A 56,222-nucleotide genomic window follows, 5' to 3' on the forward strand; every position below is an offset into this window, starting at 1 on the left:
GAACGGGGCGCCTGCGTATTTGCGAGCACCGGCCGAAGCCTGGACGATCACCGGGGAGTCAGTCTTGTCAGCGGCTTCCATGATGGCGCGCATCTGCTCAAGGTTGTTGACGTTGAAGGCTGGAACGCCGTAGCCGAACTCGGCTGCGTGGTCCAGCATCTGGCGCATGCTGATAAGTGCCATTGTGTGTGTCTCTCCCGGTTGAGGGTCGTTAATCGTGCCAGCCTGCCGTAGCGGCGGCGGCTATTCAAGTTATTGCAGATCGGGGGTTGGCCCGGGCTGCGAATTCGGTGATGCAAAAAACCCTGTATCGCTGAAACTTTGTGGCGAGGGGGCTTGCCCCCGTTCGGCTGCGAAGCAGTCGCAAATCGGATGACGCGGTCTAACTGAAATACCGTATCCGCTGGCTTCGGGAGCGCTTCGCACTCCAACGGGGGCAAGCCCCCTCGCCACAAAAGCCCGCTCCCACATTTGGATCGCTGTGAATCAAATCAATCGTCTTACTCGGCTTTACAACCGCGGCCGATCAAATCATTGGTGGCGACCCAGTACACCAGGCCTTCCTCACCTTTTACGTGAAACGCCAGCATGTCGTTGCTGTACAGCGAACCTTCGGCGCCCGGTTCAAGCTTCAAGCGGTAGACCTGATCGGCACCGCCCAGGCGAACGTCGACTTCCTTGCGGCTGACGTCAGTGTAGCGCCAGAGCACTTTGGCCTGGCTGTCGCAGGTCCAGGTGGTCCAGCTGTCCGCTGGCTCGGCAGCGTTGAACAGGTTCAAATTGGCGCAACCTGCCAGCAATGCCAGTGCCGCAACGGCGATAAAGCGTTTCATCCGTGTTCCTCGACTGACGGCGCACGCCGCCAGCCTTGAGTAAAGAGTCAGACCCCTCAAGGACAACCATGTTCCTTGGCAGGGGTCTGTGTCTCGTATTTGTCCAGGCCATCCGGTCCGGAACGCTTGTTGATCACCGGGTTGGTTTCCGCTTGCCAGTCGGCCTGGTAGCAGCCTTTTTCCTGTGTTTGCGGCGCGGGTTCCGGCGTGGCTTTCGGGTTACTCCCGCAAGCCGCAAGCATACCCGCGGCGATCAACAGCACTAGGGTCCTGACCATGTGAACACTCCTTTGCCTGGTCAAATGGGCGGCCTCAGGCCTTGGCCCGGCTTTCCAGGACTTCAACGGCCGGCAGCACTTTGCCTTCGACGAATTCGAGGAACGCGCCGCCGCCGGTAGAAATGTAGGAGATCTGCTCGGCAACGCCATATTTATCGATGGCTGCCAGGGTGTCGCCGCCGCCAGCGATGGAGAACGCCGAGCTTTCCGCGATGGCCTGGGCCAGCACTTTGGTGCCGTTACCGAACTGGTCGAATTCGAACACGCCCACCGGGCCGTTCCACAGAATGGTCTTGGACGACTTCAGCAGCTCGGCGAAATTCGCCGCGGTCTGTGGGCCGATGTCCAGGATCATGTCGTCTGCGGCCACGTCGGCAATCAGCTTGACGGTCGCGGTCGCGCTTTCAGCGAATTCCTTGGCAACCACCACGTCCACCGGCAGTGGCACGCTGACCTTGGCGGCGATTTCACGGGCGGTGTCCAGCAGGTCCGGCTCGTACAGGGACTTGCCGACCGGGTGACCGGCAGCGGCCAGGAAAGTGTTGGCGATGCCGCCGCCGACGATCAGCTGGTTGCAGATCTGGCTCAGGCTGTTGAGCACGTCGAGTTTGGTCGACACTTTGGAGCCGGCAACGATAGCGGCCATTGGCTGCGCCGGGGCACCCAGGGCTTTGCCCAGTGCGTCCAGTTCGGCGGCCAGCAATGGGCCAGCGGCGGCGACTTTGGCGAACTTGGCCACGCCATGGGTCGAACCCTCGGCGCGGTGAGCGGTGCCGAAGGCGTCCATCACAAACACGTCGCACAGGGCGGCGTATTGCTTGGCCAGTTCGTCAGCGTTCTTTTTCTCGCCCTTGTTGAAGCGCACGTTTTCGAACAGCACGATGTCGCCGGCTTTCACGTCGACGCCGCCCAGGTAATCGGACACCAACGGCACTTCGCGGCCCAGCGCCTTGCTCAAGTAGTCAGCGACTGGCTTGAGGCTGTTCTCGGCCGAGAACTCGCCTTCGGTCGGACGACCAAGGTGCGAGCAGACCATCACAGCCGCGCCTTTTTCCAGGGCCAGCTTGATGGTCGGCAGCGAAGCCAGGATTCGCGCATCGCTGGTGACAACACCGTCCTTGACTGGGACGTTGAGGTCTTCGCGGATCAGTACGCGCTTACCTTGCAGATCGAGGTCGGTCATCTTCAACACGGTCATGGGTCGCAATTCCTGGATAGCTGTTTTAGAGAGCAGGTTTTGTGGAAATAGCTGTTTGCAAATAGTGTTCTGCAACGTCCAGCATTCGATTGGCAAAACCCCATTCGTTGTCGAACCAGGCCAGGATGTTCACCAGCCGTGGGCCGGAAACGCGGGTCTGACTGGCATCGACGATGGCCGAATGTGGGTCATGATTAAAATCACAACTGGCGTGAGGCAACTCGGTGTAGGCCAGAAGGCCCTTGAGCGGGCCATGGGTGGCGGCCTCGCGCAAAATCCGGTTGACCTCGGTGGCGTCGGTATCGCTTACGGTCTGCATCGTAATGTCGAGGCAGGACACGTTAACCGTCGGCACCCGCACGGCTTTGGCCTGAATTCTCCCGGCAAGTTCCGGCAGCAGGCGTTCGATGCCTCGCGCCAGACCAGTGGACACCGGAATCACCGACTGGAACGCCGAACGGGTGCGGCGCAGGTCTTCGTGGTGATAGGCGTCAATCACCGGCTGATCGTTCATTGCCGAGTGGATGGTGGTGATCGACACATATTCCAGACCAATGGCCTGATTCAGCAGGCGCAATAGCGGCACGCCGCAGTTGGTGGTGCAGGAGGCGTTGGACACCAGCAACTCGTCGCCGATCAGGCAATCCTGGTTCACACCGTAGACGATGGTGGCGTCGACATCCGCCTCGCTGGCCATCGGCTGGGAAAACAGCACCCGTGGCGCGCCAGCGTCGAGGAAACGCTGGCCATCCTGACGGGTGTGGTAAGCGCCGGAGCATTCCAGCACCAGATCGACGCCCAGTGACGCCCAATCGATGCCTTCGGGGGTGGCACTGCGCAGGACCTTCACGCAGTCGCCATTAATATGCAGACAATCGCCCTCGACCCTCACTTCGCCGGGAAACCGCCCGTGAGTGGAGTCGAAGCGTGTCAGGTATTCGATGCTGGCCATGTCGGCCAGATCGTTGATCGCGACAATTTCAAACCCGGCCGTCGAGCCTCGCTCAAACAACGCACGCAAGACGCAACGACCAATCCGGCCGTAGCCGTTGAGTGCAACTTTGTAAGGACGCGGTTGAGGCATGGGGTTCTCGATTACCGTGGTGAATCCGTCATTGCAGTGTTGCCTGACCGACCGCTATCGCGGGCAAGCCCGCTCCCACAGGACCGATGGAGATCCTTGTGGGAGCGGGCTTGCCCGCGATGGCGTCAGTCTGGACGACACATTTTCTGGATCAGTCTTCCAGCAGCTCTTCAGCCTGACCCAGGATGTTTTCCAGGGTGAAACCGAACTCTTCGAACAAGGCAGGCGCAGGCGCCGACTCGCCGTAGGTGGTCATGCCGATCACGCGGCCTTCCAGGCCCACGTACTTGTACCAGTAGTCCGCGTGGGCGGCTTCGATGGCGATACGGGCGCTGACCTGCAACGGCAGAACCGCTTGCTTGTAGCCAGCATCCTGGGCTTCGAAGACGCTGGTGCACGGCATCGAAACAACACGCACCTTGCGGCCTTGCTCGGTCAGTTTGTCGAAGGCTTGAACGGCCAGGCCGACTTCCGAACCGGTGGCGATCAGGATCAGCTCAGGCTCGCCTGCGCAGTCTTTCAGCACGTAGCCGCCGCGATTGATGCACTCGATCTGCACGGCATCACGGGTTTGGTGCTGCAGGTTCTGACGGGAGAAGATCAGTGCCGACGGACCATCGTCACGCTCCAGAGCGCATTTCCAGGCCACTGCCGATTCAACGGCATCGGCTGGACGCCAGGTGTCGAGGTTCGGCGTGCAGCGCAGGCTTGCCAGCTGCTCGATCGGCTGGTGAGTCGGGCCGTCTTCGCCCAGACCGATGGAGTCGTGGGTGAACACATAGATGATGCGTTTCTTCATCAGCGCCGACATGCGCACTGCGTTGCGGGCGTATTCCATGAACATCAGGAAGGTCGCGCCGTAAGGCACCAGGCCACCGTGCAGGGCGACGCCGTTCATGATCGCGCTCATGCCGAACTCGCGAACGCCGTAGTACATGTAGTTGCCGCTGGCATCTTCGGCGGTGACGCCTTTGCAACCTTTCCACAGGGTCAGGTTGGAACCGGCCAGGTCAGCCGAACCGCCGAGCAGTTCCGGCAGCAGCGGGCCGAACGCATTCAGGGCGTTCTGGCTGGCTTTACGGCTGGCGATGGTTTCGCCCTTGGCTGCGACTTCAGCAATGTAAGCAGAAGCTTTTTCAGCGAAGTCAGTTGGCAGATCACCGCTCAGGCGACGAACCAGTTCGTTGGCCAGCTCCGGGAAAGCAGCGGAGTAAGCAGCGAAGCGCTGATCCCACTCGGCTTCGGCAGCGCGACCGGCTTCCTTGGCGTCCCACTCGGCATAGATGTTGGCCGGGATTTCGAACGGGCCGTGGTTCCACTTCAGTGCTTCACGGGTCAGAGCGATTTCCGCGTCACCCAATGGGGCGCCGTGGCAGTCTTCCTTGCCTTGCTTGTTCGGCGAACCGAAGCCGATGGTGGTCTTGCAGCAGATCAGCGTCGGCTGCTCGCTTTTGCGCGCAGTGTCGATGGCGATCTTGATTTCTTCCGGGTCATGACCGTCGACGTTGCGGATCACCTGCCAGTTGTAGGCCTCGAAACGCTTCGGCGTGTCGTCGGTGAACCAGCCTTCGACTTCGCCGTCGATGGAGATGCCGTTGTCATCGTAGAAGGCGATCAGTTTGCCCAGGCCCAGCGTACCGGCCAGGGAGCTGACTTCGTGGGAAATGCCTTCCATCATGCAGCCATCACCCAGGAACACGTAGGTATGGTGATCGACGACGTTATGGCCGGGACGGTTGAACTGCGCCGCCAGGACTTTTTCTGCCAGGGCGAAACCCACGGCGTTGGCCAGGCCTTGGCCCAGTGGACCAGTGGTGGTTTCAACGCCCGGGGTGTAACCGAACTCCGGGTGACCCGGAGTGCGGCTGTGCAGCTGGCGGAAGTTTTTCAGGTCATCGATCGACAGGTCGTAGCCGGTCAGGTGCAGCAGCGAGTAAATCAGCATCGAACCGTGACCGTTGGACAGCACGAAGCGGTCACGGTCGGCGAACGATGGATTGCTCGGGTTGTGCTTCAGGTAGTCACGCCAAAGTACTTCGGCGATATCCGCCATACCCATAGGGGCACCGGGATGGCCGCTGTTGGCTTTTTGCACGGCATCCATGCTGAGGGCACGAATGGCGTTGGCACGCTCACGACGGCTGGGCATCGCTGTTCTCCTGCGGATATTGAATCGAGAGTGAATAAAACGAAACGGAAAAAAGGCGAGCATTTTCCCTCACCGACCGCCTTCGGGGCAATGACAGATAGTCATCCGAAGACGTTTTTCCAATGGATAACGACGTATTCGACTGGTGAAACCTTTCCGCCGTTCGCTTGCTGACTGAACCTAACGCTGAGAAGTGCCACCTATCGAGCAATATCAAAACTTTTTGATATTGCTCTTGCGGTGATTTCTGAGCGTCACTAGACTGCTGGCCTTATGAATTTACGCGCACCTTCCATTCGACATGACGATTGCGATGAGCTGGCGGCCCTGTGCAAGGCCGGCGGCGATCCTCTGCGGTTGAATGTATTGCGCGCGCTGGCCAACGATTCGTTCGGCGTACTGGAACTGGCGCAGATCTTCGGCATCGGCCAGTCCGGCATGAGTCATCACCTCAAGGTTTTGGCCCAGGCCGATCTGGTGGCGACCCGTCGTGAAGGCAATGCGATTTTCTACCGTCGCGCCCTGCCCCACACCGATCTGCTGGGCGGCAAGCTGCATACCGCGCTACTGGAAGAAGTGGACAACCTGACCCTGCCGACTGACGTTCAGTCGCGGATCGGTCAGGTCCATGGGCAGCGAGCGGCGGCCAGCCAGGACTTTTTCTCACGGGTCGCAGAGAAGTTTCGCGCCCAGCAAGACTTGATCGCCGGCCTGCCGCAATACCGTGAAAGCGTGGTGGCACTGCTCGACAAGCTGAGTTTCGGCCCCGACGCCACAGCCATCGAAGTGGGCCCTGGCGATGGCGGTTTTCTGCCGGAGTTGGCGCATCGTTTCGTTCAAGTCACGGCGCTGGACAACAGCCCGGCGATGCTCGATCTGGCCCGTCAGGTCTGCGAACGTGAAATGCTGGCTAACGTCAGCCTGCAATTGGCCGATGCATTGAACGGTGTAAGCCTTAAAGCTGATTGCGTTGTACTGAACATGGTACTGCACCATTTCGCCGCGCCGGCCGAAGCACTCAAGCGCATGGCCGACTTGCTGCAACCGGGCGGTAGCCTGCTCGTGACAGAGTTATGTAGCCACAACCAGAGTTGGGCCAGGGAGGCCTGCGGTGATCTATGGTTGGGGTTTGAACAGGACGATCTGGCCCGTTGGGCCACCGCTGCGGGACTCGTTCCCGGGGAAAGCCTCTATGTAGGCTTACGTAATGGTTTCCAGATTCAGGTTCGCCATTTTCAGCGACCGGCTGGCGACACTCACCATCGGTAAATTCAGGAAAAAATCGAGATGAGCGAATACTCCCTCTTCACCTCCGAGTCCGTGTCTGAAGGGCATCCGGACAAAATCGCCGACCAGATTTCCGATGCGGTGCTGGACGCCATCATTGCTGAAGACAAGTTCGCCCGCGTGGCGTGCGAGACTCTGGTGAAAACCGGCGTGGCAATCATCGCAGGTGAAGTCACCACGTCGGCCTGGGTCGATCTGGAAGACATCGTCCGCAACGTGATTCTCGACATCGGCTACAACAGCTCCAATGTCGGCTTCGACGGTGCGACCTGCGGCGTGATGAACATCATCGGCAAGCAGTCCCCTGACATCAACCAGGGCGTTGACCGTGCCAAGCCTGAAGACCAGGGCGCCGGCGACCAGGGCCTGATGTTCGGCTACGCCAGCAACGAAACCGACGTGCTGATGCCAGCACCGATCACCTTCTCGCACCAACTGGTTCAACGCCAGGCTGAAGCCCGTAAATCCGGCCTGCTGCCTTGGCTGCGCCCGGACGCCAAGTCGCAAGTGACTTGCCGTTACGAAGGCGGCAAGGTTGTCGGTATCGACGCTGTTGTATTGTCGACCCAGCACAACCCTGACGTATCGTACAAAGACCTGCGCGAAGGCGTGATGGAACTGATCGTCAAGCACGTACTGCCTGCCGAACTGCTGTCCAAAGACACCCAGTTCCACATCAACCCGACCGGCCAATTCATCATCGGTGGCCCGGTGGGCGACTGCGGCCTGACCGGTCGCAAGATCATCGTCGACAGCTACGGCGGCATGGCCCGTCACGGTGGCGGCGCGTTCTCCGGCAAGGATCCATCGAAGGTTGACCGTTCGGCGGCTTACGCCGGTCGTTACGTGGCCAAGAACATCGTCGCTGCCGGCCTGGCCGAGCGTTGCGAGATTCAGGTTTCCTACGCGATTGGTGTTGCTCAGCCTACGTCGATTTCGTTGAACACCTTCGGCACCGGCAAAATCAGCGACGACAAGATCGTCAAACTGGTTCGCGAAGTGTTCGACCTGCGTCCATACGCAATCACCACCATGCTCGACCTGCTGCACCCGATGTACCAGGAAACCGCTGCGTACGGCCACTTCGGTCGCACTCCGGCTACCAAGACTGTGGGCGACGATACGTTCACCACTTTCACCTGGGAAAAAACCGACCGCGCCGAAGACCTGCGTGTCGCAGCTGGCCTTTAAGACTTCCCCGGCGGCACCCAAAGCCCCGCACGGTTCGCCGTGCGGGGCTTTTTCATGGGAAAGATCAAAAGATCGCAGCCTTCGGCAGCTCCTACAAGGGAATGGTGTAAACCTGTAGGAGCTGCCGAAGGCTGCGATCTTTTGATCTTCGCACTTGGAAATACGCAGAATTACACCCTTGCAACCCACACCCGAAAACTGACTAGCCTTAAAAGCATCCCACCGAGCAAGGACGCTCTCGATGCTACCCGACCTACGCCTGTTTTTCTGTTTCCTGCTGACCTTCACCTACCTGACCGCCAATGCCGCCGAATGCCCCGACTGGCCGCCCGCCCGCGCGCAGGAAGAAATCATCACCCTGCAACTGCAAATCGATCGCTGGGACGACAGCTACCACCGCGAAGGCCAGTCGCTGATCGCCGATGAACTCTACGATCAGTCCCGCTCGCGACTGACCGAATGGCGCGAGTGTTTTGATCCAGGTCCCTCCGACGAACCATTGCGTACGGCCGGCGGCACGGTTGCTCACCCCATCGCCCACACCGGCCTGGAAAAACTGCGCGATGGGCGCGCCGTCGAAGCCTGGCTAAAAGATCGGGGAGAGGTCTGGATTCAGCCCAAGGTCGATGGTGTGGCGGTAACGTTGATCTATCGCAACGGCTGGTTGCACAAGGCAATCAGTCGGGGTGACGGGGTAAACGGCCAGGACTGGACTGCCTCGGCGCGCCAGATCGCCGCCATCCCTCAAAAGCTTCCGCAGCCGCTGGACTTGTTGCTGCAAGGCGAACTCTATTGGCGCCTGAGCGAACACGTACAAGCCCAGGCCGGCAGCCTCAATGCCCGCGCCACGGTGGCCGGGCTGATGGCGCGCAAGACACTGAGCACCGAGCAAGCCGCCGGCATCGGGTTGTTTGTCTGGGACTGGCCGCGAGGCCCGAAAGGCCTGTCAGCCCGCGTGGCGGCTCTGGATGAATTGGGATTCCCGAGCACGGTGCCCTACAGTCAGCCGATCGAGGCATTTGCCGATGCCGAGCGCTGGCGCGATCACTGGTATCGCGCGCCTCTGCCCTTTGCCAGCGATGGGGTCGTGTTGCGCCAGAGCCAACGCCCACCGGCCGAGCGCTGGCAGGCGAAAGCCCCCTACTGGAGCGTCGCCTGGAAATACCCCTTTGCCCAGGCGCTGGCCGAGGTGCGCAAGGTCCACTTCAAGATTGGACGAACCGGCCGGATCACACCGGTGCTGGATCTGGTACCGGTGATGCTTGATGACCGACAGATCAAACGCGTGAGTGCCAGCTCCCTGCAACGCTGGGAAGAGCTGGACATTCGGCCCGGCGATCAGGTCGCCATCAGCCTGGCGGGGCTGACCATCCCCAGGCTCGATGGCGTGGTATTGCGCAGCACTGAACGCGCGGAATTGAATGTACCGCTGGCAGCAGACTTTCATTCTTTAAGCTGCTGGCAGCCAACATCCGGATGCGAAAGCCAATTCCTCGCACGCCTGGCCTGGCTCAGTGGTAAACAGGGGCTGGCATTGCCTCATGTCGGATCAGGCACTTGGGAGAAACTGCTCAAGGCCGAACGCCTCGACAGTCTGCTCGATTGGATGACCCTCGATGGGCAAGAGCTTGCTAACATTGACGGCTTCGGTGAGCGCAGCAGTGCTCGTCTTTTGGACAGTTTCAACAGCGCCCGTCAACGCCCATTCGCTCACTGGCTCAAAGCCCTGGGTTTGCCGCCGACTGGCCAGGCACGCCTCGCCGATTCATGGCAGGCGTTGGCACAACGAAACACCGAACAATGGCAGGCAGAAGCCGGCATCGGCCCGGGGCGCGCAGCGCAATTGAGCGCATTTTTTCGCGACCCGCAGGTCCTGGCCTTGAGTGAGACATTACGTGTTGCCGGGATTGACGGTTTCTAGACGCCAGCCCGCTCTGAGAACCGGGAACCCAAAGGTGCCGATGCGCTCAAACAGCCCATCGTTATATCGAATTTTTCACCTGGAGCTTTTATGAAACTTCTTTCACCGCTCGCCGTGTTGACCCTGTGCAGCGTGATGGCCGCTCCATTGATGGCCGACGAAGATGCCCCGGGCCTGACCGGTTGCGCCGCCAAAAAACAAGGCATCATCAACCAGATCGAACTGGCCAAGTCCCGCGGCAACGCCGATCAACAGGCTGGCCTGGAAACCGCCCTGAACGAAGTCACTGCCCATTGCACCGACGCCTCCTTGAAGAAGGAACGGGAAAACAAGGTGCTCGACGCCAAGCACGAAGTCAGCACGCGTCAGGCCGACCTCGAGAAGGCGATGAAAAAAGGCGACGCCGAGAAGATCAACAAGCGCAAAGACAAACTGGCTCAATCGCGCAAGGAATTGCAGGAAGCGCTGGATGAGCTGGATAAGTAACAAGATCTTTCAAGATCAAAAGATCGCAGCCTTTGGCAGTCCCCACCCTGCAGTCTTTTCTGGAATCAATGATCCCGAAACTCTTTATGGCACGCACTGCAGGCATCTTCGACTTTCTGTACCGCCGGCCCCAGGTTGCTGACCTTGTAGGGCTGAACCTTGCTGGTAATCACCAGTTCACCGGTGGCGCCTTCAAGGGTGCGGGCCATTTCCTGGAAGCGTGCCTGCTTCTGCCAGACATCATCCTTGGCGCTGGTGTGATCCTCTTCGCGCACCTGCGGGAAATGTTTCCACGGCTCATGGGACAACGCGTCAAGCTTCACCGCGCCGTCGACGAATTTCGGGCCATCAAACGGAATACGCCCACGCAACATGCCGCCCAGGTCTTCGCCGGTCTTGAGCATCTGCTTGAAGATCGCCTTGCGCTGACCCAGCGGCGAGTTCGGGTCGACACCACCGCAGGCGGACAAGGTCAGGCAGGCCAGCAATACAACAGAAAGTCTTTTAAGAGTCATGGTGGCTTCAGGTCACTGGAAACGGCGGCCAGTATCCTCGCGTCACCGGCAAAGACCAATAGCCCTATTATCAATACGGGTTGTTTGAGCGCATGGAGCACTCAGGCAACCGACAAAGGAATTACTCCATGAACAGCCGTTTCAAGGCATGGCGTCACAATCTGGCCTGGACCCTTCCGATGGTGGCCGTGCTTGCGGGTTGCACCGGTGGAGACAGCAGCGCACCGAAAACCCACGCACTGGCGACCTACTCCAGCGCCACTTGGGAAGCGCTTCCGGCGGTATCCGACAACGACCTCGTCGCTGGCTTCGGCTCATGGCGCAGCGCCTGCACCCGACTCAAGGCCGACCCGGTCTGGGGTAGCACCTGTGCGGCTTCCGCCAATGTGCAGCCAACCGCCAATGACATCCGAGGTTTCCTCAAACAGAACCTGGACGTCTATGGCCTGCGCGCCGCCAATGACAACCCCAACGGCCTGATTACCGGTTACTACGAACCGGTGTACCCCGGCAGCCTGACTCAGACCGAGGAAGCCAACATCCCGGTGTACGGTGTACCCGAGGATATGATCATCGTCTCTCTGGACAGTATCTATCCGGAACTCAAAGGCAAACGCCTGCGCGGAAGACTCGAAGGTCGCGTGCTCAAGCCATACGACGATGCGGCAACCATTGAAACCAAAGGCGTGAAGGCGCCGGTGATTGCCTGGCTGACCGACCCGATGAACCTGCAGTTCCTGCAAATCCAGGGCTCGGGTCGCATCCAGCTTGATGACGGTCGTCAATTGCGCATCGGTTACGCCGATCAGAACGGCCACCCGTATCGACCCATCGGCCGCTGGCTGGTGGACCAGGGTGAGCTGAAGAAAGAAGACGTCACCATGGGCGCTATCAGCACTTGGGCCAAGGCCAATCCGATGCGCATTCCCGAATTGCTCGGCAGCAACCCCAGCTACGTGTTCTTCACCCGCAACCCCGACAGCAACGAAGGGCCGCGTGGTTCGCTGAATGTACCGCTGACCGCAGGTTATAGCGCGGCGGTAGACCGCAAGGTGATTCCGCTCGGCAGTCTGTTGTGGTTATCGACCACACGCCCGGACGGCAGCGCATTGGTACGCCCGGTGGCCGCGCAAGATACTGGCGGCGCGATTGCCGGCGAGGTCCGCGCAGACCTGTTCTGGGGCACGGGCGAGGCAGCCGGGCAATTGGCCGGAGACATGAAACAGCAGGGGCAGATCTGGATGCTATGGCCTAAAGGGGCGGCGTTGCCACAAGTGCCGCAGGTGGCTGACAAACTTTAAAAGAAAAAAATCGCAGGCTGCGCCAGCTCCAACAGGGATCGATGTTCATCCGCGATATTGCGGCAAACGCGGTCAATGTAGGAGCTGCCGCAGGCTGCGATCTTTTGATCTTGCCTTCAAACCGACACAACAAAGAAACTGCCAATCAGCCCCATGCCAATGGCCCACACCAGCGACCGCAGAATCGCCCAGTCCGCCAGATAGCAAATGATGTACAGCAGCCGACTGGTGATAAACAACACCGCCAGCACATTGATCGTCACCAGATCGGCATTACCGGCCAGGTGCGCGACGATTACCGCTGCAGCAAACGCCGGTGTCACTTCAAAGCTGTTCAGCTGCGCCGAATGCGCACGCCTGGCCACCCCTTCGAGCGAATCCAGAAACGCCCGCGGGTCGTGATTCTGTTTCAGCCCGAACTTGCCGCCGCTGAACTTGGCGACGCCTGTGCATAGATACGGCAAGCAGATCGCAATCAAAATGCACCACAGAGCAACCGTCATAACGCAGTTCCTTCTTCAGTTATAGAAAATAGAATTCCATCAGGGGCGACTAAAACTTCATCACCAATATGCCGATCAGCACCAGCCCACAGGCTAAGAGCCGAGGCCTGCCGAAAGGTTCTTTCAGGTAGCGCATGCCGAACAGCACCACCAGAATCACACTGATTTCGCGCAACGCCGCCGCTTCGGCAATAGATCCGAGCTGCATGGCCCACAGCACCAGAGCGTAACTGAACAGCACGCAAAACCCGACCGCCAAGCCCAACCGCCACTGCTCGCGCCAGAACAGCATGAACGCCGGGCGCTTGCGCACCAGCGCCAGCAATGGGAACGGCCAGGCGCTGAGCAAGGTGACCCACACCAGGTAATCCAGCGGGTGCGACCAGCGCCGCAAGGCCTGGCCATCGATAAAGGTGTAGCACCCGATGCACAGCCCGATCAGCGCCACCACCGGCAGCATCGACCACGGCAGTCGCACCCCGCCACCGCCCTGCCAGAGCAGGCACAACATGCCGAACGGGATCAGCAAAATGCCGAAGATCTGTTGAGCCGTCAGCACTTCCCCGGCGAAGATCAGCGTCAGTGCCAGCACCACCAGTGGCGACAGGCCACGCATTAAGGGATAGACCAGACCGAGATCGCCGACCCGATAGGCCTGGATCAACAGATAGCGGTAGAGCAGCTCGAATGCCGCCGATGCGAGAATCCACGGCCACATCTCCAGTGGCGGCTGCGACACGAAGGGCAGCATCAGGGCGACAAACAGCAGCGCCACGCTGTCCATGCAGGCCACCACCAACAGCCTCTCCGCGCTGAATTTGATCAGGGTATTCCACGCCGCGTGCAACAGCGCCGCCACCAACACCAGAACCGTCGCAAGCACGGCACACTCCTTATTTTGCCCCCACCCTCCCTCGTAGGAGCTGCCGAAGGCTGCGATCTTTTGATTCTGGCAGCCAACGCCGCACCAAAGATCAAAAGATCGCAGCCTGCGGCAGCTCCTACAAGGGTGGAGGCAGAGAATTGATTCGCCATATGTCCGTTTGTAGCCAGCGGCGCGGACCTGGCGGACTTGCCGTGGACCGGCGCACTGGTCAGCGGGTAGACGGTACTGACGGCACTGTTTTTCATCTACCTGCAGCGTCGCAGTGCTGTCACGGTCAATGTGTCCGGCTGATTGACTGCATTGTTGCGCAAACCGCTATCGCGAGCAGGCTCGCTCCCACTTGGACAGCGTATTTCCCGGTGGGAGCGAGCCTGCTCGCGATGAAGCTTACGCGGTGCACCCCACTTCACTCATCTTTAGGCTTGCGTGGATCCGGCGTTTGATCCGTGCTCTTCTTCGGCGGCCCGCTTTCACTGCGAATCTGCGCATGACTGATCAGCGCGAAGATAAAACTGCCACCGATGATGTTCCCCACCAGCGTGGGACCTGCGAACACCAGCCAGAAATCCTTCCACGGCAACTCGCCGGCAAACACCAGATACGAGACCTCGACCGATCCAACTACGATGTGGGTGAAATCTCCCAGCGCCATGAAATAGGTGATGAGGATGATGATCCACATCTTGGCGCTTTCCATGGACGGGATCATCCAGACCATGGTGGCGATCATCCAGCCGGAGATGATGCCCTTGGCGAACATCTTGCTGGCGTCGTTCTCCATGACCTTGCGCCCGATGTCGAGGAAGGCCAGATCGGTCTTGGTGTCGAAAATCGGCAGGTGCAGCATCACGTACGCCACCAGCAAGGTGCCGCAGAGGTTGCCCACCAGCACTACCGACCACAGCCGCAACAGCCGACCGAAATTACCCAGCGTAGGCTTGCTCATGATCGGCAGCACGGCAGTCAGGGTGTTCTCGGTAAATAGCTGCTGACGGGCGAGAATCACCGCGAGAAAACCCGCGCAGTAACCGAAACTGGCGATCACCTTAAAGCCTTCGCCGTCCGGCAGACGCGAATTGAGCAGCCCCATGCCCATCAGCGACAAGCCCATGGTCAAGCCCGCAGCCAGGGCTGACCACCACAGCGCCGCAACGCTACGCTCGAGTTCCTTATCACCTTGGGTACGAATGATTTCGTGCAGCACCGCCGCGCGCGGTGGCTGGTTCTTGTCGACCTCGCGCTGTTCTTGCGCCGAGAGATCCGGGGTCTTGCCTTCTTTGGGCGTGTCCATAAAGCTCCTGAACCGGTGGCGGGTCGTTTAATTACGACACGCGGGGTTCGGGGCTGTTCACTGCCCGGCGAAACGAAGCAAACCCTGTGGCGAGGGAGCTTGCTCCCGTCGGGGCGCGAAGCGGCCCTAAAACCTGCCATCGGGTTCTTTCAGACAAACTTCACTGTCGACTTACGACTGCTTCGCAGCCGAGCGGGAGCAAGCTCCCTCGCCACAGAGCGGCAATCACTCGCCGATGTCATCATCCTTGAACTGGTCTTTGACGTACCTGATCTCGGTCCGGCCGTGCGGCGCGGGCAGGCCGTCTTCGCCCAGGTTCACGAAGACCATCTTCTCCACCGTCAGGATGCTCTTGCGGGTGATCTTGTTGCGCACTTCGCAAGTCAGCGTGATCGAGGTGCGACCGAATTCGGTGGCGGTGATGCCCAGTTCGATGATGTCGCCCTGGCGCGAAGCACTGACAAAGTTGATTTCGGAAATGTACTTGGTGACCACACGCTGATTGCCCAGCTGGACGATGGCGTAGATCGCCGCTTCTTCGTCGATCCAGCGCAACAGGCTGCCGCCGAACAGCGTGCCGTTGGGGTTGAGGTCTTCGGGTTTTACCCATTTGCGGGTGTGGAAATTCATGCTCACTCCTGACCGTCTTGCCGATTGATGCTGGCCATCATGGCAGAGCCCGGACTAGAGCTCTATCAAGCATCGACTATGGCCTCGATTACCGTTCGGACATTGACCAACAGAAAGGCTTTGGAAGATCAGCATAGCCCGCTATAATCGCCCCCGTTTCAAAACGGTAATGTTCACTTGCTACCGTTTTCCCGCCACCTGTCCGAGGGGCGCTGCAGCAGGTTCGACCTGTCAGGCTCGGATGGGGCGTTGACTGGCCACGGCCAGACACTAAACGCACAACGGCGCCCATTCGCATACATTACGAATGGAGGCTCATCATGAGCGCTGTTATCACGCCTGTAGATTTTAACGATTACAAAGTCGCCGACATGTCCCTGGCTGCCTGGGGCCGTCGCGAAACCATCATCGCCGAATCCGAAATGCCAGCCCTGATGGGGCTGCGCCGCAAATATTCCGCCGAGCAGCCGCTCAAAGGCGCGAAGATCCTCGGCTGCATCCACATGACCATTCAGACTGCCGTGCTGATCGAAACCCTGGTTGCCCTGGGTGCCGAAGTACGCTGGTCGTCCTGCAACATTTTCTCGACTCAAGACCAGGCCGCTGCCGCTATCGCTGCTGCCGGTATCCCGGTATTCGCCTGGAAAGGCGAAACTGAAGAAGAGTACGAGTGGTGCCTGGAGCAAACCATCCTGAAAGATGGCGCGCCTTGGGATGCCAACATGATCCTCGACGACGGCGGCGACCTGACCGAGCTGCTGCACAAGAAATACCCGGCGATCCTGGACCGCGTCCACGGCGTCACCGAAGAAACCACCACCGGCGTTCACCGTTTGCTGGACATGCTGGCCAAGGGCGAGCTGAAAATCCCGGCCATCAACGTCAACGACTCGGTGACCAAGAGCAAGAACGACAACAAGTACGGCTGCCGTCACAGCCTGAACGACGCGATCAAGCGCGGTACCGACCACCTGCTGTCCGGCAAGCAAGCGCTGGTCATCGGTTACGGTGACGTGGGCAAGGGCTCGGCCCAGTCCCTGCGTCAGGAAGGCATGATCGTTAAAGTCTCCGAAGTCGACCCGATCTGCGCCATGCAAGCTTGCATGGACGGTTTCGAACTGGTTTCGCCGTTCATCGACGGTATCAACAACGGTACCGAAGCGAGCATCGACAAAGCACTGCTGGGCAAGATCGACCTGATCGTGACCACCACCGGCAACGTCAATGTTTGCGACGCAAACATGCTCAAAGCCCTGAAGAAGCGCGCTGTTGTCTGCAACATCGGTCACTTCGACAACGAAATCGACACCGCTTTCATGCGCAAGAACTGGGCATGGGAAGAAGTGAAGCCACAGGTTCACAAGGTTCACCGCACCGGCCCGGGCGCTTTCGACGCTCAGAACGACGACTACCTGATCCTGCTGGCCGAAGGCCGTCTGGTTAACCTGGGCAACGCCACTGGCCACCCAAGCCGCATCATGGACGGTTCGTTCGCCAACCAGGTTCTGGCACAGATCTTCCTGTTCGGCCAGAAGTACGCCGACCTGTCGCCAGCCCAGAAAGCCGAGCGCCTGACCGTTGAAGTACTGCCGAAGAAACTCGACGAAGAAGTGGCCCTGGAAATGGTCCGCGGTTTCGGTGGCGTGGTCACTCAACTGACCAAGCAACAGGCTGACTACATCGGCGTGACCGTCGAAGGCCCGTTCAAGCCGCACGCTTACCGCTACTGATTGGCGCTGACTGACCGCTCTCTGTAGGAGCTGGCGAAGCCTGCGATCTTTTGATCTTAAAAGATCGCAGCCTGCGGCAGTCCTACGGGGGGCCAGCGTCCGGCTTACGTGTTTCCAAGGATATGACCATGTCCCAAGACCGTCGCTACAGCTTCGAGTTCTTCCCTACGAAGACCGATGCTGGGCATGAAAAACTGATCGCCACTGCCCGTCATCTGGCGACCTTCAACCCTGATTTTTTCTCCTGCACCTACGGCGCTGGTGGTTCGACCCGTGATCGCACCCTCAACACCGTGCTGCAGCTTGAAAGCGAAGTCAAAGTCCCTGCCGCACCGCATTTGTCTTGCGTGGGCGACAGCAAGGACGACCTGCGCGGCCTGCTGAGCCAGTACAAGGCAGCCGGCATCAAGCGTATCGTTGCGCTTCGCGGTGACCTGCCCTCGGGCATGGGCATGGCCAGCGGCGAGATGCGTCACGCCAATGACCTGGTTGAATTCATTCGTGAAGAAACCGGCGATCATTTCCACATCGAAGTCGCCGCCTACCCGGAGATGCATCCGCAAGCGCGCAACTTTGAAGACGATCTCAACAACTTCGTGCGCAAGGCTAACGCCGGCGCCAACAGTGCGATCACCCAGTACTTCTTCAACGCCGACAGCTACTTCTATTTCGTCGAGCGTGTACGGGCGAAGGGTGTGAACATCCCGATCGTGCCGGGGATCATGCCGATCACCAACTACAGCAAGCTCGCACGTTTTTCCGACGCTTGCGGTGCGGAAATCCCTCGCTGGATCCGCAAGCAACTGGAAGCCTACGGCGACGACACCCAAAGCATTCAAGGCTTTGGTGAGCAAGTCATCACCGAGATGTGCGAACGCCTGCTGCAGGGTGGCGCTCCAGGGCTGCATTTCTACACGCTGAACCAGGCTGAGCCGAGTCTGGCGGTGTGGAATAACCTGAAGTTGCCGCGTTAATCGTCGTTAAAGCAAGATCAAAAGATCGCAGCCTTCGGCAGCTCCTACAGAGGTACGTATTCCCCTGTAGGAGCTGCCGAAGGCTGCGATCTTTTGCTTTCCGGCGCCCCTTTATTGTGCAGTCATATTCTGGATCCGGTTTCTGGCTCTTTATGATTTCTCGTCGTAATCTCAAGCCATGCCCCTGATCGCTCAGTTACTGACCGTGCTTCTGTTCACTTGCCTGAGCTTCACCGCTCGGGGCGAGAAGTTGCGTATTGTCACCGAACCCTGGGCACCTTACGTGTACGAGGAAAACGGCAAGTCTCTGGGGCTCGACTACGAAACCACCGCCATTGTCTTCAAACGCCTCGGGATCGACGTGGAATGGCAGTTCCTGCCATGGAAACGCTGCCTGTCGATGCTAGAGCAAGGCCAGGCGGATGGCGTGCTGGATATTTTCCATAGTGATGAACGCGACGCGACCCTGCTCTACCCCAGCGAACCGCTCTCGCAAGTCGAATTCGTAATGTTCTATGCCAACGAGCGACCGTATCCGTTTCGCACGCTGGACGATCTGAAAGGCCTGACCATCGGCACCTCGCCGGGCTACCTGTACAGCAAGGACTTCAGCGAATCGACGCTATTCACCCAAGAGCCGGCACCCACCCATGAAGCCAACTTCGGCAAACTGGTGCGCGGTCGCATCGACCTGCTGATCACTGATCGCCGGGTTGGCCAGCATTTGCTCGATCAACTGAATATCCGCGACAAGATCACCGAGAACCCGACCGTCATCAGCCAGCAAAGCCAGTTTCTGGCGGTACGCCGCAATGCCGGGATGGATTTGTTGGTGCAGCGTTTCGGTGCCGAGCTCAAACGCTTCAAGCGCGAGCCGGCCTACGCTGAACTGAGCGCCCGCTATGGCGCCGGCCCGGCCCACGAAGCACGGGCCACCAGCGCCACCGCAACCGGCGGAAAAACCGTTGAGCAGCAGGAAAGCGGCGCGCAGTGATTGCTCTGTTATACTCCGGCCTTCCCGCCAGGCTCACGCCCGGACGCTCGGACTTGTTCAAGGCATCTCGATCCCGCTACAGCGCAGCTTTTCAGCCCGCGCGAGCGCTCCAGACGAGCCTTCGAGGCCCAGCAGGACCGGACGGGATTGCGTCCTCTTAAACGCGATTCGCGCCAGGCAAGACTCCCATTGGGCCAAGCCCTAACTAAAACAGGATTACTCATGTCCTTTGCTTCCCTCGGTCTCTCCGAGGCTTTAGTCCGCGCCATCGAGGCAGCGGGCTATACCGAGCCTACTCCGGTGCAACAGCGGGCCATTCCCGCCGTGTTGCAAGGTCGCGACCTGATGGTTGCGGCACAGACAGGTACTGGTAAAACCGGCGGCTTCGCCCTTCCGATTCTGGAACGGTTGTTTCCCAACGGTCACCCGGACAAATCCCAGCGTCACGGCCCGCGCCAACCGCGCGTACTGGTCCTGACCCCAACCCGCGAACTCGCGGCCCAGGTGCACGAAAGCTTCAAGGTCTATGCCCGTGACCTGAAGTTCGTCAGCGCCTGCATCTTCGGCGGCGTCGGCATGAACCCACAGGTTCAGGCCATGTCCCGCGGTGTCGACGTGCTGGTAGCCTGCCCAGGTCGCCTGCTCGACCTCGCCGGCCAAGGCAGCGTTGATCTGTCCCACGTGGAAATCCTCGTGCTGGACGAAGCCGACCGCATGCTCGACATGGGCTTTGTCCATGACGTGAAAAAGGTCCTCGCCCGTCTGCCGAGCAAACGCCAGAACCTGCTGTTCTCGGCGACGTTCTCCAAAGACATCACCGACCTTGCCGGCAAGCTGCTGCACAACCCGGAACGCATCGAAGTCACTCCGCCGAACACCACGGTCGAGCGGATCGAACAACGCGTATTCCGCCTGGCCGCCAGCCACAAGCGTTCGTTGCTCGCGCACCTGATCACCGCCGGCGCCTGGGAACAGGTGCTGGTGTTCACCCGCACCAAGCACGGCGCCAACCGTTTGGCCGAGTACCTGGACAAACACGGCCTCACCGCCGTCGCCATCCACGGTAACAAGAGCCAGAACGCCCGCACCAAAGCCCTGGCCGACTTCAAGGCCGGTGAAGTGCGCATCCTGGTCGCCACCGATATCGCCGCTCGCGGCCTGGACATCGACCAGTTGCCCCACGTGGTCAACTTCGAACTGCCGAACGTCGACGAAGATTACGTGCACCGTATCGGCCGTACTGGCCGTGCCGGTCGTTCGGGCGAGGCGATCTCGCTGGTTGCTCCGGACGAAGAAAAGCTGCTGAAAAGCATCGAGCGCATGACCAAGCAGAAGATTGCCGACGGCAACCTGATGGGCTTCGATTCCAGCGCCGTGGAAGCCGAGAAACCTGAAGTCCGCGAGCGTCCGGATGTGCGTAACCCGCGCAATCCACGTGGCCCGCGCGGCGACGGTCCGAACGGCAGCGGTGGTGGTGGCGGTCGTAAAGACAAAGGCAAGGACAAGGGCGGCAAGGAAAAAACTGCTGCCACTGGCCGTGGCGATCGCCCTGCCCGTGAACACAAGCCTCGCGAAGGCACCCCGGCCCGTGAGCAACAGCGCCCGGCACCTCGCGCCGCCGCTGACCGTGCTCCGGACGAGTTCCTGGACGACGATGTCGATAACTTCGGCAACCGCGTCGACTACGTGCCTCAAGCCAAACCTGCTCAGGGCCGTGGTCGCCGTCCGGGCGCTCCGGCACAAGGCGCAGGCGCCAGTGCTCCGCGCACCGGTCAGCCACAAGGTCGCCAGAACGGTCCGCGCAGCAGCAGCGGCGCAACCACTGGCACCCCACCGGCCAAGCGCAGCGGTCCACGCAACGGTGCTCCACGTGACGGCCAGGCCCGTCGCGAAGAGTCCCGCAACCGCCGCCCGGCCCGTGACGAGCAGCCTCGTTCGGAACCGGCCGTGCAGAACCCGCGCGGCCCGGCACCGAAGATCATTCACAAGGAGTCGAAAAGCGATCGCTTCCCGACACCTGAGCAACTTGATCAACTCCCAGGCCGTCCGCGCGGCGAAAAACCAGCCTTGCTGACCCGCAATCGCTGATTTATCGCTGATATGAAAAATGCCCCGGATCGCAAGATCCGGGGCATTTTTTATGCCTGAACAAAAGCCCGTAGGAGCGAGGCTGCCCGCGAAGGCGTCATCCGCCACACAGCAAAAACCGAGTCGCCCCCCTTCGCCCGCAAGCCTGGCTCCTACAGGGTTATGTGTTGATCGGCCCGACCCCATCAGAAACAAAAAAAACGCCCCGGATCGCGAGATCAGGGGCGTTTTTGTTCAAGCAGCGAAATTCACTTCGCTTTCACACCTTCAAACGTAATGTACAGCTCGACCGCGTCAGACTGTGGGCCCAGGTCTTTCTGTTTGCCGAAATCGGAACGCTTGATGCTGGTGGTGCCTTCGAAGCCGGCACGGTAGCCGCCCCATGGATCCTTGCCTTCACCCAGGAAGGTGGCTTTAACCACGATTGGCTTGGTAACACCAGCCAGAGTCAGGTTACCGGTTACGTCGGCAGTGTCTTTGCCAGCGGCGTTTTTGCCGGTGGATTTGACGCTGGTGGAAACGAACTTGGCGTCGGCGAATTTGCCCACGTTCAGGAAGTCACCGCTGGCGATGTGCTTGTCACGTTCGGCGTGGTTAGTGAACACGCTGGCGGTGCGCACATTGAACTCGATCTTGCTGTCTTCAGGCTTGGCGGCGTCGAAGCTGAACTTGCCGTCGATGTCCTTGAAGGTACCGGTGATGTAGCTGTAACCCAAGTGGCTGATCTTGAAATCAACGAAGGCGTGCTGGCCTTCTTTGTCGACAACGTAATCGGCCGCCATCACGTTAGCCGACAGCAGAGCAGAACCGATTGCCAGAGCGGCGAGCGTCTTTTTCAACATGCTTTCTATTCCTTTGGAGTCGAGGTTGAACATCAGGCTTTGCGTCCCAACATTCGCGTCAGGGTCGCATCACGATCAATAAAGTGGTGTTTCAATGCTGCCAACGCATGGAGGCCGGAAAAAATTACCAGCGCCCAGGCCAGGTACAAATGGATCACACCAGCGGTATCTGCCTGGTCCGGTAGTCCGGAAACCAGTGCAGGAACTTCAAACAGGCCAAACACCGGGATCCCGACACCGTCTGCGGTGGAAATCAGGTAACCGGCAATCATCACAGCGAACAGCCCGAGATAGAGGAACGCATGGCCGAACACGGCGCCAAGACGCGTCATGCGGCTATAACTTTGCAGGGGCGGTGGAGGCGGGCTGATGAAGCGCCACAACACCCGCAGCAACATGACTGCGAACAACACCAGGCCAATGCTCTTGTGCAGATCCGGCGCATCTTTACGCCAGGAGCTGTAGTAGTCGAGACCGACCATCCACAGCCCCAATGCGAACAGGCCGAAGACCGCGAGCGCCACACCCCAGTGCACGAAGATGCTGACCCAACCGTAGCGGGAAGAAGAGTTACGTAGCTGCATTGCCCAAATCCTGTAAGAACTGCGCCCAAGACTATCGAGTTATCTATCGACTTAAAGCGGAAAATTTCGCTCTGAAACATCGAGAAATACGATCATGACCTTGGGGTCGAGATGTTAAGAGAGTGTTAACCAGAAGAAAAAACCTACAGACGCTGTCCTATATTCGCTTTCAAAAAGCCTTTACCACTCGTCAGAACTGTCATATCTGACAGTAGCCACCATTACAGGTCATTGATGAACCTGATCTCGGGCGATTGTCCGAGCGTCTGAACAGGAGTTCTACCATGAGTCACCATTCGAGTTCATCCCCCGCGACTACGCGAAACCTATCCAATTCGATACCCGTAGGGGCAGGACCACGAGGGATAGCCATCAACAACGACGGATCACGGGTTTTTGTTTGCAATTACATTTCAGGCAATGTGTCAGTGATCAACACCCGGAACAGAAAGGTAATCCGCACCATCGCCGTCGAGCATTATCCCCAAAACATCGTCCTTGCCCATGGAGGGAAAAGAGCTTATGTGACCAACTACGGTTCAAGTTCGGTTTCGGTTATTGATACTGAAACCTATGCGGTGGGTAACGTCACGGTGGGAAGATATCCTCGGGGAATCGTCGTGAGCCGAGACGGGAAGCATGTTTACGTCACCGTTCGACAAGATAAAGAGTGGCTGGCAATTATTGATACCCGCACTTATGCGGTACGCAGAGTGCGAGGATTACCCTCTCCCTCCATAAGTGTGGATATCAGCCAGGACGATTCGCGTCTTTATATTTCCAGCACCAACGCTCCTGATGGCCCCTATCAGGACGCACTAACGATCATCAGCAGCAAGACTTTCAAAGTCCTCGATGTCATCAAAACCGAACAGTATCCGTCAGCGGTTACCGTCAGTCCCGACGACAGAGAAGTGTATATCGTGTGTCTTGACGCTCAGAAACTGACCGTACTGGACCCTAAGTTATCAACCACCAGGCATTTCGATTTTGTGACTTGCGAAGGGAAAATAGTGTTTGGCGGAAAAAACGCTTATGCCGTTGATCAAATCAAAAAAGAGGTCGTGGAAATTAATACCGCCACGTATGAAATTGTTCGCCGGGTTCCCATCCCTGGTGCTTCCGAACCGTATGACATGGTTCTTGATCAACATAACCATGCCTATGTCAGCGACTACCAAAGCGACGAAGTACATAGTGTCGATCTAGCTTAGCGTCAAAGCAAAATCAGCAGCCGGCTTTGGCTGGCGACATAAAAAAAGCGCGGCATCACTGCCGCGCTTTTTTTGATTCCAGGACTTACTGCGTCTTGGTTTCAGTCGTCGCCGGGGTCTTCGCAGCAGTACTGACCGCTGGTTTCTTCACCGGCTCAGTCTTTTTCGCCGTCGCCTTGACCGGAGCTTTTTTGGCCTCGGTTTGGGCAGCAGGCTTTTTCACTGGCGCTTTGGCCGGTGCTTTCTTGACAGGCTCTGCTTTCACCGGTGCCGCAGGCTTCGGCGCCTCAACCGGTGCTGGCGCTGGAGTCGGCACAGGTGCTGGGGCGGGTGCCGGAGCAACCGGGGCCACTGGTGCTGGCGCCTTGGCCGGTTCCGGTTTGTCGTCAGAACCACCGAACAGGTTGGTGAAGAAGTTGCCTTTCTTCGCCGCCACTGCACCGGCCGCTGCTGCGGTCGCCGCCGGAACAACTTTCGCCGGTTCAAACGACTTGCCTGCCGCCAGGTCTTCTACCTGACTGGCTGCACGCTGACCGGTGCGCAATGCGCCTTCCAGAGTGCCTGGGTACAAGGTATCGGTGTGTTCGCCGGCAAAGGCTACACGTTGCAGCGGGCGTTCCCACAGACGCCAGTATTTGCTCATCTGGCCCGGGCCGAAGGCCAGGTAAGCGCCACCCATCGACGGGTCGGTGCTGTAGCGACGGATTTCATAACCGGTGAACGAACCGCGTGCCTGTGGATAAAAGGCGTGCAGACGAATCAGTACCTGATCGACCATCTGCTTGTCGCCGAAAGCCTGCATCACGCGCGCGTTGTCGCCGGACAGGTTGATCACCACGTTGGCGCCGCCTTTCAGGGCCGGCTCGACCCACAACATGCCCAGGCCGGTGTTGCTGTAGATCTCGCCGGACATGCGCGCCTTGCTTTCCCATACCGGCGTCTTGAACTTCAGCATGATCTGGTCACGCCAGCCGTAGTTGGTGCCTTTGATGGCGCCCAGGTGCTGGGCATCCAGCGCCGGGGTCATCTGGATCTTGTTCAGTGCACGCAACGGCACGGCCAGCACAACGTAGTCCGCCTGATAGCCAACACTTCCGACTTTGACGGTCACGCCGTCCTTGTCCTGACTAATGGCCGAAACCGGGGAGCTGGTCTTGATGGTTTTCAGTTGCTTGACGAAAGCCTGGGCCAGCACCGGGCTGCCGCCAGGCAGACGCGAAGCGCGCAGGTCACGGTCGGCAACGCCACGATAAACGCGGCTCTGCTGTGCGAAGTACAGCAGCGACAGGCGCGAAGGTTCGTCATAGCGGGTACGAATCTGCTGATTCACCAACTGACGCGCAGTGGCTGGCAGACTCAAACGATCGAGCCAGTTGGACACGTTGATCTGGTCCAGGGCGAACAGCGTGCTGTTGGCGGCCGGGTTCTGCGGGTCTTCAATCGAACGCGCCAGATCATCCAAAGTCTTTTCGTAGCGTTTCAGCGCTTCGGCGGTGGCCGGCTGTTTAGTCGCCAGATCGGCGGCGGTGAAATATACACCGTCGATCAGGTAGCTCGGGGTCCGCACGAATTCAGGGGCTGGCGTGGTGGTCAGCTTGAACGTCGAGACGTACTTGTTCAGCACCGGTTGGGTCTTGTCGTTGCCGATCCACTCACTGGTGGCCATGCCGGAGCGACCGCCCAACGTCGGTTTGGCTTCCAGCAGGGTGACCTGCCAGCCTTTGTTCTGCAGTTCGTACGCCGCGGTGAGGCCCGCAAGCCCGCCGCCTATCACGATCACCGTTTTATCCTTGGCCAGCGCCGAAACGCTGAACAGCCCCAACATCACCAGCGCACAGGCGCGCAGCCAACCAGCAGACATTCAGCGAACTCCGGAAATACACGAGGAAATAGCGGTTTTACGAGTCAGACGACTCAAAGAACCGCGAAGAATACGTCAGCCATCAAAACGCCGCCAGCGACGTCTATCTCCTTATACAAAGTAGCTCAATCGACACAATGGGTTGTCCCGATGACGCGCATTGCATAGGCTTGCGCGATTGTTTGCCCGCGCACCAAGCGAGCCGCCTCGAGGAGACTGAACATGGGCCTGAATAATCAGTGGATGCAACGCGATCTCGCGGTGTTGTGGCATCCCTGCACCCAGATGAAAGACCACGAACAGCTGCCGCTGATCCCGATCAAACGCGGCGAAGGCGTCTGGCTGGAAGACTTCGAAGGCAAACGCTATCTCGACGCGGTCAGCTCCTGGTGGGTCAACGTGTTCGGCCACGCCAACCCGCGGATCAACCAGCGCATCAAGGATCAGGTCGATCAGCTGGAACACGTGATCCTCGCCGGTTTCAGCCATCAGCCGGTGATCGAACTGTCGGAGCGTCTGGTGAAGATGACGCCCGAAGGCCTGACCCGGTGCTTCTACGCCGATAACGGTTCGTCCTGCATCGAAGTCGCGCTGAAAATGAGCTTTCACTACTGGCTCAACCGCGGCCAGCCGAACAAGAAGCGCTTCGTCACCCTCACCAACGGTTACCACGGCGAGACCATGGCGGCGATGGCGGTGGGCGACGTGCCGCTGTTCACCGAAACCTACAAAGCCCTGCTGATGGACACCATCAAGGTGCCGAGCCCCGATTGCTATATGCGTCCCGAGGGCATGAGCTGGGAAGAACACTCGCGCAATATGTTCGCCGCCATGGAGCAGACGCTGGCCGACAACCACGACACCGTGGCCGCCGTGATTCTGGAGCCGCTGATTCAGGGCGCCGGAGGGATGCGCATGTATCACCCGGTGTACCTCAAGCTGCTGCGCGAAGCCTGCGACCGTTATGGCGTGCACCTGATCCACGATGAAATCGCCGTCGGCTTCGGCCGCACCGGAACGATGTTCGCCTGCGAACAGGCCGGCATCCGCCCGGACTTCCTCTGTCTGTCCAAGGCCCTGACCGGCGGCTATCTGCCGTTGGCGGCCTGCCTGACTACCGATGAGGTCTACAGCGCTTTCTACGACGACTACCCGACCCTGCGCGCCTTCCTGCATTCACATAGTTACACCGGCAATCCGCTGGCGTGCGCGGCGGCATTGGCCACGCTGGATATCTTCGAAGAAGACAACGTTATCGAGAACAATAAGGCCCTGGCCCAACGCATGGCCTCCTCCACCGCGCACCTGGCCGATCACCCGAACGTTGCCGAAGTGCGCCAGACCGGCATGGTCCTGGCCATCGAGATGGTCAAGGACAAAGCCAGCAAGACTGCTTATCCGTGGCAGGAACGTCGCGGTTTGAAGGTGTTCCAGCATGCGCTGGAGCGGGGTGCTTTATTGCGGCCGTTGGGCAGCGTGGTGTATTTCCTGCCGCCGTACGTGATTACCCCGGAGCAGATCGATTTTCTGGCCGAAGTGGCCAGTGAAGGCATCGACATCGCCACCCGTGACAGCATCAGCGTGGCAGTGCCGAAGGACTTTCATCCGGGCTACCGTGATCCGGGCTGATTGACTTCACCTAAGCTTCAGCGGTGACCGGACTACCGTCATCGCGGGCAAGCCCGCTCCCACAGGATCGGCGCAAAACCTGTGGGAGCGGGCTTGCCCGCGATGGGGCCGCCAGACTTCCACACTTTTACAGAGACCATTGATGAGACTGTCCCGCTTCTTTATCGACGCCCCCTTGAGCATCGGCGAACACGAGCTTCCCGAGGCCCAGGCCCATTACATCAGCCGCGTGCTGCGCATGGCCGAGGGTGATGCGGTGCAATTGTTCGACGGCTCGGGCCATGAGTTTCGCGGCACGCTGGCAGAAGTCGGCAAGAAGCGCGTCGTGGTAAATATCGATGACAGCTTCCCCGGGCAGATCGAGTCGTCGCTGGCGGTCCATCTCGGCCAGGGCTTGTCCCGTGGCGAGCGGATGGACTGGGCGATTCAGAAAGCCACCGAACTGGGCGTCAGCGAAATCACCCCGATCTTCACCGACCGCTGCGAAGTCCGCCTCAAGGACGAGCGCGCCGACAAACGCCTGATGCACTGGCGTCAGGTGGCGATCAGCGCCTGCGAGCAGTGCGGGCGCTCATCGGTGCCGGTGATTCATCCGCCGTTGCTGTTGGCCGACTGGCTGAAGCAGACGGAAGCCGAATTGAAACTGGTGCTGCACCCGGTGGCCGAGCCGCTGGTGAGCCATGCGAAACCGGCGACACTGGCGTTTCTGATCGGCCCGGAAGGCGGGTTGTCCGACGCTGAAGTCGAGCAGGCCAAGGCTGGCGGTTTTCACGCCGCCCGCCTCGGCCCTCGCGTGCTGCGCACCGAAACCGCGCCGGTGGTGGCATTGGCGGTAGCCCAACAGTTGTGGGGCGATTTTTAGGTTTGATCGTTCCCACGCTCTGCGTGGGAATGCAGCCCGGGACGCTCCGCGTCCCATCAAAAGCCGAACGCGGAGCGTCCGTAGAGGCATTCCCACGCAGAGCGTGGGAACGATCTTTCAGGAACTACTGCACCGGATCACTCACCGGTTTGGCGATAATCGCTTTCAACTCGCTGGTCATCGGAAACTCAAGGTTCAAACCTTTAGGCGGAATCGGTTGCTGGAACCAGCGGTTGTAGATGCCGTTGATTTCCCCTGAGCTGTACAAATCAGCAAGCGTCGAATTCACCAACTCGAGAAATTGCGGATCACCCTTGCGCACCATACAGCTGTAGATTTCCCGCGATTGCTCCTCGCCCACCACGACCCACTTATGCGGATCACGAGCCTTGGCCCGTTCGCCGTAAAGCAGCGCGTCGTCCATATAGAAAGCCACCGCCCGCCCTGACTGCAGCATCTGGAACGCTTCGCCGTGGTCCTTGGCGCTGATCACGAACATATCGATCTTGTGATCGACGTTGTAGCTCTTCAGAAACCGCTCATTGGTGGTGCCGGCGGTGGTCACAACGTTCTTGCCGCTCAGGTCGGCGAAGCTCTTGATACCGCTGTCCTTCGCCGTGAGCAATTGCCCCTTCACGTAGATGAATCCATAGGAAAACGCCACTTGCTGCATGCGCTCGGCAGTCACGCCGGTGGAGCCGCATTCAAGGTCGACCGTGCCGTTCTGCACCAGCGGAATGCGTGTTTGCGAGGTCACCAGGTTGTACTTCACCTGCAAATCCGGCAGCTCGAGCTTTTGCTTGATGCGCTCGACAATCTTGCTCGCCAGGTCCACCGAATAGCCCATCGGCTGCCCCGTGTGATCCCCCACGTAAGAGAACGGCACCGACGCGTCGCGATAACCCAGCGTGATGCTCTTGGCATTGGCGACCTTGTTCAGCGTGCCGGTCAGCGGCGCTTCATTGGCCTGGACCTGACTGGCGAACAGCAGGCCAAGGGTGCAGCCGATCAACGTGATTTTTTGCATTGTTATTCTCCGTTGTGGGTAGATCGAATTAACGGCGGGCGGCGATCACGGTGATTTCCACCAGGACCTCTGGACGGGCCAGTTGCGCCTGCAACGTGGTGCGGGTCGGCGCCTTGTCCGGCGACAGCCATTGTGACCAGACCTCGTTCATGGCGGCGAAATCGCGGCCAATGTCGCTCAAGTAAATGGTCGCGCTGAGTAAGTGATCCTTGTCGCTGCCAGCCTCGGCCAGCAACCCGTCGATTTTCGCCAGGACCTCTGCGGTTTGACCAGCAGCGTCGCGGCTGTCACCCGGCACCTGTCCCGATAGAAACACCAGCTCGCCAAAGGTCACGGAGCCAGAGAGTCGACTGTTGCTGTTGAAACGCTTGATGCTCATCGGTTCTTCCTTTTCCAGTCAGGCGACGCGGGGTGCGAGGCCCTGCATTTCGATCGAGGGTGCGCGCCGGGCAATCAACTCACTCAGCAGCCGAGCGCTACCGCAGGCCAAAGTAAAGCCCAAGGCGCCATGGCCGAGGTTGAGCCAGAGGTTGCGGTACGCCGTGGCGCCAATTAATGGCACGCCGCTGGGGGTCGCCGGGCGCATGCCGGCCCATTCGATGGCAGCGTCGTAATCGCCGGCATTGGGCAAGGTTTCCTGGGCCTGGCGTTTGATCAGCGCCAGACGCTTGGGGTCGAGCCCCGGGTCGAAACCGACAATGTCGACCATCGCCGCTACGCGCAGTTGCGCACCGATGCGGGCGTAAACGATCTTGCGGTTGTAATCGGTGATGCTCAGCTCCGGCGCGCGATGTTCGGCGCGGATCGGCAGGGTCAGGCTGTAGCCCTTGAGCGGATACAGCGGCAGGTTCATGCCCGGCAACGCCAACGCCGGGCTGCGATGACCGGCAGCGATCACCAGTTGTTCGACCGGCAATACCTGCGCGCCCATTTCGATGGCCTGCACCGCGCCGTTCCCGTGGCGAATGCCGGTGACCGTGCGGCCCAGCAAAAACTCGCAACGCCCCGACGCCTTGAGCCGGGCCGCCAGTTGCAGACAGAAAGCATGGCAATCGGCGACTTCTTCATCGGGCGTGTAGATCGCGCCCACGAATGGCGCCTCGGCGAGTGCCGGCTCCAGCTGTGCGCACTCGGCCCGGGACAACACTTGCTGCTGTCGCGGATCAGTCAGCCCTTGGCGCGCATGCTCGAAGCTTGCGGCTTCACGAAACGTCACCAGTTTGCCGTTGCGCCGCCAATCGAAACCGTCGAGGCGGTCTTCGTCGCGCCAGCCTTGCAGCGTGGCCTGGCTCAGCAGCGCCAGGCGCAGCAGGTGTGCGCCGTTGCGCTGATTCACCGAACGCCGGCAGGCCGCCAGAAAGGACGCCATCCAGCGCCATTGCGCCGGGTCCAGGCGTGGACGCAGCTTCAATGGCGAGTCACCGCGCAACATCCAGCCCAGCGCCTGCAACGGTACGCCGGCATCGGCCAGTGGCGCGACATAGCGGTAGGACAACTGGCCGCCGTTGGCGAAACTGGTCTCGCTGGCAAACGAATCCCGGGCCTCGATCAGCGTCACGTCGATGCCATCGCGAACCAGTGCATAAGCCGTTGTCAGCCCGATGACGCCGCCACCGATGATGCAAACCCGCTGAGCCATGTCTGTCCTTAAGCGTTGTTGGAACGTGCTTCAGGTTAGGACCAGGTGACAGCCGTTGAACAATGCATAAAGATGCCTGACCCATAAACAAAGGTTATGGACTTGCCATGCGACTGCGACACATCGAGATTTTTCAGGCCATTCGCCAGACCGGTTCGGTCAGCGGCGCCGCCCAGTTGCTGCACGTGTCGCAGCCGGCGGTGAGCAAGGTGCTGCAACACGCCGAACAGCAATTGGGCTTTCCGTTATTCCTGCGGGTGCGCGGCAAATTGCAGCCGACGCCCGAAGCCCTGGAGCTAGAGCGCGAAGTCGACAAGGTCACCGAAAGCCTGCAAGGCGTGCGACGTCTGGCCCAAAGCCTGCGCCGCGAACCGGGCCACAGTGTACGGATTGGTGCGATCCCGGCACTGGCCTTGTCACTGCTGCCGCCGGCGATCAATGAATGGACGCAACGCTACCCGGAAATCGCCTGCGAACTGTCCAGCGCCCACAGCCGTGAGCTGATGCAGAACTTGTTGATGCGCGAAGTGGATGTCGCCCTGACGTTGCAACTGCCCGATCATCCGGGCCTGAAAGCGCAGGCCCTGGCCTGTGGGATGCTGGTGGCGCTGGCGCCGAAGGGCTTTTGGCCCGACGACACTCACGGCAAACCGCTGCCGTTGATCGAACTGGCCGGTGCGCCGCTGATCGGCTTGTCCAGCGCCGACCCGCTGGCCGCCAGACTCGACAGCTACCTTGAGGCGGTCGATCCGCCGCCAAAGGTACGCATTGCGGTGCAGACTTATTCGCTGGCGCGGGCGATGGTTGAATCCGGTGCCGGGCTAGCAGTGATCGACCCGTTCACCGCGCTCGGCGCGTCCCCCGCCACCACAGCGATTCGCCCCCTGGCGCCGGCGCTACCGATCACCCTGTACGCAGTCACCCGCGCCGACGAACCGCCGCCACACACCTTGAGCGATTTGTTGCAGGTGTTCAGCCGACGGGCGCAGGCGCAACTGGATCGCTTGATCCCGTAGAGGTCTCAAAGGACATAAAACAGAATCGCCACAAAGTGCAGCACGCTCCCGGCGATCACGAACAGATGCCAGACCCCATGGGCATGACGCAAACGATTATCGAGGGCAAAAAAGACAATCCCCACGGTGTACAACACCCCGCCGGACGCCAGCCAGGCAAACCCGGTGCTGCCCAGTGCCGCCAGTAACGGCTTGACCGCCACCAGCACGATCCAGCCCATCACCGCGTAAATCACGATCGATAGAATCCGCGCTTCCGAGCGGGGTTTGATCTCTTGCAGGATGCCGATCAGCGCCAGCCCCCAGACAATCCCGAACAACGTCCAGCCCCACGGCCCGCGCAGGGTCACCAGGCAGAACGGTGTGTAACTGCCGGCAATCAGCAGGTAGATCGAAAAGTGATCGACCTTCTGCATGATCGCCTTCTTGCGCCCGCGCACGCTGTGGTAAACGGTCGACGCGCTGTAGAGCACCAGCAAGGTGAACGCGTAAATCGCCACGCTGACGATCTTCCACGGGCTGCCGTCCATACTGGCGATCACCAGCAGCCACACACCCCCGACAAACGCCGCCACCGCCCCAACCAAATGCGTCCAGGCATTCAATCTTTCCCCGTGATACATGTGTTGCTCACCTCAAAATTCGTTAACACAAAGCCCCCTGTAGGAGCTGTCGAGTGAAACGAGGCTGCGATCTTTTGATCTTGCTTCTCGGCGCCCCCGAAGGTGCTGAAGATCAAAAGATCGCAGCCTTCGGCAGCTCCTACAAAAGCTATCGAGCCAAACGTCAGCCAATTGGGCACAATCGAGCGATTCGAATAAGAGTCACGCCCATGCTGATCGATGAAGAGTTGACCCTGAAAAAACTCGAGGTGTTCCTGGCCTTCATGCGCACCGGCAACCTGGCCCGCGCCGCCGCCGAGTTGCAAACCAGCAACGTCAGCGTGCACCGCGCCATCCACTCTCTGGAAAGCGCCCTGCGTTGCCCGCTATTCAAACACGAAGGCCGCAACCTGACCCCACTCGAAAGCGCTTACGTGCTGGAAGAACGGGCGCAGAAGCTGATTCAGGACGTACTCGAAAGCGTGCGCCTGACCCGCGAAGCTGCCGGGTTCTCGGCTGAGCGCTTCAAGCTTGGGTCACTGTATTCGCTGACGGTGAAGACCGTGCCGCAGCTGATCATGGGCCTGAAAATTCGCCGTAGCGAACTCAATATCGATCTGATTCTAGGCTCGAACATCGACCTGTTGTACAAGCTCAAGAACATGGAAGTCGACGCGATCCTGGTGTCGCTGGATGACAGCGTGAATGACCCGGACTGCGAGCATATTCCGCTGTTTTCCGATGACATCTTCCTCGCCACCCCGGCTGATTCGCCCTTTGCCCAGCGGGCCGAAGTCGATCTGGCCGAGGTGCGCGACGAGACATTCATCACCTTGACCCAAGGCTTCGCCACACACCAGGACGGTATTCGGGTGTTCAAGCAGGCGGGGTTCGAGCCGAAGGTGGCGATGCAGGTCAACGACATCTTCACCCTGCTGAGCATGGTCAGCTCCGGGGTCGGTTATGCGTTGCTGCCGGGAAGGATTGCGGCGGTGTATGAGAACCGGGTGAAGCTGATTCCATTGCAAGAAAAGTATCGGTTACAGCAGCACATCGGCGTGGTGTTCCTGAAGGCCAAGGAGCGTGACCCGAATTTGTTGGCGTTGCTGGCGGAGTGTCGGATGTATGCCAATCGGCAGGCCTGACAGACCGCGGTGCCTGCATCGCGGGCAAGCCACGCTCCCACAGGAAATGCGCTGTCCTTGTGGGAGCGTGGCTTGCCCGCGAAGGCGACAGCCCGGTCAATAACCCTAGCCAAGCAATCCGCGCATGATCAGAAACAGCAGCGAAGGCCCGAGCAGGCAGCCCAGTGCGGTATAGAACGCCGCCGTCAGGCATCCATAAGGCACCAGCTTCGGATCAGTCGCCGCCAACCCGCCGGCCACACCGCTGGAGGTGCCCATCAACCCACCGAAAATCACTGCACTGCGTGGATTGTTCAAACCGATCATCGGCGCCACGAACGGCGTCATGACCATGACCAGAATCGCCTTGATCAGCCCGGCCGCAATCGATAGCGCCATGACTTCCGAACTGGCCCCGATAGCCGCGCCTGTCACCGGCCCGACGATATAAGTCACCGCGCCCGCGCCGATGGTGGTCAGGCTCACCGCATCGGTATAACCAAACGCCATGGCGACCGCGACACCTGCGATGAACGACGTCCCGACACCCACGAACAGTGCCAGCACCCCGACGAAGCCGGCTCGTTTGAGCTCATCGACACTCACACCGAATGCCGTGGCGACAATGGCGAAGTCCCGCAGCATGGCTCCGCCGAGCAGGCCGATACCCGAGAGCAACGGAATGTCGACCACACCTTTCTGGCCACCGGTCAGCGCGCCACCGATGTAAGACAGCAGCAGGCCCAGCAGGATAGCGATGGCCGAACCGTGCAGGCGGCCTTTGGTAAATGTGTTGGAAATCCAGTAGGACAGCCACATGGTTACGCCGACAATGGCAAACCCACTGATCAGCCCGTAACTGGTAATCACCTTCATCATCGATTCGTACATGGTGATCACCCTACTGTTTTTGGTGGAGTGACAGGTTCAGGCGCCTTGTTGCCGATGCGCACCAGTACCGGTACCAGAGCGAAGGCAATGGCCACTGCCACCGTACCGGCCAGGATCGCCATCGGCCCACCCTTGAGCGCACCGTAGACGTTTTGCTGCGCGGCCATGGCAACCACGATCGGGATATAGATCGCGCTCCAGAACTCCACACCCTGCTCGGTCTTGCCTTTGAACCAACCGCTTTTGTTGAGGTAGCTACCGAGCCCGATCAACAGCAGCATCGCAATACCGACGCCGCCCACGTTGGCCGGCACGCCAATCAGCTTGCCGAGCAGTTCGCCGATAAAAATACCCGCCAGGGTACAAAAGGCGAGAAACGCCACACCGTAAATAATCATTGTTGTAGTCCTCAAAGTGCATCGTCGGAATTGTTGTTTTTGTAGTTCGCAGCCTGAGTCGGTGATCTAGGGTTGGCGGCTTCCCTCCTCACGCAACAGCGCCTGCAAGGTATCAAGCCGCGCACCGTCGAAGGCAACGACGGTGCCCTGCTCGAACACCCGGCGCGCCAGCCCGGTCAACACCGCACCGGGCGGCAGTTCGATCTGTAGACGTACGCCACGCTCGTAAGCGCTTTGCACCGTGCCGCGCCAATCCACCACACGGCACATGTTGAAGGCCAGGTCGTCGCGTAACGCCTCGGGATTGATAACAGGCCGGGCGCGACTGCCGCTCAGATAACCCAGGATCGGCGTTTTCAATTGCACCTTGGCGAAGGCTTCGGCCAGGATTTTCGCCGGAGCTTCCAGCAGCGGACAGTGGGACGGCACGCTGACCGCCAGACGCTTGGCCAGCCCGGCACCACAACCTTTCGCAAACTCGGCAACCGCTTTCATCGCACCATCGCTGCCGGCGATGACCACTTGGTTATCGGCGTTGATGTTGGCCAGGTAAACCGGCGTGTCGAGGCTATGAACCTGCGCCAGCAAACCTTCCACCGTCGCCAGATCCAGACCGATGATCGCGGTCATGCCATAGCCCTGAGGATAAGCCTGCTGCATCAGTTCGCCGCGCAGGCTGACCAGATGCAGTGCATCACTGAAGCTCAAGGCGCCGGCGACCACCGCCGCCGGGTAGGCGCCAATGGACAATCCGGCCACGTAATCCGCGCTCAATAACAACTGACGTGAAGCGGCCACTCCGGCGATCAGCAGGCACAGCTGAACCGCCCTCGTCGACTGCAACGCCTCGGCAGAATCGAGCAACAAAACATCTTCACCCAGCACCTCGCTCGCCTCGATCAGCGTTTCCCGAGGCAAACGATGGAGCATGCCCGGTTGCTGCGCGCCCTGGCCGGGGAACACCAGCAAACTGCTCACGCTGCTTGCTCCTGCGGGTTCCAGGGATCGGTGACCAGGCAGGCGACCTGAGCGTTTTTGAGCAGCACCCGTTGCGACGGACCGGCCCATTCGCGCAGAGCCACGGCGCCATTCGGCGTCTGCAATTGCATGTCGACCAGACATTCAGCGGTGCCGAGAAGCGTCACCAACTCTTGCGCTTGAAGTCGGCTCAACGGTTGCGGTGTACGCAGAATCAAATCCAGATCGCTGCGCTCATGCAACGCCGCAAAACCGCTGGCCAATTCAAACCCGGCGCTGCCGCTGACACCCCACACCCAACCGCAGGTGTCGAGTATCGGCCGCAGTTGCGCCAGCGCTCGCAACGCCGGCAGATCCCGAATCCTCTCGACATGACACAGCTCTTCCGGCCTTACCCGACGCGAAATCGCTGTGATCGCCATCGACGTTGCATAACGCTGTTCACGCAAGCGTCCGCGCACGCCGACCGCGATTTGATCCGGCGCAGTTATCGCGCGCCGAACCACCACCGGCTGACCCGCGCTGATCGACTCGATCACCCACGCAGGCGCATCCGCAGGCAACTGCTCCGGGGTCATCCCCCACAGCAGGTCGTGGGCCAGAAACGTGTTCACCACTGCTCTCTCAACAGTTGGCGAACCTTGCTCGACGCGGCGCGATTGCTCGCACCCAAGCGACTACTCAGATCGCGATGACCGGCGTCAACATTTTCAATCGCCTGAACCAGACACTCATTCACCCGCGCCAGATCCGCCGTCGTCGGTTGTTCGATCTGATCCACCGACAAGGTTTCCCAAAGCAAACCCAGGCTGGCAAAGCTGTCGATGTCATAGGCCATCGGCGGCACGCTGGCGGCCAAGGCTTCAAGTTCTTCGACACTGCGCAATGTCACCCGCGCCGCCGACGCCTTGCCCATCGCATGCACCATCACGCCCGGATCGCGCAGCGCGATCAGCCGGTTGGCCTGATAACCATGAGCGAGAAACGCCCCGGACATCGCCTTGCCCACCAGCAAACCAATCACCACATGCCCGGCCAGTCGGGCGCGGGCATAACTGTCCGCAGCACCGGCCAAGGCTTGATGAATGCCGAGGGCTTCTTCGCGTCGGCCGTAAGCCTGGCTCGGCACATCGACAATGGCGATCAAGGCGCGTTTTTGAGGCTTGTCGTTATCCGCAGCAATAACGTCATCCACCGCTTTGGCCAGGCCCCAGCCTTCCAGCAAACCGACCTCGCCATTGCGGGCACGGACGAAGCGGTTGTCGGGGTCGGCCACCACCGCGATAAAACGCGCAGGCTGCTCACCCAATAAACCATCGGCGACTTTCAACGATGCCGGTAAACCCTCGACCGGTTTCGCGCCGGCACTCAGGGCGTTGAACCAGTTCAAGCCTCTCAGGGAATACGAACTCATGAGCGCTCTCCTTGATACAGATCGCGAACCGTCGCCGGCTCGATTTGTGGTTCGGCGTCCAGACTCGCCAGCCGTTGCAGGAACCATTCGGCCTGGCGACTGCGTTGTTGCGCCGGCAAACCCTGCTGGAGCAACTCGCTAACCTGCTGCTGAATCTGCGCTACGTCGTCAGCGACATAGCGATCCGCCAACCCACTGGCGAACCGTTGCTCACCACCGGTCAGGCTCCAGATAAACGGCCGGTCACGGGAGTCGTATTCCTCAAGTCCGGCTTCCTGCTCGATCACTTGGGGGCCGTTGAGGCCAAGGCGCGCTTCCTGAGTCACCAGCAAATAGCTGCACAACCCGGCGGCAATCGACATGCCGCCAAAACAGCCAACGCTGCCGGCGACTACGCCGACTACTGGCTGGTACTGGCGCAGATCGACAATTGCCGCATGAATATCGGCAATCGCCGCCAGCCCGAGATTGGCCTCCTGCAAACGCACGCCTCCGGTTTCCAGCAGCAACACGGCGCGAGTAGGAATGCCTTTGCGGTTGTCCTCGGCGGCCAGTTCCAGCGCACCGGCAATCTTCGCCCCGCCGACTTCACCCAGGCTGCCGCCCTGAAACGCACCTTCGATGGCCGCGATCACCACCGGCAAACCACCGAGGCTGCCCTTGGCGATCACCACGCCGTCATCGGCTTGCGGCACCACGCCCTGGCGTGACAGCCATGGCGACATGACGCGCTGAAACGGGTCGAGCAGTTCACGAAAAGTACCCGCGTCGAGCAAGGCTTTCGCTCGTTGCCGGGCGCCGAGTTCGACGAAGCTATGCCTTTCAAGGAATGGGTTGAGAAGCGCTGCGCTGTCAGTCATGGTTGATCTCCTCGAAGCCTTGTTCCAGGCGCAAACGCACCACGCCGGGAGTGGCGCCGAAATCGTGGATATCAATCGCCATCGCGGGCGGTGTCTGGCCGTCGAACATCCGCGCGAACAGATGCTGCCAGCGTTGTTCACTGCCGTTGACCGAGGTCTGCACCTGGATCGTCAGCTTGCCCGCCAGCCCCGGTTCGATCAGCACTTCCAGATCGCCCGAGCCCACGCAGCCCACCAGCGCCCTGCCCCGAGGCGGCTGCCCGGCGGGGAATTCAAAGGATAAGGTTTCCATCAAAACGCTCCCTGGAAGATGCCGTCGCCCGAGTCGATACGATCGATAAACAGGCAGGCTGCGAGCAAGTCCGCAGCGCCACCGGGCGAGGCATTCAACGCGATTAATTGTTGGTCCAGCTCATGCAAACGGCGGCGGCCAGCCAGGCTCGCACTACCGCCGGCGTCGAGCACCGCTTGGGCGCCGAGTTGCATGGTCTGCAGGCCGAGCTCGCCTGCGCGGTAGAGCACGCAGGTGTCGGAGAGATGGGTCATGATCGCCAGCAAGGCGTCGAGCCGAGCGTTCTGTTCACCATGGCCGGCGGCGCGGCTGAGTTTGAGTTGCGGCAGTGCGCGTTGAATCACTGCAGGGAAACCAAGCTGTGCTTCTTCGCGTGCACCGCGAGCGCCGTAACGCTGGGCGACTTGGGCGCCATGGCTCAGAGGACGCGGCGCGTAACGGTCGTCGAGCAAGGCCAGACGTGCAGCGCGCAAGGTCACGGCGCTTGCTTTGGTATTCGTGCACTCCAGCGCGGCCGCAGCGACCAACAGCCCCAACGCCCAGATCGCCCCACGATGAGTATTCACACCGTTGGTGGTGGCGAGCATCGTTTGCTCACCGTCACGACCAATCCGCCCAAGGGCTTCGCGCAGGGGTAAACCGACTTCGCCAAACTCGATGGCCGCTTCTGCCATTGCCTTGAACGCCGGCCACAACGACAGCGCCGAGGCGTGCATCAGGCTCAGGTGTAAATCGGTGTGCGCGCCATTGCCGCGACGGTCGACCAGCGCCGGTTTCGGCGACAGATCCGCTTCGTCGATCAGCGCGTCCACCGCCAGGTCCGCCAGCCGCTCAGTCAGGGTTAAAGGTTTCGGTTGCAGATTGAATGCGTGCATTACCAGCTCCTGAACTTGGCGGGCGGGTTGTAGAGGCCACCGGACCACTCCACCAGATCGGCCACGCTTTTCGCTGCGAGCAGCTCGCGGGTGGCGTCGGTGCGGCGGATGCCGAGGTCTTCGGGCAAGGCGATCAGGCCTTCGCGGCGCATGCGGGCGGTGTCTTTCGGGTTGTGGCGCAGGCCGATGGCAGTCACCCCGGCGACAGCGGCGATCATCGCCTGACGCTCTTCGAGGGAACGGGCCTTGTACAGATAGGCGATGCCTTCTTCGGTGAGCAGATGGGTGACGTCGTCGCCGTAGATCATGATCGGCGCCAGCGGCATGCCGCTTTTCTTCGCCACGTCCACCGCGTCGAGGGTTTCAACGAAGGTCGGTTTGCCGCCCTCCTGGAAGGTCTCGACCATTTGCACCACGAGTTTCTTGCCGCGTTCCAGCAACGCTTCGGGTGCATCGTCGTGACGCATGTCGAGCCAGGCCGGCGTGCCATGGCGGCGACCGCGCGGGTCGTGACCCATGTTCGGCGCACCACCGAAACCGGCCAGCCGTCCACGGGTCACGGTGGAGGAATGGCCGTCGCCGTCGACTTGCAGGGTCGCGCCGATGAACAGGTCCACCGCGTATTGCCCGGCCAGTTGGCAGAACATCCGGTTGGAACGCAGTGAACCGTCGCGGCCGGTGAAGAACACATCCGGTCGAGCGGCGATATAGTTTTCCATGCCCAGTTCAGTGCCGAAGCAATGCACGCTTTCGACCCAACCGCTTTCGATGGCCGGGATCAGGGTTGGGTGAGGATTGAGCGTCCAGTTGCGGCAGATCTTGCCTTTCAAACCGAGGGACTCGCCGTAGGTCGGCAGGATCAGTTCGATGGCCGCGGTGTTGAAACCGATGCCGTGGTTGAGCGACTGAACATTGTGTTTTTCGTAGATCCCGCGGATCGCCATCATCGCCATCAACACGTGCACAGGCTTGATGTGTCGTGGGTCGCGGGTGAACAGCGGTTCGATGTAGAACGGTTTGTCAGCCACCACCACGAAATCGACCCAGGATGCGGGAATGTCGACACGGGGCAGTTCGCTGACGTCGTCCACCAATTGGTTGACCTGGACGATGACGATGCCGTCGCTGAAGGCGGCAGGTTCGATCAACGCGGGGGTGTCTTCGGTACTCGGGCCGGTGTAGATGTTGCCGGCACGGTCGGCCATGAAACCGGCCGAGAGCACGACGTTGGGAATCAGGTCGACCACCAGCCGCGCATAGAGCTCGATGTAGGTGTGAATCGCGCCGATTTCCAGCAGGCCGTCTTCGAGCAACTGGCTGATGCGCAGGCTCTGGGTGCCGGCGAACGAGAAGTCGAGCTTGCGGGCGATACCACGCTCGAACAGGTCCAGGTGCTCGGAACGCCCGACGCTGGGCATGATCATGTGCAAGTCATGCAGCTTGTCCGGATCGGCCTTGGCCAGGGAGCGGGAAAGGAAGTCCGCCTGCTTCTGGTTATTACCCTCCAGCACCACACGGTCGCCAGGCAGAATCAACGCCTCCAGCGCCGCAACGATCTTGTCGGTGGGCAGCACCACACCGTCGGCGAAACCCCGCACCAGCTCGAGACGCCGCTGCTTTTCGCTGCGCCGCCGCGTCCATCGCGAGTCGGGGGATATTGTTGTTGTCATGACCACTCCACGGGTTCGCTGTCGTGGGAGTCACCTTAGGAGCGTTAGGTGGGGGGCATCAATCAAGCAGAGTGGTGGATCGTTACGGTCAGGGTAATGATCGACAGAAGACCTCTGTTGCCAGTACCGGCCTCATCGCGGGCAAGCCCGCTCCCACAGTGTCCGTGTCGTGCTCAGATCCTGAGTCATCCACAATACCTGTGGGAGCGGGCTTGCCCGCGATGAGGCCAGAACAACCCCCGCAGCTTTCGATGACGAAGATTTCGTCGCTCATGGCAGAAAGCAAACAACCGATAAGTCCCAAAATAGGACCAATCGGTCCCTTTTTGGGAATCTTCAACCTAATGCAGAAACCTTTGTGGCAAGCCCCCTCACCACAGGGAGGTCCGACCGCTTGGGGTTTTGTGTTTAAAAGTTTGTCCGCAGGAACGGTGAGAGGCTACGCAGTCTGGCGTCGCTGCCTACAGCAATGCCGGAACCCGCTGACTGGTGCGGTTTGGCGTTGATCTTTATCGTTTGTGTGTCGCTGCCAATTCAGCGACCGGGATTGGAAACCCCGACGAGCAAACGGCGTGAAAGCGCCACTCATGACGTATGCTTGCGCACCTTTAAAGTGTGCACTCCGTTATGGCGGCTGTGCGCGGGAGACCTTCGGGTCAACCGGGTTGCCGTTTCCCGGGTTTCCAGCCTGCGTACAGCTGCCACCCCTTCGTTCGGAAACCGAAAGGGCCAGCTCCAAACCATAAGCGGAGAATCACTATGTTCAAAGCTACTCCCAATCCCCCGGAAACCGACACCGATTCCCAAGCATCCCTCGATGCAGAAAAAATGAAGGAAGCCGCCGACCGCGCCTTTTCCCATTACTTCCCGTCACCCCACGAAAAACCCGCCAAACGCCGTAAGTCCCAGCTCTTCACCGTCTGCCCCGACATCGACACCGAAGCCCTTCTGGCCAATGCCTCCGAAGACCTGCTGTCCATCAGCGCCATTGCTGCCGACCTGGCGGACGATGTGGAAGGCTCACGCCGCTCTGTCGCCTTGGCACTCAGCCGTTTGGCAGATGGCGTGCAGTTGTTGGTAGAGCGAGTGCTGGATCATCATGAGTCGTTGCAGATGAAGGCTCAGGCCGGGGTTTAGCAGCCAGGTCTTTGGTAAGTTGAAGGCCGCCTTCGCGGGCAAGCCCGCTCCCACAGTGTCCGTGCCTTGCTCAAATCCTGAGTCATCCACAATACCTGTGGGAGCGGGCTTGCCCGCGATGAGGCCGGTGAAATCACCACAATATCCGGATCAGTTGGCTAAACCAGCCGTAACCAACAACTCCTCCAGCGCGAGCAAGTCAGGCACCTTCGCCACTTGCTCCCCCACCTGCACCGCCGCCTGTTCCAGTGAACACAACGGCACATCGACATAGCTCAGCTGACTGTCGAGTTTGTAAGACCGCGGAATCCCCTGCACCAGCAGCGCAATGAACTTCAGCTCAGGCCGCCCGCCGAGGGCGTTGAGGATGACGATCCGTGCTCGCTCACCAATCACCACTTTGTTGCCACACGCCGACTCGAAACTAAGCAACGGAATCTGCCGTTCCCGCCATGTCACCCGCCCCAGATACCACGGCGGTGTATCGAGATCGAAAGCCCCCGGCTGATAGTCGATGAGTTCAGCGACAGCGACGTTGGGCAGGATCAGGTTGCGATCCGCCAAGGGCAGCAGCAGACCAGTGAGGTTGCTGGAGCGGTGTTCATGCATGGGTTTTGCTCCACCGGGCGATGCTGTCGAGCAGCACCGATTCCTGGTATGGCTTGCCGAGGTAGTCGTTAACGCCGATGGCCATGGCGCGGTCGCGGTGTTTCTGGCCGGTACGGGAGGTGATCATGATGATCGGCAGATGGCGCAAGCGCTCCTCGGCGCGCACCTGGGTCGCCACTTCGAAGCCGTCCATGCGCGGCATTTCGATGTCCAGCAGCATCAGGTCGGGCATGTGTTCTTCGAGCAGCAACATGGCGTCGACACCGTCCTTGGCGGTCAGCACGTTCATGCCGTGGCGTTCCAGCAGACGGCTGGTGACCTTGCGCACGGTGACCGAATCGTCGACCACCAGCACCAGCAACGGCCGTTGCGACTCGGGCTCTACGTCCTGCGTCACCGGTCGTTTCGGCACCTGCGCTTGCATCGCACGGATCGGCGCCAGCAAGTCGAGAATCAGCACCACCCGGCCATCGCCGAGAATCGTCGCGCCGGACAAACCCTGCACCGCGGCGAACTGCGGGCCAAGGCTTTTGACCACGATTTCCCGGGTGCCGGCCATAGCATCCACCTGCACCGCGACGTGTCGCTCGTTGCATTGCACCAACAACACCGGCAACGGCAGGCTCTGGCCCAGCAGTTTCGGGCGAGTGCTGGTTTTCAGCAGCTCGCCGAGATAGCACAACTCGTAACGTTGCCCGGCGTATTCGTAGGTCGGCGGATCGAGCCGGTAATGCCCTTCGAGTTCGTTGGGCAACACCCGAACGATGCCGTCGATGGTGTTCAGCGGGATCGCGTATTGATCATCCCCGCACAGCACCATCAACGCGCGGTTGACCGACACGGTGAACGGCAGACGAATCCGGAAATGCACGCCCTGCCCCGGCACAGAGTCGATGGTCATGCCGCCGCCGAGCTGCCGGACTTCTTCATGAACCACGTCCATGCCGACGCCACGCCCGGAGATCTGAGTGATTTTCTCGGCAGTGGAGAACCCCGGTTGCAGGATGAATTGCAGCACGTCGCGGTCGCTGATGTTGCTGTCCGGGTGGAGTAAACCGCGCTTGATCGCCTTGCGCCGCACGGCGTCCAAAGGCACGCCGGCACCGTCGTCGCGGATGTCGAAAATGATGTCGCCGCCCTCTCGGGACAAATCCAGGGTGATCTTGCCTTGGGCCTGTTTACCCGCCGCGATTCGCACCTCGGCCGATTCCAGCCCATGGTCGACGGCGTTGCGCAGCATGTGCTCCAGCGGCGCAGCCATGCGTTCGAGGACGTTGCGGTCCATCTCGCCTTCGGCGTTGCCGACGATGAAATCCACGTCCTTGCCCAGTTCGCTGGCGACCTGCCGAACGATGCGTTTCAAACGCGGCAGCATTCGCTCGAACGGCACCATGCGCGTACGCATCAGGCCTTCCTGCAATTCGGTGTTGATGCGGCCCTGCTGTTGCAGCAGGTTCTCCGCGTCCTGATTACGCCGCTCGAGGGTTTCCTTGAGGTCAAGCAGGTCGGAGGCAGACTCGAACAGTGCCCGCGACAACTGTTGCAGCTGCGAGTGACGGTCCATCTCCAGCGGGTCGAACTCTTCATAGCCCAGGCGTTCAGCCTCGACTTGCTGACGGCTGAGAATTCGCCCCTGAGTTTCGGTATCGAGGCGGCGCAACTGGTCGCGCATGCGTTCGATGGTGGTTTCCATCTCGCTCAGGGCCACCCGTGCATCGTTGACCTGTTGTTCGATGCGGCCACGGAAGATTGAAGTTTCCCCGGCCAGGTTGACCAGGTCGTCGAGCAACTCCGCCGAAACCTTGACCGTGTCGGTGCCTTCCGGTTGCAACGCGGGTGGCTCGGCTTTGGGCGCTACGGGCAGCGTTACGGGTGCCGATGTTTCGGGCACTGCCGGATGGCTGAAATTCTTGATCGCATCGATCAGCCGATCGGCCGGCGGCAATGGCTGACCGGCGCGGGTGGCGTCGAGCATCTGCGCCAGTCGGTCATGGCTGCGTTGCAACAGCGAGAACAGCTCGGCGGTGGGTTGCAGCACGCCCGCCGACAAGCCTTCGTAGAGGAATTCCAGTTCATGGGCCAGGTCGCCAATCGGCACAATCTCCACCATCCGCGCGCCCCCTTTGAGGGTGTGCAGATCGCGCAACAGTGTTTCCACTTCCTGGCGATTCGACGGTTCGGCCTGCCAGCGCAACAGTGCCGCGCCGGAGTTTTCAATGATGTCGAAACCTTCCTCGAGGAAGATCTCCAGAAGCTCGGGATCATGACCCGTCGAGTCATTGCTGACCACTGGCTCGATCACCTCGGCGCTGCCGGCATTGCCCTGGCGAAACTCACGAATGGCCGCGATCAACTCACCCGGATCACCCAACGGACGATTGTGCTGTAACTGATCAAGGAACATGGCCAGTCGGTCATGGCTCTGTTGCAGCAACTGCGCCAGCGCTTCGCTGTGGCTGTAACGGCGGTCCACCAGGCCTTCGTAAAGGCTTTCCAATTCATGGGCCAGATCGCCGACCGGCTCGACCTCGGCCATCCGCGCACCGCCCTTGAGGGTGTGCAAATCGCGCTGCAAGGACAACAGCGGCGCGGCGTTGTCCGGGTCACTCAGCCAGCGTTGCAAGGCCTGGCCGGCGCTTTCGAGAATATCCACCGCTTCTTCAAGGAAGATCGAAACGATTTCGTCGTCCAGCTCCACCTGCGTTGCGGCTTGCTCCAGCTCGGCCGTGGCGCTGCCCAGCTCCCGAATGCTCAGGGTGCGGCTGCCGTCACTGCGGATCAGGCCCATGGAGGATGGATCGAGACTCTCATCGAGCAAACCGCGCAAGGCCCGAACGCGCTCCGGTTGCGCAGTGACTTCCTGGCCGGCGGCCAGTTCGTCGAGCATGTTGATCAGCGCTTCATGGGCACTTTGCGCCTCGTGGAAAAACCTGTCGCTGACCGCCAGGCTGCTTTCTTCCACCGCGCCATAAAGGTCGAGCAATGCTTCGCAGAGCTCATCCACCGGATGCAGATCGGCCAGGTGTGCGCCTTCGCCGAGGGTGGTCAGTTCGTCCAGCAGCGCGCTGAGTTCCTGCCGCTCGCCGGGATGTTGCTGCCAGCGCTGCAACAGGCTTTCAGCGTCCAGCAGGATGTCCATGCCTTGGGCGAGGAAGTTGTTGATCAGTTGCGGATCGCGCTTGATGCGCTGCTTCGTATTGGGCGTGCTCAACAGGCTTTGCAGACGCTCGGCCAGCAATGCCTTGGTTCGCTCGATCAGCGAGCGAGCGTCGGGGATTTCAGCCAGCGGGTCGCTCTTGAGTTGTCGCAGCCCAAGGCGGAACAGCCCTTCGGCTTCCAGCAGCAATTCGACTTCGTCCAGATCAAGGGCAATTCGGTGCGCCTTGTACTCCCGGGCCAGTTCATCCAGCGACGCCGCCAGCTCGGCAATCGGCAGCACGCCGGCCATCGAGGCGCTGCCCTTCAGGGTGTGCAACGCCCGCTGCAACTCGTCGCTGGCCTGAAGCGGTACGTGTTCGGAGGCTTGGTCGAGGAAACGGTTGAGGCTGCTCAAATGGGTTTCGGCTTCGTTGCGGAAGATCTCCAGCAACAGTGGATCGAGCGCCGCGACATCCTGCACATCGTCATCGGACACTGGTTTATCACCCTTGGCGAGGGCATGGGCGCGGGCGGCCAATTGATCGACATCGTTGCGTTGGCGCTGGGCGTTGGCGGCGAATTCGGCCACCAGATCCGGCATCAGCTTCAGTGCATCACCCACCAGTTGTTGCACCGCAGGCCCTGGTGCAACGCTGTGTTCAAGCACGCGATTGAGCAGGTTTTCCACCGCCCAGGCCAACTCACCCAGCACCAGCGCACGGACCATCCGGCCACTGCCTTTGAGGGTGTGGAAGGCGCGACGTAATTCACTCAAGACCGATGTGCTGTCGGGATTGGCCGACCAGCGCGGCAGATACTCCTCGAGAATTTCCAGCACTTCGTCAGTCTCCTCGAGGAAGACTTCCCGCAGCTCATCATCCACCGGTTCTTCACCGGCGGGCGGCGGCAACAGGCTGCCCGGCGTGGTCAGGGCTGGCGGGTTGACGGACGACACCGGGCTGGCCAACACATCGGCCAGAGACTGAACTGTTTCGGGGTCGTCCAGTTCCTGCATGTCCTGCATCACCAGGGCTTCATTGGGGCTGAGTACATCCTTAAGCATCGGCACTTGCTGTTCGCTGGGGAAGAAGCCGAGTGAGGCCAAGCCTTTTTCCGCGACGTCGAGCAGGTGTTCTCCCGGTGCTTCGGGGTCGTCGCTGAGGCGCTCCAGGTAATACTCGATGCTGGTGATGACGTCGGCCAGGCTGTCCAGTTGCTGCCAGCCGGGCTGGTCCGGATCCACCAGCAGATGCTCGCGGATGAAGCCGTTGCAGGTCTCGACCAGGCTCGCCGCGCGGGCCAGCGGAATCATCGCCAACGCACCGCGCACCTGGGTCAGCAACGCCGGCAAGGGTTGCAAATGCTGGCGGTCCCAGTCGGCGTCGATGTAGTCGACGATCATGTCCTTGGCCTGTTGCAGGCAAATGCGCGCTTCCTTGATCACGATCTGATGGATCTGCGTCAGATCGGTGGTCGGCAGACGGCTGTCTTCCTGGCTTTCCGGCTCCACGGTGCCGACCATGCCGGCCAGGGTCGCTTCGACGTAAAGCAAGGCCCCGGCGACGTCCATGAGGGTCGCGTCGTTGGGTTCACGCTGGCCCTGAGCGAGGCTCAGCACCACCGCCAGTTGGTCGATGATGACCTTGCGCGGCTGGCCGAAACCGAGCACCGCCAAGGTGTCGGCGATTTGCCGCAGGGGCGCCAGCAGGCTTTCGAGGTCCGAGGTGTGCTGGCGGTCGCTGCGCACGAACAGGTCCAGGCGCTCCTTGACCCGCACCAGCTCTTCGCACAGCGCCGACAATACCGAACGCATGGCGTCGCGGTCAGGGCCGGCCAGCCGTGCCCGTTCTTCATCGACCATCGCGCCGTCGGGTAGCGCATCGTCAAGTGAGTAGCGATCTTTCATGGTCAGCATCTGCCCGGTGGGGTGTTCGGCCTTGGCAATATAGAACAACAAACTCTTGAGCAGCTCCGGCGGTGCCGGTTGATTGATTCCGGGCATACCCTGTTCGAGCAAACGCTTGAGCTCTTTGTCGGCGTCCTTGAACAGGCTGCGCAACGCCGGGCTGTTGGCGATCGAGCCATTGCGCATGCCTTCGACCAGTGCCGAAGCGACGTGCCATAACGGGCTCAGCGGCGCGTTGTCGCACAGCACTTCGAGGCGCGCAAACACTCTGGCCAGATAACCGAAGTGGGTTTCGTCATCCTGCCCGCGCAACAAACCGACCAGGGCCATCTGCAACATCTGCCGTAACTTGCGCAGCACATTTGGCAAGTCGGACGGTTCCAGCAGCGCCAGAGCTTCTTGGCTCAGGGGCGGCAGCTCCAGCAGTTGCGGGCTGAACAGGCTGGTTTCCGATAACAGGCTTTCGCCACGGGCGCTGCGCAGGTCGTTGATCAGCGGCAACACCACCAGCGGCAAATCACGACGGGCGCCTTGCACCCGGTCGAGGTAAGTCGGCAATTGCCCCAGGGCTTGCAGCAACAGATGGATCGCCTCGTCGCGATGGCTGACGCGGTTCTGCTGTAAGGCGCAGGTCAACTGCTCGATCTCTTCGGCGAGCAGGGCCGCGCCGTAAAACTCGACCATCTGCAAACTACCGTGAACCTGATGGACACAGGCCAGACACTCACCCAGCGTGTGCGTCGCCTGCGGGTCGTCGATCAGGGTTTCGATCGCCTGATGAGCCTGTTTCAGCGTTTCGGCAATCTCGCCTTTGACCCACTCGAGGGCCACATAGTCGTGCCGATCACCCATAACTACTCCAATCAAATGCATACGCCCTGAGGCGGTTCAAGCTTTGTCCGCAGCCTGCGCTTTAGCGTCCGGCAAGGTGAAACCGGACACCGAACGTCGCAGCTGGCTGGCCATTTTCGCCAGGTTGCCAATGCTCTCGGCGGTGGCGGTGGAGCCGGACGAGGTTTGCGTGGTGATCTGCTGGATCACGTTCATCGTCAGGGAAATCTGGCCGGCCGACGAAGTCTGTTGCTGCGCGGCGTTGGAAATACTCTGGATCAATGCCGCAAGGGTCTTCGACACGCCTTCGATTTCTTCCAGGGCCACCCCGGCATCCTGCGCCAGACGCGCGCCGCGCACCACTTCGGTGGTGGTCTGTTCCATGGAAATCACCGCTTCGTTGGTGTCGGTCTGAATCGCCCGCACCAGTGTTTCGATCTGCCGGGTCGCCGCGGACGAACGCTCGGCCAGACGCTGCACTTCGTCGGCCACCACCGCAAAACCGCGCCCGGCATCACCGGCCATGGACGCCTGAATCGCCGCGTTGAGGGCGAGGATGTTGGTCTGGTCGGCAATGTCATCGATCAAGCTGACAATGTCGCCGATTTCCTGAGAAGACTCGCCCAGCCGTTTGATGCGCTTGGCCGTGTCTTGAATCTGCTCGCGAATATTGTCCATGCCATGAATGGTGTTGTGCACCACTTCGTTGCCCTTATTGGCGATTTCCACCGAGCGCTCGGCTACCGCAGAGGATTCGGCGGCGTTGGCCGAGACCTGATCGATGGACTGAGCCATGTCATTGATGGCCGTGGAGGCTTCGGAAATCTGCTGGGCCTGATGCTCCGAGGCCTGGGCCAGGTGCATGGCAGTGGCCTGGGTTTCCTGTACGGCGGCGGCGACCTGGCCGGCGGTGAGGTTGATGGTCGCCACCAGATCGCGCAGTTGGTCGACGGAATAGTTGATCGAGTCAGCGATGGTCCCGGTGAAGTCTTCAGTCACCGAGGCGGTCACGGTCAGGTCGCCGTCGGCGAGGTCTTCGATTTCGTTCAGCAAACGCATGATCGCGTTCTGGTTGCGCTCGTTCTTCTCGGCGGTTTCACGCAGCTGACGATTGGTTTCGCGCACCATCACCAGGCCGATGAGGATGATCGATGCCAGTGCGAGCAAGCCCAGCACGTAACCGCCGATGGTATCGGTGTTGCGCCCGCCGGCGAGGTTTTCGAAACGGCTGGCCAGGTGCGAGGCTTCATCGAGCAGGGTTTGCGACAGGGTAAAGATGTTAGTGGCCGATTCGCGGACCTTGAGCAGCTCCGGCGAGGTTTCGAGGATTTCGTCCACCGAACCCGATACGAATTCGAACAGTTCGGAAATCTCGGTCAACCGGGCGCGCGCATCACGGTCTTCGACCTGGCTGATTTTCAGTGCCGCATTGCCTTGAAGCATGCCGTTGAGCACCAGGCCGAAACGCGCCGCGTCGCGACCGAAAGCGTCGGCCGCCTGCTGCGAATTTTCATCGCCGGACAGTACGGTGTTCACCGCACCAAGAATCCGCTCAGCCAGCAGCGACTGACGCTGGGCCATCGCCACCTGAGTGGCGGGGGCGCCACGTTGCAGGAGCGTTTCGACGACCTTTTCATACTCGACCTGCAACTGCGGCACGGTTTCGGCCAGGGTCGCGGCGACTTGATGCAAGGACAAAACGGTCTGTTCGCTGGAGAGGATAGCGTCGGTATTTTTCAGCAGACGCTCCCAATCCAGCTGCACGGCGCGCATTTCCGGGCGCACGGTGGACGGTGCCGGCGGCAGGCCGGTGGCAGGATCGCCTTTCTTCAGATAGCCCCAACGCTGGGCGAAGTCGTTGCGTGCATCGCTGAGCAACTTGAACGCCGCGGCCTTGCCGGCGGCGGCTTCGGTGGCGTTCTTGGCGATGCGTTGGGACAGCACACGCAGCTCACCGGCGTGGCCGATGTACTGTTTGTCGTAATTCGCCTGGGTGTTGAGGTACGCGAAGTTGGCGAACAGCAGCATGATGAAGACAATCAGCGCGATGAACAGCACGATGATCTGCGACCGACTGCGCGACCCTTCTGGCTTGCCTGTTTTAGCTTTTATCATCGGTCCTCGCCTGTTAACCAGCATCTGTGAACCTTGCCGAGAACCCTGTGGGAGCGGGCTTGCCCGCGATGAGGGCGTGTCAGCCGCCATCTATTGAACCTGACACACCGCTATCGCGGGCAAGCCCGCTCCCACAGGTTATGCGGCGACGTTCATGAATCCTTGCGACTGCGCCAACGCAAACGGGCTGAACACCTGCCACTTCTGCTCACGCTGAAACCGGCCTTTGACGAACGCCGACATTGGCCCTTGCAAGTCATCGGCCGGCACCGGCTCCAGACTGTCCTGGGCAAAGTGCTGCAAGCCGAAGACCTCATCGACCATCAACCCTGCAAACACGTCTTTGTGCTCCACCACCAATATCCGCCGTTGCTTGCGCAAGGCAGGCAGTTCATGGCCGGGCTCATAACCGTAAAAAAAGCCATGCAAATCCATGATCGGCAGCAGGCGCCCGCGCAGGTTAGCCACGCCCTTGACCCAGGGTTTGACCCCCGGCAATTGTGTAACGCGCGGTTCGTGCAGGACTTCGCTGACTTCGCCCATGGGCGCGACGTACCAATGCTCGCCCAAGCGAAAGCCGATGCCGCTCCAACTGTCTTGTCGGGTCGGCTGGGACGGCAGGTCTGCCGCCAGCAGACGACAGCGCTGGTCAATCTGCAGCAGCAGTTCGAAAGCCGTCAGCGACTCGGTCATGACCGGACGATCAACCGGCCAGCACGTTGTTCAGGGTTTTGATCAGGGTGTCTTCGTCGACCGGTTTGGTCAGGTAGTCCTTGGCGCCTTGGCGCGTGCCCCAGACTTTGTCGGTTTCCTGATCCTTGGTGGTGATGATAATCACCGGAATGTGCCCGGTTTCCGGGTCTTTGGTGAGCTGACGGGTCGCCTGGAAACCATTGAGGCCGGGCATGACGATGTCCATCAGCACCGCGTCGGGTTTTTCCTGACGGGCCAGGGCCACGCCGTCGGCGCCGTTTTCGGCTTTCAACACCTCATGACCGTGCTTTTCGAGCATGCCGGTCAATTTGTACATTTCGGTCGGCGAGTCATCGACGATCAGAATACGTGCCATGGTCTTCCCCATTCTTGTCGACACCGGGCCCCATGGCCGAGCGTCACTGTGCGTGTCCTACTGCGGCGAAACGGCGGCGAAGCCCGGTACATGGGCCTGAATCGCGTTCAGCAGTTCTTCCTTGCTGAAAGGCTTGGTCAAAAACTGGTCGGAACCGACGATCCGACCCTTGGCCTTGTCGAACAACCCGTCCTTGGACGACAGCATAATCACTGGCGTGGACTTGAACGCACTGTTGTTCTTGATTAAAGCGCAGGTCTGATAACCATCCAGACGCGGCATCATGATGTCGACAAAGATGATGCCGGGGTGATTGTCGGCAATCTTGGCCAGGGCATCGAAACCATCGATTGCAGTGATGACTTCACAGCCCACATTTTTCAACAGCGTTTCGGCGGTGCGACGAATCGTTTTCGAATCATCGATCACCATGACCTTCAAGGCGCTGGAATGCTGTTCCATAGGGGCTCTACCGTCGCCTTTGTGAATCAATTTGTCCGTTTGCCGCTTATCGTTGGCTCGAAACCCTTGATACTTAAGGGCCAACACGGCATGGCAGCCTTTTTAGCACAGTCTCCCCATCCAATCTATCGGGCGACCCTGGCGGTGGTTTTTCCTTGACCGGGAACACACTCAGCGCCACTCTGACGCCACTTTTTCACAACACTTTCCACCCCAATTTCGAGGAAAACCCCATGAGCGTTCGCGTCGGGATTGTCATGGATCCTATCGCCAGCATCTCCTATAAAAAGGATAGCTCGCTGGCCATGCTGCTGGCCGCGCAAAAGCGTGGCTGGGAACTGTTCTATATGGAACAGCGCGATTTGTATCAGGCCGAAGGCGAGGCCCGCGGGCGGATGCGTCCGCTGAAGGTGTTCGCCAACCCGGAAAAATGGTTTGAGCTGGGCGCCGAAAGCGATGCGCTGCTGAGCGATCTGGACGTGATCCTGATGCGCAAGGATCCGCCGTTCGACATGGAATTCGTCTATTCCACGTATTTGCTGGAACAAGCGGAAAATGCCGGCGTACTGGTGGTCAACAAGCCGCAAAGCCTGCGTGACTGCAACGAAAAGCTGTTCGCCACGCTGTTCCCGCAGTGCACGCCGCCGACCATCGTCAGCCGTCGCCCGGACGTGTTGCGTGAATTTGCCGACCATCACGGTGACGTGATCCTCAAGCCGCTGGACGGCATGGGCGGCTCGTCGATCTTCCGTCACACCGCTGGCCACCCGAACCTGTCGGTGATCCTCGAAACCCTGACCTTGCATGGCCGTCAGCAGATCATGATCCAGGGTTACCTGCCGGCAATCGTTGATGGCGACAAGCGCATCCTGATGATCGACGGCGAGCCGGTGGATTACTGCCTGGCACGGATTCCCGCGCTCGGCGAAACCCGTGGCAACCTCGCCGCCGGTGGCCATGGCGAAGCCCGACCGTTGACCGAGAAAGATCGCTGGATCGCCGCGCAAGTCGGCCCGACCCTGCGTGAGAAGGGCCTGCTGTTCGTCGGTCTCGACGTAATCGGTGAGCATCTGACCGAAATTAACGTCACCAGCCCGACCTGCATTCGCGAGATCGATAACGCATTCGGCACCGACATTGGTGGCCTTTTGATGGATGCCATCGATCAGAAGCTCAAGACTCGTTGATCGAGAACAGCCAAGAAGCAACCAACATTGCGTTATCATCCCCGGCTTGTAAAAAACGCGATGTTGGTTTTCTTGTTATGACACTCCCGTCCGATCTGCCCCCTGAACTCGCCCACCGTGGCGTGCGTCCGGCTGATCGCCTCGGTTTCACCCTGTTTCTGGCGGCGCTGATTCACCTGGCCTTGCTGTTGGGCGTCGGGTTCTCCATGGTCGAACCCAAGCAAATCAGTAAAACCCTGGAAATTACCCTCGCCACTTTCAAAAGCGAAAAGAAGCCTGATAAAGCTGATTTTCTCGCCCAGGAAAATCAGGAAGGCAGCGGTACCCTGGAGAAAAAGGCGGTTCCCAAGACCACCGAGGTCGCGCCATTCCAGGACAACAAGGTACAGAAAGTCACCCCACCGCCGGCGGCCCAGCCTCAAGTGCAGGAAGCCGCGCCCAAGGCGTCTGTGACCACCGTCGCGCCGAAGCCGAAAAAAGCCGCAACCAAGACTGAAGAACCCAAGCCCCTGACCAAACCCCAAGTGGCGGCACCGACGTTCGACAGCGCGCAGCTGTCCAGCGACATCGCCAGCCTGGAAGCGGAACTGGCCAGCGAACAACAGCTGTACGCCAAGCGCCCGCGCATTCACCGCTTGAGCGCCGCATCGACCATGCGCGACAAGGGTGCCTGGTACAAAGATGAATGGCGCAAGAAGGTCGAGCGCATCGGCAACCTCAACTACCCCGACGAAGCCCGGCGCAAACAGATTTACGGCAATTTGCGACTGATGGTCTCGATCAACCGCGACGGCTCGCTGTATGAAGTGCTGGTGCTGGAATCGTCCGGCCAGCCGCTGCTGGACCAGGCGGCGCAGCGCATCGTAAGGCTCGCGGCGCCGTTTGCACCGTTTACCGGGGATCTGTCAGACATCGACCGCCTGGAAATCATCCGCACCTGGAAGTTTGCACGTGGGGATAGACTTTCAAGCAATTGAACGACACACAACCCTGTGGGAGCGGGCTTGCCCGCGATAGCGGTCTGTCTGAGACATTAATTTTGAATGTACCGCCGTCATCGCGGGCAAGCCCGCTCCCACAGGGAACAGGTTGTTTGCGGGTATTCGGGGCATTTCCTGTGCATCCCCGGCTTGTCAGTTCGCCCCTCCAACGCCACACTAGCGCTCATGAAGAACGTCAGCCCCAGCTACCTCAAGCATCACTTCCTGATCGCCATGCCTCACATGGCCGACCCGAACTTTGCGCACACCTTGACCTACATCGTCGAGCACACGGCCAATGGTGCCATGGGGCTGGTGGTCAACCGCCCGCAGGACCTGAACCTGGCCGATATCCTCGAGCAATTGCGCCCCGATATCGAACCGCCGGTGCTCTGTCAGCATGTGCCGATCTTTATCGGCGGCCCGGTGCAAACCGATCGCGGTTTTGTCCTGCACCCATCGGGTAAATCTTTTCAGGCGACCGTTGATCTGGAAGGCGAGTTGTCCCTGTCGACCTCCCAGGACGTACTGTTCGCCATCGCCGACGGCGTCGGCCCCGCGAAAAGCCTGATCACCCTCGGCTACGCCGGTTGGGAAGCCGGGCAATTGGAAGCCGAACTGGCCGACAACGCCTGGCTGACCTGCCCGTTCGATGCCGACATCCTGTTCAACACCAGCAGCGAATTACGTCTTGAAGCGGCGGCCAAACACTTGGGCGTCAATCTCAGCCTGCTCACCAGCCAGGCGGGGCACGCCTGATGGCCCTGCGGTTGATTTTGGGTTTCGACTACGGCACCAAACAGATCGGCGTTGCGGTCGGCCAGGTGATTACCGGCCAGGCCCGCGAGCTGTGCACCTTGAAGGCGCAAAACGGCATTCCTGACTGGAATCAGGTCGAAGCCCTGATTAAAGAGTGGAAACCCGACGCTGTGGTGGTCGGCCTGCCGCTAAACATGGATGGCACACCGAGCGACATGTGCCTGCGGGCCGAGAAATTCGCCCGACGCCTGAACGGCCGCTACAACCTGCCCTTCTATACGCATGACGAGCGCCTGACCACCTTCGAGGCCAAGGGCGAACGCCTGGTCCGGGGCGGCCAGAAAGGCAGTTACCGCGACAACCCGGTCGATGCCATCGCCGCCGCGCTGCTGTTGCAAGGCTGGCTCGACGAAAACACCGCGCTGTTCGAATCCTGACCGCACCTAATTCTGAAGAGCCGCTGCGGCGTCTCCCTTAGCTACAACCCGAGCCACCACTCAAGCAGCATTCGGCTCGGGACAAAGAAGGAGCAAACCATGAGCCTGCCCAATCCCGCCGAACTGATCAGCCAGATGGCGACCCGTCTTGACACCTATCTGGCCAAACGGGGTATCAGCGAACCGCGCTACATCGGCATTCGGACCGGTGGCGTCTGGGTCGCTCAGGCATTGCTCGATGAACTGGGCAGCGATTCGCCCCTGGGCACCCTGGACGTTTCGTTCTACCGCGACGATTTCAGCCAGAACGGCCTGCACCCACAAGTACGCCCATCGGCGCTGCCGTTCGAGATCGAAGGCCAGCACCTGGTGCTGATCGATGACGTGCTGATGAGCGGTCGGACCATCCGCGCCGCGATGAACGAACTCTTCGACTATGGCCGCCCGGCCAGTGTGACGCTGGTATGCCTGCTGG

At 60.2% G+C, this 56,222-nt stretch carries 53 protein-coding genes, 1 pseudogene and 1 riboswitch (2 of these 55 running past the window's edge); of the genes and pseudogenes, 21 read left to right on the forward strand and 33 right to left on the reverse strand.

The features are described 5' to 3' along the window. From fba to tkt, 6 genes are all read right to left on the reverse strand, one after another. Positions 1-183, reverse strand: partial view of a class II fructose-bisphosphate aldolase gene (gene fba, locus KGB18_RS20300; RefSeq protein WP_007894938.1) — the start only. Its footprint begins 882 nt before the window's first position; only the first 183 of its 1,065 coding nucleotides appear in the window; its start codon is at positions 181-183; the stop codon falls past the left edge of the window. A gap of 317 nt (positions 184-500) precedes the next feature. Beyond that, a complete protein-coding gene (locus tag KGB18_RS20305) occupies positions 501-833 on the reverse strand; it encodes an MliC family protein (protein ID WP_038981062.1) in 333 nt (110 codons plus the stop codon). Positions 834-889: 56 nt separating this feature from the next. After that, entirely contained in the window at positions 890-1,111 is a 222-nt protein-coding gene (locus KGB18_RS20310) for a hypothetical protein (protein ID WP_123719649.1), read from the reverse strand. A 34-nt stretch (positions 1,112-1,145) separates the two neighbouring features. Next, the gene (locus KGB18_RS20315) at positions 1,146-2,309 is read right to left on the reverse strand and encodes a phosphoglycerate kinase (protein WP_007894933.1); all 1,164 of its coding nucleotides are present in this window, start codon (positions 2,307-2,309) and stop codon (positions 1,146-1,148) included. 25 nt (positions 2,310-2,334) lie between these two features. Further along, complete coding sequence (epd, locus tag KGB18_RS20320) at positions 2,335-3,393, reverse strand: erythrose-4-phosphate dehydrogenase (protein WP_201061768.1); 1,059 nt, start codon at positions 3,391-3,393, stop codon at positions 2,335-2,337. A gap of 151 nt (positions 3,394-3,544) precedes the next feature. Then, entirely contained in the window at positions 3,545-5,542 is a 1,998-nt protein-coding gene (gene tkt / locus KGB18_RS20325) for a transketolase (RefSeq protein WP_052965038.1), read from the reverse strand. 273 nt (positions 5,543-5,815) lie between these two features. On the opposite strand from tkt, the gene KGB18_RS20330 reads away from it, so the two are divergent. The 4 genes from KGB18_RS20330 (at position 5,816) to KGB18_RS20345 (ending at position 10,427) form a co-directional block, all read left to right on the forward strand. Further along, positions 5,816-6,811, forward strand: a complete 996-nt coding sequence (locus KGB18_RS20330) for an ArsR/SmtB family transcription factor (RefSeq protein WP_123719650.1) — start codon at positions 5,816-5,818, stop codon at positions 6,809-6,811. Positions 6,812-6,829: 18 nt separating this feature from the next. Next, positions 6,830-8,020, forward strand: a complete 1,191-nt coding sequence (metK, locus tag KGB18_RS20335; protein ID WP_123719651.1) for a methionine adenosyltransferase — start codon at positions 6,830-6,832, stop codon at positions 8,018-8,020. A gap of 241 nt (positions 8,021-8,261) precedes the next feature. Further along, entirely contained in the window at positions 8,262-9,941 is a 1,680-nt protein-coding gene (gene ligB / locus KGB18_RS20340) for an NAD-dependent DNA ligase LigB (protein WP_223570377.1), read from the forward strand. Positions 9,942-10,031: 90 nt separating this feature from the next. Beyond that, positions 10,032-10,427 carry a DUF1090 domain-containing protein gene (locus KGB18_RS20345; protein WP_007894925.1) on the forward strand — a complete coding sequence of 132 codons (396 nt, stop codon included), beginning with the start codon at positions 10,032-10,034 and terminating at the stop codon, positions 10,425-10,427. Positions 10,428-10,492: 65 nt separating this feature from the next. On the opposite strand, the gene KGB18_RS20350 is transcribed toward KGB18_RS20345, so the two are convergent. Beyond that, entirely contained in the window at positions 10,493-10,942 is a 450-nt protein-coding gene (locus tag KGB18_RS20350; RefSeq protein ID WP_123719653.1) for a c-type cytochrome, read from the reverse strand. A gap of 128 nt (positions 10,943-11,070) precedes the next feature. Between KGB18_RS20350 and KGB18_RS20355 the strand changes: the two genes are divergently transcribed. Continuing rightward, a complete protein-coding gene (locus tag KGB18_RS20355) occupies positions 11,071-12,243 on the forward strand; it encodes a murein transglycosylase A (RefSeq protein ID WP_123719654.1) in 1,173 nt (390 codons plus the stop codon). A 116-nt stretch (positions 12,244-12,359) separates the two neighbouring features. On the opposite strand, the gene KGB18_RS20360 is transcribed toward KGB18_RS20355, so the two are convergent. Both KGB18_RS20360 and KGB18_RS20365 read right to left on the reverse strand, forming a co-directional pair. Next, positions 12,360-12,746, reverse strand: a complete 387-nt coding sequence (locus tag KGB18_RS20360; RefSeq protein ID WP_223570378.1) for an MAPEG family protein — start codon at positions 12,744-12,746, stop codon at positions 12,360-12,362. 49 nt (positions 12,747-12,795) lie between these two features. After that, positions 12,796-13,629 carry an EamA family transporter gene (locus KGB18_RS20365; RefSeq protein WP_123719656.1) on the reverse strand — a complete coding sequence of 278 codons (834 nt, stop codon included), beginning with the start codon at positions 13,627-13,629 and terminating at the stop codon, positions 12,796-12,798. Between the two features lie 162 nt (positions 13,630-13,791). Here KGB18_RS20365 and KGB18_RS20370 point away from each other — a divergent pair. Beyond that, positions 13,792-13,923, forward strand: a pseudogene (locus KGB18_RS20370) (MFS transporter); the annotation flags it as partial. 115 nt (positions 13,924-14,038) lie between these two features. Here the strand turns inward: KGB18_RS20370 and KGB18_RS20375 are convergent. Both KGB18_RS20375 and KGB18_RS20380 read right to left on the reverse strand, forming a co-directional pair. Continuing rightward, positions 14,039-14,923 (reverse strand): formate/nitrite transporter family protein, encoded by an 885-nt coding sequence (locus KGB18_RS20375; RefSeq protein WP_123719657.1) that lies wholly within the window; start codon positions 14,921-14,923, stop codon positions 14,039-14,041. 225 nt (positions 14,924-15,148) lie between these two features. Next, positions 15,149-15,553 carry an acyl-CoA thioesterase gene (locus tag KGB18_RS20380; RefSeq protein ID WP_038981033.1) on the reverse strand — a complete coding sequence of 135 codons (405 nt, stop codon included), beginning with the start codon at positions 15,551-15,553 and terminating at the stop codon, positions 15,149-15,151. A gap of 198 nt (positions 15,554-15,751) precedes the next feature. Beyond that, a riboswitch (S-adenosyl-L-homocysteine riboswitch) is annotated at positions 15,752-15,850 on the forward strand. Between the two features lie 23 nt (positions 15,851-15,873). On the opposite strand from KGB18_RS20380, the gene ahcY reads away from it, so the two are divergent. From ahcY to KGB18_RS20400, 4 genes are all read left to right on the forward strand, one after another. Next, the gene (gene ahcY / locus KGB18_RS20385; RefSeq protein ID WP_007898042.1) at positions 15,874-17,283 is read left to right on the forward strand and encodes an adenosylhomocysteinase; all 1,410 of its coding nucleotides are present in this window, start codon (positions 15,874-15,876) and stop codon (positions 17,281-17,283) included. 128 nt (positions 17,284-17,411) lie between these two features. Then, complete coding sequence (metF, locus tag KGB18_RS20390; RefSeq protein ID WP_123719658.1) at positions 17,412-18,257, forward strand: methylenetetrahydrofolate reductase [NAD(P)H]; 846 nt, start codon at positions 17,412-17,414, stop codon at positions 18,255-18,257. 178 nt (positions 18,258-18,435) lie between these two features. Then, positions 18,436-19,251: a substrate-binding periplasmic protein gene (locus KGB18_RS20395; RefSeq protein ID WP_123719659.1), complete on the forward strand. Its 816-nt coding sequence runs from the start codon at positions 18,436-18,438 to the stop codon at positions 19,249-19,251. 222 nt (positions 19,252-19,473) lie between these two features. Next, positions 19,474-21,339 (forward strand): DEAD/DEAH box helicase, encoded by a 1,866-nt coding sequence (locus tag KGB18_RS20400; protein WP_201061760.1) that lies wholly within the window; start codon positions 19,474-19,476, stop codon positions 21,337-21,339. A 248-nt stretch (positions 21,340-21,587) separates the two neighbouring features. Here the strand turns inward: KGB18_RS20400 and KGB18_RS20405 are convergent, their stop codons facing one another. Beyond that, positions 21,588-22,181: a YceI family protein gene (locus KGB18_RS20405; protein WP_123719661.1), complete on the reverse strand. Its 594-nt coding sequence runs from the start codon at positions 22,179-22,181 to the stop codon at positions 21,588-21,590. A gap of 32 nt (positions 22,182-22,213) precedes the next feature. After that, positions 22,214-22,765, reverse strand: coding sequence for a cytochrome b (locus KGB18_RS20410; RefSeq protein WP_008007496.1), 552 nt, complete (start codon positions 22,763-22,765; stop codon positions 22,214-22,216). Between the two features lie 284 nt (positions 22,766-23,049). Here KGB18_RS20410 and KGB18_RS20415 point away from each other — a divergent pair, with 284 nt between their 5' ends. After that, on the forward strand, positions 23,050-23,979 hold the full coding sequence (locus KGB18_RS20415; RefSeq protein WP_123719662.1) for a YncE family protein: 930 nt from the start codon (positions 23,050-23,052) through the stop codon (positions 23,977-23,979). 85 nt (positions 23,980-24,064) lie between these two features. Here the strand turns inward: KGB18_RS20415 and KGB18_RS20420 are convergent, their stop codons facing one another. After that, positions 24,065-25,840, reverse strand: a complete 1,776-nt coding sequence (locus tag KGB18_RS20420) for an FAD-dependent oxidoreductase (RefSeq protein WP_223570379.1) — start codon at positions 25,838-25,840, stop codon at positions 24,065-24,067. A 222-nt stretch (positions 25,841-26,062) separates the two neighbouring features. Between KGB18_RS20420 and KGB18_RS20425 the strand changes: the two genes are divergently transcribed. Continuing rightward, a complete protein-coding gene (locus KGB18_RS20425; RefSeq protein WP_123719664.1) occupies positions 26,063-27,469 on the forward strand; it encodes an adenosylmethionine--8-amino-7-oxononanoate transaminase in 1,407 nt (468 codons plus the stop codon). A 142-nt stretch (positions 27,470-27,611) separates the two neighbouring features. Further along, positions 27,612-28,331, forward strand: a complete 720-nt coding sequence (locus KGB18_RS20430; RefSeq protein ID WP_123719665.1) for a 16S rRNA (uracil(1498)-N(3))-methyltransferase — start codon at positions 27,612-27,614, stop codon at positions 28,329-28,331. Between the two features lie 124 nt (positions 28,332-28,455). On the opposite strand, the gene KGB18_RS20435 is transcribed toward KGB18_RS20430, so the two are convergent. Genes KGB18_RS20435 through KGB18_RS20445 form a run of 3 tightly spaced genes read right to left on the reverse strand, consistent with a single transcriptional unit; the run spans position 28,456 to position 30,997 of the window. Then, positions 28,456-29,358, reverse strand: a complete 903-nt coding sequence (locus tag KGB18_RS20435) for a transporter substrate-binding domain-containing protein (RefSeq protein ID WP_123719666.1) — start codon at positions 29,356-29,358, stop codon at positions 28,456-28,458. A gap of 28 nt (positions 29,359-29,386) precedes the next feature. After that, the gene (locus tag KGB18_RS20440; protein ID WP_223570380.1) at positions 29,387-29,737 is read right to left on the reverse strand and encodes a RidA family protein; all 351 of its coding nucleotides are present in this window, start codon (positions 29,735-29,737) and stop codon (positions 29,387-29,389) included. A gap of 18 nt (positions 29,738-29,755) precedes the next feature. Further along, complete coding sequence (locus KGB18_RS20445; RefSeq protein WP_201061758.1) at positions 29,756-30,997, reverse strand: D-amino acid dehydrogenase; 1,242 nt, start codon at positions 30,995-30,997, stop codon at positions 29,756-29,758. Positions 30,998-31,104: 107 nt separating this feature from the next. On the opposite strand from KGB18_RS20445, the gene KGB18_RS20450 reads away from it, so the two are divergent. Further along, complete coding sequence (locus KGB18_RS20450) at positions 31,105-32,013, forward strand: LysR family transcriptional regulator (RefSeq protein ID WP_123719668.1); 909 nt, start codon at positions 31,105-31,107, stop codon at positions 32,011-32,013. 5 nt (positions 32,014-32,018) lie between these two features. Here the strand turns inward: KGB18_RS20450 and trhA are convergent, their stop codons facing one another. Beyond that, positions 32,019-32,636, reverse strand: a complete 618-nt coding sequence (trhA, locus tag KGB18_RS20455) for a PAQR family membrane homeostasis protein TrhA (protein ID WP_123719669.1) — start codon at positions 32,634-32,636, stop codon at positions 32,019-32,021. 209 nt (positions 32,637-32,845) lie between these two features. Here trhA and KGB18_RS20460 point away from each other — a divergent pair, with 209 nt between their 5' ends. Continuing rightward, positions 32,846-33,760: a LysR substrate-binding domain-containing protein gene (locus tag KGB18_RS20460; protein ID WP_123719670.1), complete on the forward strand. Its 915-nt coding sequence runs from the start codon at positions 32,846-32,848 to the stop codon at positions 33,758-33,760. Positions 33,761-33,865: 105 nt separating this feature from the next. On the opposite strand, the gene madM is transcribed toward KGB18_RS20460, so the two are convergent. From madM to mdcA, 9 genes are all read right to left on the reverse strand, one after another. Further along, positions 33,866-34,630 carry a malonate transporter subunit MadM gene (madM, locus tag KGB18_RS20465; RefSeq protein WP_123500490.1) on the reverse strand — a complete coding sequence of 255 codons (765 nt, stop codon included), beginning with the start codon at positions 34,628-34,630 and terminating at the stop codon, positions 33,866-33,868. A gap of 5 nt (positions 34,631-34,635) precedes the next feature. Then, positions 34,636-35,028, reverse strand: a complete 393-nt coding sequence (gene madL / locus KGB18_RS20470) for a malonate transporter subunit MadL (RefSeq protein WP_052965014.1) — start codon at positions 35,026-35,028, stop codon at positions 34,636-34,638. Positions 35,029-35,094: 66 nt separating this feature from the next. Beyond that, on the reverse strand, positions 35,095-36,006 hold the full coding sequence (mdcH, locus tag KGB18_RS20475; RefSeq protein ID WP_123719671.1) for a malonate decarboxylase subunit epsilon: 912 nt from the start codon (positions 36,004-36,006) through the stop codon (positions 35,095-35,097). Beyond that, complete coding sequence (locus KGB18_RS20480) at positions 36,003-36,623, reverse strand: malonate decarboxylase holo-ACP synthase (protein WP_223570381.1); 621 nt, start codon at positions 36,621-36,623, stop codon at positions 36,003-36,005. Before KGB18_RS20480 ends, mdcH begins: the two co-directional genes overlap by 4 nt. Then, on the reverse strand, positions 36,617-37,420 hold the full coding sequence (gene mdcE / locus KGB18_RS20485; protein ID WP_223570382.1) for a biotin-independent malonate decarboxylase subunit gamma: 804 nt from the start codon (positions 37,418-37,420) through the stop codon (positions 36,617-36,619). The genes KGB18_RS20480 and mdcE overlap by 7 nt, the downstream gene beginning before the upstream one ends. After that, complete coding sequence (locus KGB18_RS20490; RefSeq protein ID WP_223570383.1) at positions 37,417-38,280, reverse strand: biotin-independent malonate decarboxylase subunit beta; 864 nt, start codon at positions 38,278-38,280, stop codon at positions 37,417-37,419. Before KGB18_RS20490 ends, mdcE begins: the two co-directional genes overlap by 4 nt. Beyond that, positions 38,273-38,572 carry a malonate decarboxylase subunit delta gene (locus tag KGB18_RS20495; protein WP_201061752.1) on the reverse strand — a complete coding sequence of 100 codons (300 nt, stop codon included), beginning with the start codon at positions 38,570-38,572 and terminating at the stop codon, positions 38,273-38,275. Before KGB18_RS20495 ends, KGB18_RS20490 begins: the two co-directional genes overlap by 8 nt. Next, positions 38,572-39,447 (reverse strand): triphosphoribosyl-dephospho-CoA synthase, encoded by an 876-nt coding sequence (locus KGB18_RS20500; RefSeq protein ID WP_223570384.1) that lies wholly within the window; start codon positions 39,445-39,447, stop codon positions 38,572-38,574. The genes KGB18_RS20495 and KGB18_RS20500 overlap by 1 nt, the downstream gene beginning before the upstream one ends. Beyond that, positions 39,447-41,117 (reverse strand): malonate decarboxylase subunit alpha, encoded by a 1,671-nt coding sequence (mdcA, locus tag KGB18_RS20505; RefSeq protein WP_201061749.1) that lies wholly within the window; start codon positions 41,115-41,117, stop codon positions 39,447-39,449. The genes KGB18_RS20500 and mdcA overlap by 1 nt, the downstream gene beginning before the upstream one ends. Before the next feature lie 759 nt (positions 41,118-41,876). Here mdcA and KGB18_RS20510 point away from each other — a divergent pair. Then, positions 41,877-42,254, forward strand: a complete 378-nt coding sequence (locus KGB18_RS20510; RefSeq protein WP_223570385.1) for a DUF6124 family protein — start codon at positions 41,877-41,879, stop codon at positions 42,252-42,254. 150 nt (positions 42,255-42,404) lie between these two features. Here the strand turns inward: KGB18_RS20510 and KGB18_RS20515 are convergent, their stop codons facing one another. The 6 genes from KGB18_RS20515 to pilG form a co-directional block, all read right to left on the reverse strand. Beyond that, positions 42,405-42,863, reverse strand: a complete 459-nt coding sequence (locus KGB18_RS20515) for a chemotaxis protein CheW (protein WP_123719680.1) — start codon at positions 42,861-42,863, stop codon at positions 42,405-42,407. Continuing rightward, entirely contained in the window at positions 42,856-48,759 is a 5,904-nt protein-coding gene (locus tag KGB18_RS20520) for an Hpt domain-containing protein (RefSeq protein ID WP_223570386.1), read from the reverse strand. Before KGB18_RS20520 ends, KGB18_RS20515 begins: the two co-directional genes overlap by 8 nt. Positions 48,760-48,795: 36 nt before the next feature. Further along, positions 48,796-50,853, reverse strand: coding sequence for a methyl-accepting chemotaxis protein (locus KGB18_RS20525; RefSeq protein WP_201061746.1), 2,058 nt, complete (start codon positions 50,851-50,853; stop codon positions 48,796-48,798). A gap of 138 nt (positions 50,854-50,991) precedes the next feature. Next, positions 50,992-51,546 carry a chemotaxis protein CheW gene (locus tag KGB18_RS20530; protein WP_123719683.1) on the reverse strand — a complete coding sequence of 185 codons (555 nt, stop codon included), beginning with the start codon at positions 51,544-51,546 and terminating at the stop codon, positions 50,992-50,994. Positions 51,547-51,556: 10 nt separating this feature from the next. Then, on the reverse strand, positions 51,557-51,922 hold the full coding sequence (gene pilH / locus KGB18_RS20535; RefSeq protein WP_007897961.1) for a twitching motility response regulator PilH: 366 nt from the start codon (positions 51,920-51,922) through the stop codon (positions 51,557-51,559). Positions 51,923-51,979: 57 nt separating this feature from the next. Then, entirely contained in the window at positions 51,980-52,384 is a 405-nt protein-coding gene (gene pilG, locus KGB18_RS20540; protein WP_038980984.1) for a twitching motility response regulator PilG, read from the reverse strand. A gap of 233 nt (positions 52,385-52,617) precedes the next feature. Between pilG and gshB the strand changes: the two genes are divergently transcribed. The 5 genes from gshB to pyrR all read left to right on the forward strand — a co-directional run. Then, positions 52,618-53,571, forward strand: a complete 954-nt coding sequence (gene gshB, locus KGB18_RS20545) for a glutathione synthase (protein WP_223570387.1) — start codon at positions 52,618-52,620, stop codon at positions 53,569-53,571. Between the two features lie 77 nt (positions 53,572-53,648). Further along, complete coding sequence (locus tag KGB18_RS20550; RefSeq protein ID WP_123719684.1) at positions 53,649-54,548, forward strand: energy transducer TonB; 900 nt, start codon at positions 53,649-53,651, stop codon at positions 54,546-54,548. A gap of 189 nt (positions 54,549-54,737) precedes the next feature. Continuing rightward, a complete protein-coding gene (locus tag KGB18_RS20555; RefSeq protein WP_223570388.1) occupies positions 54,738-55,310 on the forward strand; it encodes a YqgE/AlgH family protein in 573 nt (190 codons plus the stop codon). Beyond that, positions 55,310-55,747 carry a Holliday junction resolvase RuvX gene (gene ruvX / locus KGB18_RS20560; protein WP_007897947.1) on the forward strand — a complete coding sequence of 146 codons (438 nt, stop codon included), beginning with the start codon at positions 55,310-55,312 and terminating at the stop codon, positions 55,745-55,747. Before KGB18_RS20555 ends, ruvX begins: the two co-directional genes overlap by 1 nt. 99 nt (positions 55,748-55,846) lie before the next feature. Beyond that, on the forward strand, positions 55,847-56,222 hold the 5' portion of the coding sequence (pyrR, locus tag KGB18_RS20565; RefSeq protein WP_038980979.1) for a bifunctional pyr operon transcriptional regulator/uracil phosphoribosyltransferase PyrR. 128 nt of this gene lie beyond the right edge of the window; 376 of the gene's 504 nt are visible here — the first part of the coding sequence; it begins with the start codon at positions 55,847-55,849; its stop codon lies off the right edge, out of view.

It is taken from the genome of Pseudomonas sp. BF-R-26 (assembly GCF_019947395.1).
In the GTDB taxonomy this organism is placed as follows: domain Bacteria; phylum Pseudomonadota; class Gammaproteobacteria; order Pseudomonadales; family Pseudomonadaceae; genus Aquipseudomonas; species Aquipseudomonas farris.

Bases quoted from the DNA above. Each gene is read 5' to 3' on its own strand.
- KGB18_RS20310 (WP_123719649.1), bottom strand. From the start codon at position 1,111: ATGGTCAGGACCCTAGTGCTGTTGATCGCCGCGGGTATGCTTGCGGCT.
- KGB18_RS20410 (WP_008007496.1), bottom strand. From the start codon at position 22,765: ATGCAGCTACGTAACTCTTCTTCCCGCTACGGTTGGGTCAGCATCTTC.
- KGB18_RS20395 (WP_123719659.1), top strand. From the start codon at position 18,436: ATGCCCCTGATCGCTCAGTTACTGACCGTGCTTCTGTTCACTTGCCTG.
- KGB18_RS20315 (WP_007894933.1), bottom strand. From the start codon at position 2,309: ATGACCGTGTTGAAGATGACCGACCTCGATCTGCAAGGTAAGCGCGTA.
- KGB18_RS20415 (WP_123719662.1), top strand. From the start codon at position 23,050: ATGAGTCACCATTCGAGTTCATCCCCCGCGACTACGCGAAACCTATCC.
- KGB18_RS20445 (WP_201061758.1), bottom strand. From the start codon at position 30,997: ATGGCTCAGCGGGTTTGCATCATCGGTGGCGGCGTCATCGGGCTGACA.
- KGB18_RS20420 (WP_223570379.1), bottom strand. From the start codon at position 25,840: ATGTCTGCTGGTTGGCTGCGCGCCTGTGCGCTGGTGATGTTGGGGCTG.
- KGB18_RS20510 (WP_223570385.1), top strand. From the start codon at position 41,877: ATGTTCAAAGCTACTCCCAATCCCCCGGAAACCGACACCGATTCCCAA.
- KGB18_RS20305 (WP_038981062.1), bottom strand. From the start codon at position 833: ATGAAACGCTTTATCGCCGTTGCGGCACTGGCATTGCTGGCAGGTTGC.
- KGB18_RS20520 (WP_223570386.1), bottom strand. From the start codon at position 48,759: ATGGGTGATCGGCACGACTATGTGGCCCTCGAGTGGGTCAAAGGCGAG.
- pilH (WP_007897961.1), bottom strand. From the start codon at position 51,922: ATGGCACGTATTCTGATCGTCGATGACTCGCCGACCGAAATGTACAAA.
- KGB18_RS20490 (WP_223570383.1), bottom strand. From the start codon at position 38,280: ATGACTGACAGCGCAGCGCTTCTCAACCCATTCCTTGAAAGGCATAGC.
- ahcY (WP_007898042.1), top strand. From the start codon at position 15,874: ATGAGCGCTGTTATCACGCCTGTAGATTTTAACGATTACAAAGTCGCC.
- KGB18_RS20360 (WP_223570378.1), bottom strand. From the start codon at position 12,746: ATGACGGTTGCTCTGTGGTGCATTTTGATTGCGATCTGCTTGCCGTAT.
- gshB (WP_223570387.1), top strand. From the start codon at position 52,618: ATGAGCGTTCGCGTCGGGATTGTCATGGATCCTATCGCCAGCATCTCC.
- KGB18_RS20515 (WP_123719680.1), bottom strand. From the start codon at position 42,863: ATGCATGAACACCGCTCCAGCAACCTCACTGGTCTGCTGCTGCCCTTG.
- metK (WP_123719651.1), top strand. From the start codon at position 6,830: ATGAGCGAATACTCCCTCTTCACCTCCGAGTCCGTGTCTGAAGGGCAT.
- pilG (WP_038980984.1), bottom strand. From the start codon at position 52,384: ATGGAACAGCATTCCAGCGCCTTGAAGGTCATGGTGATCGATGATTCG.
- mdcA (WP_201061749.1), bottom strand. From the start codon at position 41,117: ATGACAACAACAATATCCCCCGACTCGCGATGGACGCGGCGGCGCAGC.
- KGB18_RS20555 (WP_223570388.1), top strand. From the start codon at position 54,738: ATGAAGAACGTCAGCCCCAGCTACCTCAAGCATCACTTCCTGATCGCC.
- KGB18_RS20550 (WP_123719684.1), top strand. From the start codon at position 53,649: ATGACACTCCCGTCCGATCTGCCCCCTGAACTCGCCCACCGTGGCGTG.
- KGB18_RS20375 (WP_123719657.1), bottom strand. From the start codon at position 14,923: ATGGACACGCCCAAAGAAGGCAAGACCCCGGATCTCTCGGCGCAAGAA.
- madL (WP_052965014.1), bottom strand. From the start codon at position 35,028: ATGATTATTTACGGTGTGGCGTTTCTCGCCTTTTGTACCCTGGCGGGT.
- epd (WP_201061768.1), bottom strand. From the start codon at position 3,393: ATGCCTCAACCGCGTCCTTACAAAGTTGCACTCAACGGCTACGGCCGG.
- ruvX (WP_007897947.1), top strand. From the start codon at position 55,310: ATGGCCCTGCGGTTGATTTTGGGTTTCGACTACGGCACCAAACAGATC.
- KGB18_RS20460 (WP_123719670.1), top strand. From the start codon at position 32,846: ATGCTGATCGATGAAGAGTTGACCCTGAAAAAACTCGAGGTGTTCCTG.
- tkt (WP_052965038.1), bottom strand. From the start codon at position 5,542: ATGCCCAGCCGTCGTGAGCGTGCCAACGCCATTCGTGCCCTCAGCATG.
- KGB18_RS20450 (WP_123719668.1), top strand. From the start codon at position 31,105: ATGCGACTGCGACACATCGAGATTTTTCAGGCCATTCGCCAGACCGGT.
- KGB18_RS20400 (WP_201061760.1), top strand. From the start codon at position 19,474: ATGTCCTTTGCTTCCCTCGGTCTCTCCGAGGCTTTAGTCCGCGCCATC.
- KGB18_RS20355 (WP_123719654.1), top strand. From the start codon at position 11,071: ATGAACAGCCGTTTCAAGGCATGGCGTCACAATCTGGCCTGGACCCTT.
- ligB (WP_223570377.1), top strand. From the start codon at position 8,262: ATGCTACCCGACCTACGCCTGTTTTTCTGTTTCCTGCTGACCTTCACC.
- KGB18_RS20525 (WP_201061746.1), bottom strand. From the start codon at position 50,853: ATGATAAAAGCTAAAACAGGCAAGCCAGAAGGGTCGCGCAGTCGGTCG.
- KGB18_RS20435 (WP_123719666.1), bottom strand. From the start codon at position 29,358: ATGCAAAAAATCACGTTGATCGGCTGCACCCTTGGCCTGCTGTTCGCC.
- trhA (WP_123719669.1), bottom strand. From the start codon at position 32,636: ATGTATCACGGGGAAAGATTGAATGCCTGGACGCATTTGGTTGGGGCG.
- KGB18_RS20330 (WP_123719650.1), top strand. From the start codon at position 5,816: ATGAATTTACGCGCACCTTCCATTCGACATGACGATTGCGATGAGCTG.
- mdcE (WP_223570382.1), bottom strand. From the start codon at position 37,420: ATGAGTTCGTATTCCCTGAGAGGCTTGAACTGGTTCAACGCCCTGAGT.
- KGB18_RS20380 (WP_038981033.1), bottom strand. From the start codon at position 15,553: ATGAATTTCCACACCCGCAAATGGGTAAAACCCGAAGACCTCAACCCC.
- metF (WP_123719658.1), top strand. From the start codon at position 17,412: ATGTCCCAAGACCGTCGCTACAGCTTCGAGTTCTTCCCTACGAAGACC.
- KGB18_RS20350 (WP_123719653.1), bottom strand. From the start codon at position 10,942: ATGACTCTTAAAAGACTTTCTGTTGTATTGCTGGCCTGCCTGACCTTG.
- KGB18_RS20425 (WP_123719664.1), top strand. From the start codon at position 26,063: ATGGGCCTGAATAATCAGTGGATGCAACGCGATCTCGCGGTGTTGTGG.
- KGB18_RS20500 (WP_223570384.1), bottom strand. From the start codon at position 39,447: ATGCACGCATTCAATCTGCAACCGAAACCTTTAACCCTGACTGAGCGG.
- KGB18_RS20530 (WP_123719683.1), bottom strand. From the start codon at position 51,546: ATGACCGAGTCGCTGACGGCTTTCGAACTGCTGCTGCAGATTGACCAG.
- KGB18_RS20430 (WP_123719665.1), top strand. From the start codon at position 27,612: ATGAGACTGTCCCGCTTCTTTATCGACGCCCCCTTGAGCATCGGCGAA.
- KGB18_RS20345 (WP_007894925.1), top strand. From the start codon at position 10,032: ATGAAACTTCTTTCACCGCTCGCCGTGTTGACCCTGTGCAGCGTGATG.
- madM (WP_123500490.1), bottom strand. From the start codon at position 34,630: ATGTACGAATCGATGATGAAGGTGATTACCAGTTACGGGCTGATCAGT.
- KGB18_RS20405 (WP_123719661.1), bottom strand. From the start codon at position 22,181: ATGTTGAAAAAGACGCTCGCCGCTCTGGCAATCGGTTCTGCTCTGCTG.
- KGB18_RS20495 (WP_201061752.1), bottom strand. From the start codon at position 38,572: ATGGAAACCTTATCCTTTGAATTCCCCGCCGGGCAGCCGCCTCGGGGC.
- KGB18_RS20440 (WP_223570380.1), bottom strand. From the start codon at position 29,737: ATGAGCATCAAGCGTTTCAACAGCAACAGTCGACTCTCTGGCTCCGTG.